The organism is Pseudomonas sp. GM18 (assembly GCF_000282195.1).
Lineage (GTDB): Bacteria > Pseudomonadota > Gammaproteobacteria > Pseudomonadales > Pseudomonadaceae > Aquipseudomonas.
On the sequence record NZ_AKJT01000035.1, the window covers coordinates 1 to 57,671 of the forward strand.

Below are 57,671 nucleotides of genomic sequence, written 5' to 3' on the forward strand. Positions count from 1 at the left end.
TGAACCTGCCGATGATTACCGGCAAATAAGAGAAAAGACCGCTGCAGGAGCTGCCGTGGCAGCTCCTGCAGAGATCACGATGTTGCAGACCTAACAACAAGCGGGGCTGGTCGCGCGGTTGCGCAGGCCTGATTGGACGTGGACAGGGCTGGATGCCTCTTGACTGCCGTAAGCCAACTCATGATTAGGAGCGTCACACAATGAAATCGAACAAGACCCTGCTGACCACTTTGCTTTCCATGGGCCTGCTGGCCAGTGCCGGTGCTACCCAGGCGGCTGGCTGGTGCGAATCGGGTAAACCGGTGAAATTCGCCGGCCTGAACTGGGAAAGCGCCATGCTCCTGACCGACGTGCTGCAAGTCGTGTTGGAGAAAGGCTACGACTGCAAGACCGACAGCCTGCCGGGCAACTCCATCACCATGGAAAACGCCCTGAGCAGCAACGATATCCAAGTGTTCGCCGAAGAATGGGTCGGCCGCAGCGAAGTCTGGAACAAGGCCGAGAAGGCCGGCAAGGTCGTCGGTGTCGGCGCTCCGGTGGTGGGTGCCGTCGAAGGCTGGTACGTGCCGCGCTACGTGATCGAAGGCGACGCCAAGCGCAAACTGGAAGCCAAGGCACCGGACCTGAAAAACATTGCCGACCTGGGCAAATATTCCGCGATATTCAAGGACGCCGAAGAGCCATCCAAAGGCCGTTTCTACAACTGCCCGGCCGGCTGGACCTGCGAGCTGGATAACAGCGAAATGCTGAAAAGCTACGGCCTGGAAAACAGCTACACCAACTTCCGTCCAGGCACCGGCCCGGCGCTGGATGCGGCGGTGCTGTCGAGCTACAAGCGTGGCGAGCCGATCCTGTTCTACTACTGGTCGCCAACCCCGCTGATGGGCCAGATCGACGCGGTCAAACTGGAAGAAAAACCGGGCGTGGACAAGCGCGTGACCATCAAGGTCGGCCTCTCCAAGACCTTCCACGAGCAAGCCCCGGAACTGGTGGCCGTGCTGGAAAAGGTCAACCTGCCGATCGACCTGCTGAATCAGAACCTCGGGCGCATGGCCAAAGAGCGGATCGAATCGCCAAAACTGGCCAAGATCTTCTTGAAGGAACATCCTGAAGTCTGGCACGCATGGGTGAGCGACGACGCAGCCAAGAAAATCGACGCGGCCTTGTAGGTTGAGCCTCTCCGACTGTCGGCAACGGCAGTCGGATGCTTGATCGCAACCCCTTGATTGAGAGTCTCTTATGTTTCCCGAAAGCTTTACCTTTTCCATCGCCGACTGGGTCAACGGTTGGGTCGATGCGCTGGTCACCAACTACGGCGACGTGTTCCGCAGCATCTCCGACACCCTGCTGTGGGCCATCGTCAATCTTGAAGGGCTGCTGCGTGCGGCGCCCTGGTGGCTGATGCTGGCGATCGTGGCGGGCGTTGCCTGGCATGCGACCCGCAAAGTCGTGACCACGGCGGTCATCGTCGGCTTGCTGTTCCTGGTGGGCGCGGTCGGTCTCTGGGACAAGCTGATGCAGACCCTGGCGCTGATGATGGTGGCGACGGTCATCTCGGTGCTGATCGGCATTCCGTTGGGCATTCTTTCTGCGCGCAGCAATCGCCTGCGTTCGGTACTGATGCCACTGCTGGACATCATGCAGACCATGCCGAGCTTCGTGTACCTGATCCCGGTGCTGATGCTGTTCGGCCTGGGCAAGGTCCCGGCGATTTTCGCTACGGTGATCTACGCCGCGCCGCCGCTGATCCGCCTGACCGATCTGGGCATTCGCCAGGTCGACGGTGAAGTGATGGAAGCCATCAACGCCTTCGGTGCCAACCGCTGGCAGCAACTGTTCGGCGTGCAACTGCCGCTGGCCCTGCCGAGCATCATGGCCGGGATCAACCAGACCACCATGATGGCCCTGTCGATGGTGGTGATCGCCTCGATGATCGGTGCCCGTGGCTTGGGTGAAGACGTATTGGTGGGGATTCAGACCCTCAACGTCGGACGTGGTCTTGAGGCCGGTCTGGCGATCGTGATTCTGGCAGTGGTGATCGACCGCATTACACAGGCGTACGGTCGTGCACGGCATGAGGTGAGCAAATGAGCAACGCAGCCATCAGCAAGATCGAAGTCAAAAACGTCTTCAAGATTTTCGGCAACCGTTCCAAGGATGCGCTGGGCATGATTAGCCAGGGCAAAACCAAAGACCAGGTGCTGGCCGAAACCGGTTGCGTGGTCGGCGTGAATGACCTGTCGCTGAGCATCGGCACCGGCGAGATCTTCGTGATCATGGGCCTGTCGGGTTCCGGCAAATCGACCCTGGTGCGTCACTTCAACCGCCTGATCGACCCCACCAGCGGCGCGATCCTGGTGGACGGCGTGGACATCCTGCAATACGACATGGAAGCCCTGCGCGAATTTCGCCGGCACAAGATCAGCATGGTGTTCCAGAGCTTCGGCTTGTTGCCGCACAAAAGCGTGCTGGATAACGTCGCCTACGGCCTGAAAGTGCGTGGCGAGAGCAAGCAGGTGTGCTCCGAGCGCGCGCTGCACTGGATCAACACCGTGGGCCTGAAGGGCTACGAAAACAAATACCCGCATCAGCTTTCCGGCGGTATGCGCCAGCGTGTGGGCCTGGCTCGCGCCTTGGCGGCGGACACCGACATCATCCTGATGGACGAAGCCTTCAGTGCCCTCGACCCGCTGATCCGCGCCGAAATGCAGGACCAGTTGCTGGAACTGCAAAAGACCCTGCACAAGACCATCGTCTTCATCACCCACGACCTCGACGAGGCCGTGCGCATCGGCAACCGCATCGCGATCCTGAAGGATGGCCGACTGATTCAGGTCGGCACGCCACGAGAGATCCTGCATTCGCCGGCGGATGAGTATGTGGATCGGTTCGTACAGCGGCGGGCTGCGGTGGTTTAAAGGTCGATCGTTCCCACGCTCTGCGTGGGAATGCATCCCGTGACGCTCCGCGTCACACATGCGCAGGGCTTGAGCCTTGCGCTGACAACGGGACGCGGAGCGTCCTTGGCGGCATTCCCACGCAGAGCGTGGGAACGATCAAGTTCAAGAGGTTAATGATGTCCCAGGCTGAAAAAATCGTTATCGCCGATGCCCCGTTGCGTTGGCAGGATGTGGTCGCGGTAGCCCGCCACGGCGCGCAGCTTGAGCTGTCGGCCCAGGCCTGGGCGCGGATCGAGAATGCCCAGGCGATCGTCCAGCGCATCGTCACCAGCGGTGAGCGCGCCTATGGCGTCAACACCGGCCTGGGCGCCTTGTGCAACGTCTCGCTCAAGGACGAACAACTCAGCCAGTTGTCGCGCAACACCTTGCTCAGCCATGCCTGCGGCGTCGGTGCTCCACTGTCCGACGAACAGACCCGCGCGATCCTCTGCGCCGCGATCCACAACTACAGCCATGGCAAATCCGGCATTCACCGCCGGGTGGTCGAAGTGTTGTTGGCGCTGCTTAACCGTGGCATCACCCCGCAAGTGCCGTCCCAGGGTTCGGTCGGTTACCTGACCCACATGGCCCACATCAGCATCGCACTGCTGGGCGTCGGCAATGTCAGCTACCGCGGGCAGATCGTTTCTGCGCAACAAGCCTTGAGCGAAGAAGGTTTGCAACCGGTTCAGCTCGGCGCCAAGGACGGACTGTGCCTGGTCAACGGCACGCCGTGCATGACCGGCCTCAGCTGCCTGGCCCTGGCCGATGCGACGAACCTGGTGCAGTGGGCCGATGTGATCGGCGCCATGAGCTTCGAGGCCCAGCGCGGCCAGATTGCCGCGTTCGATGCCGAGATCATCGCGCTCAAACCGCATCCGGGCATGCAGCAGGTGGGTATCAATCTGCGTGCGTTGCTCGATGGCAGCGAAGTGATCGCCAACAGCAAAGGCATTCGCACTCAGGATGCGCTGAGCATCCGCTCGATTCCGCAAGTGCACGGCGCTGCCCGCGATCAGCTTGAACACGCCAGAAAGCAGATCGAAACCGAGCTCAACTCCGCGACCGACAACCCGTTGCTGCTGGGCACTCCGGACAACTTCCGCGTCATGTCCCAGGCCAATCCGCACGGCCAATCGGTTGCTTTGGCAGCTGACTTGCTGGCGATCGCCATGGCCGAAATCGGCTCTATCGCCGAACGTCGCCTGGACCGTTTGGTCAACCCGCACGTCAGCGGCTTGCCAGCCTTTCTGGTGGCCAATCCGGGCGTGAACTCCGGGATGATGATCGTGCAATACGTCGCCGCGTCGCTGTGCGCGGAAAACCGCCAGTTGGCGCAACCGGCGGTGCTCGATAACTACGTCACGTCAGGGCTGCAGGAAGACCACCTGAGCATGGGCACCAACGCTGCGCTGAAGCTGCATCGTGCGTTGGAAAACTGCACGCAGATTCTCGCCATCGAATACTTGCTGGCATCCCAGGCCTTTGAGTTCCTGAAAGACCAACGCTTCGGCGCCGGCACCGATGCCGCGTGGCGCCTGCTGCGCGAACGTATTCCGGCTTACGACCAGGACCGTTGGCTGGCGCCGGACATCGCCAGCGCTGCTGCTGTTTTGAAAGACCCGATTTTGCTGCACAAGGCTGTACCGAACCTCAACTGATTTCCACAACACCAGCGTGCCAAGGCGCGGCCCCTCCAAAAGGCGGGAAGCGACGGACAACGGATATCTCCGGAGCGTCTGGTTAGTTAATAAAAAACTCTCAAAAGGAGAATGAATGTGACTGCGCTTAATTTGATTCCCGGCCAACTGAGCCTTGCCCAACTGCGTGATGTTTATCAGCAACCGGTCAAAATCACCCTCGACGAAAGCGCTTCGGCGCAAATCGAAGCCAGCGTTGCCTGCGTGGAACAGATCCTCGCCGAGAACCGCACTGCCTATGGCATCAACACCGGTTTCGGCCTGCTGGCCTCGACCCGCATCGCCAGCGAAGACCTGGAAAACCTCCAGCGCTCGCTGGTGCTGTCCCACGCCGCCGGTGTCGGCGAGCCAATCAGCGACGCCCTGGTGCGGCTGGTGATGGTGCTCAAGGTCAACAGCCTGAGCCGTGGTTTTTCCGGCATTCGTCGTCAGGTGATCGACGCACTGATCGCGCTGATCAATGCCGAGGTTTACCCGCACATTCCTCTGAAAGGTTCGGTCGGTGCGTCCGGTGATTTGGCGCCGTTGGCGCACATGTCGCTGGTGCTGCTGGGCGAAGGCAAGGCGCGCTACAAAGGCGAATGGCTGCCCGCCACCGAAGCGCTGAAAGTTGCCGGTCTGACGCCGCTGACCCTGGCAGCGAAAGAAGGCCTGGCGCTGCTCAACGGCACTCAGGTTTCCACCGCCTACGCCCTGCGTGGCCTGTTCGAAGGCGAAGATCTGTTCGCCGGCGCCCTGGCCCTTGGCGGCCTGACGGTCGAAGCGGTACTGGGCTCGCGCTCGCCATTCGACGCGCGTATTCATGCCGCTCGCGGCCAGAAAGGCCAGATCGACGCCGCTGCTGCTTACCGTGATTTGCTGGGCGAGCGCAGTGAAGTGTCCGACTCGCACGAGAACTGCGAAAAGGTCCAGGACCCGTACTCTCTGCGCTGCCAGCCGCAAGTCATGGGCGCCTGCCTGACCCAGTTCCGTCAGGCCGCCGAAGTGCTCGCCATCGAAGCCAACGCCGTATCGGACAACCCATTGGTGTTCGCCGCTGAAGGCGACGTGATCTCCGGCGGTAACTTCCACGCCGAGCCGGTGGCCATGGCTGCCGACAACATGGCGTTGGCCATCGCCGAAATCGGTTCGCTCAGCGAACGCCGCATTTCGCTGATGATGGACAAGCACATGTCGCAACTGCCGCCGTTCCTGGTGGCCAATGGCGGCGTGAACTCCGGCTTCATGATCGCCCAGGTGACTGCGGCGGCACTGGCCAGCGAGAACAAGGCGCTGTCCCATCCGCATTCGGTGGACAGCCTGCCGACTTCCGCCAACCAGGAAGACCACGTATCCATGGCGCCGGCTGCCGGCAAGCGTCTGTGGGAAATGGCCGAGAACACTCGCGGGATTCTCGCGGTGGAATGGTTGGCTGCGGCCCAGGGGCTGGATCTGCGCGACGGCCTGAAGACCTCGCCAAAACTGGAAAAGGCCCGCGCCATCCTGCGTGCCGAAGTGCCGTTCTATGAGAAGGACCGCTTCTTCGCCCCGGACATCAATGCGGCCAGTGAGTTGTTGGCCACGCGTTGCCTGAATGACCTGGTGACGGCGAAGTTGCTGCCTAGCCTGTAATAGCTCCTTCTCTGATGATCGTTCCCACGCTCTGCGTGGGAACGATCATGTCGCCAATAAAAATAATTAAGGACGAGAAATGCAACAGCCAGTAAAAGGTTTGAAACGCGGGCTCTCTGCCCGACATATTCGCTTCATGGCACTGGGGTCGGCGATCGGCACCGGGCTGTTTTACGGTTCTGCCTCGGCCATCCAAATGGCCGGCCCCGCGGTCCTGCTCGCTTACCTGATCGGTGGCGCGGCGGTGTTCATGGTCATGCGCGCCCTCGGCGAGATGGCGGTGCATAACCCGGTGGCCGGCTCATTCGGCCAGTACGCCAGCACCTATCTGGGGCCGATGGCGGGCTTTATCCTCGGTTGGACCTACGCATTTGAAATGGTCATCGTCGGTATGGCCGACGTGACCGCATTCGGCATTTACATGGGATTCTGGTTTCCGGAAGTCTCCCGCTGGATCTGGGTGCTGGGCATCGTTTCGGTGGTCGGCGGCCTGAACCTGTGCAACGTCAAAGTCTTCGGCGAAATGGAGTTCTGGTTGTCGCTGCTCAAGGTCGCGGCCATCGTCGCGATGATCCTTGGTGGTTTCGGCATCATGCTGTTCGGCATCAGCAATGCGCCCGGTGCCCAGGCGACCGATATCAGCAACCTCTGGACCCAGGGCGGCTTCATGCCTAATGGCGTGGGCGGCTTGATCGCCTCGTTTGCGGTGGTGATGTTTGCCTTTGGCGGTATTGAAATCATCGGCGTTACCGCCGGTGAAGCCAAAGACCCGCAGCATGTGCTGCCCCGGGCGATCAATGCCGTACCGTTGCGTATCTTGCTGTTCTACGTGCTGACGATGCTGGTGCTGATGTCGATCTTCCCGTGGCAGCAGATCGGCAGCCAAGGCAGCCCGTTCGTGCAGATTTTCGACAACCTGGGGATCAGCTCGGCGGCAACCATCCTCAACATCGTGGTGATCTCGGCGGCGGTGTCGGCCATCAACAGTGACATCTTCGGCGCGGGCCGCATGATGTATGGCCTGGCTCAGCAAGGACACGCACCGAAAGGCTTCGCCCGCTTGTCGCGCAATGGCGTGCCGTGGTTGACGGTGATGGTGATGAGCGGCGCGCTGCTGCTGGGTGTGTTGCTGAACTACCTGATCCCGGAAAACGTCTTTCTGCTGATCGCCTCCATCGCGACCTTTGCCACGGTGTGGGTCTGGCTGATGATTCTGTTCACCCAGGTGGCCATGCGTCGCTCCATGAGTGCCGAGCAGGTCGCGCAATTGAAATTCCCGGTGCCGTTCTGGCCTTATGCGCCGATGGCGGCGATTGCCTTCATGCTGTTCATCTTCGGCGTGCTGGGCTATTTCCCGGACACCCAGGCGGCGTTGATCGTCGGCGTGGTCTGGATTGTGTTGCTGGTGCTGGCCTACCTGACGTGGGTCAAACCGGCGGCAGGCAAGGCGGTACCGGTGGAACAGGAACCTGCTTTTTCTCATCGATAACCTAACGGAGGCCAAGGATGAAAACGCTCTGGCAACACTGTCACGTCGCAACCATGGCGCAAGGCGTCTACTCGATCATCGAGGATGCGGCCATCGTGACGTCCGGTGCGCACATTGAGTGGATCGGTCCACGCGCCGAACTGCCGGCCGGCGAGTACCCGGCCGTCAATGACTTGAGCGGGGCCTGGATCACCCCGGGCCTGATCGACTGCCACACCCACACGGTGTTCGGCGGCAACCGCAGCGGTGAATTCGAGCAACGCCTGCAAGGCGTCAGCTACGCGGAAATCGCCGCAGCCGGTGGCGGCATTGCCAGCACCGTGCGCGCCACCCGCGCCGCCAGCGAAGACGAGCTGTTCGCCAGCGCCGCCAAGCGCCTGAAGAGCCTGATGCGCGATGGCGTGACCACAGTCGAAATGAAATCCGGCTACGGTCTGGACCTGGCCAGCGAACGCAAAATCCTGCGGGTGATCCGTCGTCTTGGCGCCGAGTTGCCGGTCAGTGTGCGCAGCACTTGCCTGGCGGCCCACGCCTTGCCGCCGGAATACACCGACCGCGCCGACGCCTACATCGATCACATCTGCAGCGAAATGCTCCCGACCCTGGCGGCCGAGGGGCTGGTGGATGCAGTGGACGCGTTCTGCGAATACCTGGCGTTTTCGCCTGCGCAAGTCGAACGGGTGTTCGTCGCCGCGCAGAACCTCGGCTTGCCGGTGAAGCTGCATGCCGAGCAATTGTCGTCGCTGCACGGTTCGAGCCTGGCGGCGCGTTACCACGCACTGTCCGCCGATCATCTGGAATTCATGACCGAAGACGATGCGATTGCCATGGCCAAGTCCGGCACCGTCGCGGTATTGCTGCCCGGCGCGTTTTACTTCCTGCGGGAAACCCAATTGCCGCCGATGGAAGCCCTGCGCAAACACGGGGTGAAAATCGCCATCGCCAGCGACCTCAACCCGGGCACTTCGCCGGCGTTGTCGTTGCGCTTGATGCTGAACATGGCCTGCACCTGTTTCCGCATGACCCCGGAGGAGGCGCTGGCTGGCGCGACTATTCACGCCGCCACCGCGCTGGGCATGGGCCAAACCCATGGTTCGCTGGAAGCCGGCAAGGTCGCAGACTTCGTCGCCTGGCAAATCGATCGTCTGGCCGACCTGTCGTACTGGCTGGGCGGCGACCTGGAAAAACGCGTCGTGCGTCACGGCGTCGAAACAAGCGTTTAGGAGAGCAGTTGTGGATAAGGTTCTGAACTTCAAACAAGGCCGCGTGCCACTGCTGATCAGCATGCCCCACGCTGGCCTGCGCCTGACCCCGGTGGTGGAAGCGGGGCTGATCCCCGATGCGAAAAGCCTGCCGGACACCGATTGGCATATCCCCAGGCTTTATGAATTTGCCGCCGAACTGGGCGCCAGCACCCTGGCGGCCGAGTACTCGCGGTTTGTCATCGACCTGAACCGGCCGTCCGACGACAAGCCTTTATATGTCGGCGCCACCACCGGTCTGTATCCGGCGACGCTGTTCGATGGCGTGCCGTTGTTCCGCGAAGGGCTGGAGCCATCGGTTGCAGAACGGGCGACGTATCTGGAGCAGATCTGGACGCCGTACCACCGCACCTTGCAGGAAGAACTGGCACGGCTGAAAGCCGAGTTCGGCTACGCGCTGCTGTTCGACGCGCACTCGATTCGCTCGGTGATTCCGCACCTGTTCGACGGCAAGCTGCCGGACTTCAACCTCGGCACCTTCAACGGCGCCAGTTGCGATCCGCAGTTGGCCACACAGCTGGAAGCGATCTGCGCGAAGCACACCGATTACAGCCATGTGCTGAACGGCCGCTTCAAGGGCGGGCACATCACCCGGCACTACGGCAACCCGGCCGAGAACATTCATGCCGTGCAACTGGAGTTGGGCCAGTGCACGTATATGGAAGAGTTCGAGCCGTTCCGTTATCGCCCGGATCTGGCGGCGCCGACGCAGGTGGTGCTCAGGGAATTGCTGCAAGGACTGTTGGCGTGGGGGCAGCGGCAGTATTTGAAGTAACAAGGGAGCTGGGCAGTCGCTTGTTTTTCTGCGTGCAGTTGCGCCGCGATGTAGTTGACTAAAATGTTAAATGGGCGGCCTAAAATAGGCAGTCCATTTAACATGGCGGTTAACGAAGTGCTGGATGATGCTCCCGTCTGGGTCTCCAGTAAAGTTTCGACTTATTGGACCATTAATGCGCAAGAATCCACCTTCGTGACTGGAGCTTTTGTCCCTTCATATTGGGCTTTGAGTTTACTTTCTGCGTCCTCTGCTGAGGAAGCTTGGATAGGCATTTTTATATACTGCGGGCTAGCGAGATCTGTACTCATTGTAAATTTACAAATGTATGTCTGATCTCCAGCAAAGGCGTGGGGGGACAGTGTACAGACAGAGATCAATGCCAGCGATCCGAGGCAGTGCTTGAATGATTTGGTATTGAGCTTCATCGCTATATCCTTATAAGAGTATCGATTTGAAGTTCTATTTATATCTGTTTGTCGATGGTGGTCTACTGTCATATCTGATAGGTCTAAATGGTTTCTTATGATTGTTTGCAGTTGATGGGTTTTTTATTATTCGATTTTAATACTTCGGAACACCGATTATAGATATCTGCGCGATGAAACTTGAGTTGGAGAACTGCACGTACATGGAAGAGTTCGAGCCGTTCCGTTATCGCCCGGACTTGGTCGAGCCGACGCGAGTGGTGCTCCGGGAATTGCTGCAAGGGCTGTTGGCGTGGGGGCAACAACACCCCTTGCTGCATTCCCACGCAGAGCGTGGGATCGATCCTTGTCGCCACCGTGCAAAACACGGTCGCCACAGGTCACTTTTGCCGACTCGGCGCTGCGTAACGTTGTGGGCACGGTGCACAAAGACACCGGGCCCACAATAATCTGCTGCCGAGCGAGCCCTCCCGATGAAACGACTGTTCAACCGCTGTCTGTTAATCCTCACCGGCACTGCTCTTCTGAGCACCAGCGTTTTCGCCAACGACCCCGCTTCCTGCAAGACCGTGCGCATGGGCGTGGTCAACTGGACTGACGTCATCGCCACCAGCGGCATGGCCGATGTGCTGCTCAACGGCCTTGGTTACGAAAGCAAGCAAACCAGTGCCGTGCAGCAAATCATCTTCGCCGGCATCCGCGACAAGCGTCTGGATATTTTCCTCGGTTACTGGAAACCGGCGATGGACAAGAACATCGCCCCGTTCGTGTCCGCCAATCAGGTGAAGGTTATGGACAAACCAAGCCTGGCCGACGCCCAGGCAACGCTCGCGGTACCTGACTACGTCGCTGCCGCCGGCCTGAAAACCTTCGCCGACATCGCCAGGTTCAAGGATCAGTTGGGCGGCAAGATCTACGGCATCGAGCCGGGCAGCGGCGCCAACACCACCATCAAAACCATGATCGAGACCAACCGCTTTGGCTTGAAGGACTTCAAGCTGATCGAGTCTGGTGAGGCCGGGATGCTCGCCGCCGTGCAACGGGCGGTCAATCGCAAGGAGTTCGTGGTGTTCGTCGGCTGGACCCCGCATCCGATGAACATCAACATGAACATCGCCTACCTGACCGGCAGCGAAGACGTCTATGGCCCGAACGAAGGTGCGGCGACCGTCTCCACCGTGACCGCGCCGGACTATGCCGAGCGTTGCCCGAACGTGAACCGCCTGTTGGAAAACCTGACCTTCACCGCCGCTCAGGAAAGCCAGTTGATGGTGCCGATCATGGAGCGCAAGACGCCGCAGGACGTTGCCAGACAGTGGCTGCGCGATCATCCCGAAGACCTTCAGCGCTGGCTGGCGGGTGTCAGCAGTTTCGATGGCAAGGAAGGCGTGGCAACCGTTCAGGCCAGTTTGAAACCCTGATGGCCGCGTATCCGATCTCCGCGCAGATGTCGGCGTTCGTCGAGAAAACCCTCAGCTTCAACAACACCGACAGCAGCCTCCCCGGTTTGCGTCAGGCTTATAGCGAGATGTGCCGGGCATTTACCCCGCCATGCCCCGCAGGGCTTGAGGTGGTCGATTTCGAGTTGGCGGGCGTGGCGGTGCGCTCCTGGCAACCATCGGTCAAACCACCGACCGACGGTTGGCCCTGCATTGTGTATCTGCACGGTGGCGGTTGGGTGGTGGGGGATCTGGATTCCCACGCCTTTATCTGCGCCGAACTGGCATCGGTGCTCGGTGTGTTGGTGATCGCCGTCGATTATCGGCTGGCGCCGGAACATCCCTTTCCGGCGGCGTTCGATGACTGCCTGAGTGTCTGGCGCGCACTGCGCACGGGGCCGTTTCAGCTCGACCCGGCGCGGACGCTGGTGGCGGGCGATAGCGCTGGCGGCAACCTTGCCGCTGCGCTGTGTCTGGCCTTGCGCGATGCCGGCGAACCGGCGCCTGGTGCACAGGTTCTGATCTATCCGGGCCTGGGCGGCGATCACCTATTGCCGTCACGCAGCGAATGCACCGACGCGCCATTGCTCAGCAGCAGCGATCTGGATTGTTATCACGCGCTGTACTTGGGTGGTATCCGTCAGCCAACGGCCTATGCGATGCCCTTGCTCGCCGACGACTTCAGCGGTCTGCCGCCGACGTTGATTGCCGTGGCGCAGTTCGACCCGTTGCGCGATGACGGCGTTCTTTACGCCGGGCGACTCAACGCCGCCGGCGTGAGCGCAATGCTTTATTACGGTCAGGGGCTGGTTCATGGTTGTTTGCGGGCGCGGGGGCAGGTTGCCGAGGTCGACCGACTCTATGAAACCCTGCTCGGCTATTTGGCTGACAAGACGGGCTGAGAAGACGGGCTGACAAACGCTGACGCTGCGAGGGGCATGCTCATTGAAGTAATTCGGGTTTATGATGCCGGACGGCAGAATAATAGAAGTCCCTACAGGGATGACCTCGACCCCTTACGGAGCGCGCAATGCAGACTTTGTACCCGCAGATCAAACCCCACGCCCGGCACGATCTGGCCGTCGATAAAACCCATACGCTGTATGTCGACGAAAGCGGTTCACCGGAAGGTTTGCCGGTAGTGTTCATTCACGGCGGCCCCGGCGCCGGGTGTGATGCGCAGAGCCGCCGGTATTTCGATCCGAACCTGTATCGCATCGTTACCTTCGACCAGCGCGGTTGCGGTCGCTCCACGCCCCACGCCAGCCTGGAAAACAACACCACCTGGGATCTGGTCGCCGACCTCGAGCGGATTCGCAAACACCTGGGCATCGACAAATGGGTGCTGTTCGGCGGTTCCTGGGGTTCGACCCTGGCCCTGGCTTATGCGCAAACCCACCCGGAGCGCGTGCACGGGTTGATTCTGCGCGGGATATTTCTCTGCCGTCCTCAGGAAATCGAGTGGTTCTACCAGTGTGGCGCCAGTCGCCTGTTCCCCGATTACTGGCAGGACTACATCGCGCCGATCCCGCTGGACGAGCGCGACGACTTGCTCTCGGCATTCCATAAACGCCTGGTCGGCAACGACCAGATCGCCCAGATGCACGCGGCCAAGGCCTGGTCCATCTGGGAAGGCCGCACCGCGACCCTGCGTCCGAACCCGCTGGTGGTCGATCGTTTCTCCGAACCCCAGCGCGCATTGTCCATCGCCCGTATCGAATGCCACTACTTCACCAATAACGCTTTCCTCGAGCCGAACCAGTTGATCCGCGACATGGGCAAGATCGCCCATTTGCCCGGTGTCATCGTCCATGGTCGCTATGACGTGATCTGTCCGCTGGACAACGCCTGGGAACTGCATCAGGCCTGGCCGAACAGCGAATTGCAGGTGATTCGCGACGCCGGCCATGCGGCGTCCGAACCGGGGATCACCGATGCATTGGTACGCGCCGCCGATCAGATGGCCCGTCGTTTGCTCGACCTGTCGCCTGACGAAGCATGAAGGGCCTGCTGCAACGCGTGCGCGGCGCGCGAGTCGAGGTCGCCGGAGAGGTGGTTGGTGCGGTAGATCAGGGGTTGCTGGTGCTGGTGGCGGTCGAGCCCGACGACACTCAGGCCAATGCCGACAAACTTCTGCATAAGCTGCTTAACTATCGAGTATTCAGTGACGCCGAGGGCAAGATGAATCTGTCCCTGGCGGACGTGGGCGGCGGATTGTTGCTGGTCTCGCAGTTCACCCTGGCCGCTGATACAAAAAACGGGTTGCGCCCGAGTTTTTCGACTGCGGCCCCTCCGGCCTTGGGTGAGGCGCTTTTCGACTATCTATTGGGCAAAGCGAAACAGGTGCATGGCACTGTGGCATCAGGTAGATTCGGCGCGGATATGCAGGTGCACCTGGTCAATGATGGCCCGGTAACCTTCCTGTTACAGACGTGAAAGCGCTTGAAACATGTTTTTAAGGGCATTTCGGCTGAAAACAGAGGCTTTTCCCGATAAATACTTGCTTCCCCCTGATGCGTTGTAACGCGGCCTACTAGATAATCGCGCGCTACGGGGATCAGCGTTCGTTGGTCCATTTTGACTTAGGTAGAGACTTGTCCGGGGCCTGTTGGGGAATCATTTTGCCCCATGGGAGTCGGAACAATGCTCGCCAACTTGGCAAGAGTGGTCCGCAGGGTCGGTTTTTTTCCACCGTACACCGTGCTGGCACTTTAACTGGCCGTTGGTTTTTTGATCTGTTTTCGGCGAGGGTTGCTCGTGATTGTTAGTCCCTGTAATGCACCAAAATTGTCTGCCAAACGGTTTCGAAACGCACTGGTAGCGGGCTCTGCACTGCTCTGCCTGTTCAGCGCCGGCCAGCTTTGGGCATTCAATCTGGATGACGTATCGGTCAAGGCAAAAGAGCTGGCCGGGCAAAAATTCGAAGCCCCGCGCAGTAACCTGCCGAATGAATTTCGTGAGATGAAATTCGCGGATTATCAAAAAATTCGCTTCCTCACCGAAAAAGCCGAGTGGGCTAACCAGAAAACCCCATTCAAGCTGTCGTTCTATCACCAGGGCATGCACTTCGATACGCCGGTGAAAATCAACGAAATCACGGCCAACACCGTCGAAGAGATCAAATACGACCCAAGTCGTTTCGATTTCGGCGATATGAAGTTCGATCCTAAAGCCACTGAAAAGCTGGGTTATGCCGGTTTCCGTGTGCTGTACCCGATCAACAAGGCCGACAAGCAAGACGAAATCATGACCATGCTCGGCGCGAGTTACTTCCGCGTTGTCGGCAAGGGCCACACCTATGGCTTGTCCGCTCGCGGCATGGCCATCGATACCGCCTTGCCGTCCGGCGAAGAGTTCCCGCGTTTTACCGAGTTCTGGATTCAGCAGCCGAAGCCGGGCGATAAGCACCTGGTGATCTTCGCCCTGCTGGATTCGCCGCGCGCCACCGGTGCCTATCGCCTGACCCTGCGCCCGGGCAGCGACACGGTCGTAGACGTCAAGGCCAAGATGTTCCTGCGTGACAAGGTCACCAAACTCGGCGTTGCGCCGCTGACCAGCATGTATCTGTTCGGCGCCAACCAGCCATCGAAAGTGTTGAACTACCGTCGCGAACTGCACGACTCCAGCGGTCTGTCGATCCATGCCGGCAACGGCGAATGGATCTGGCGCCCATTGAACAACCCGAAACACCTGGCCGTAAGCAACTTCTCGATCGAGAACCCGCGCGGTTTCGGCTTGCTGCAACGTGGTCGTGACTTCAGCCACTACGAAGACCTCGACGACCGCTACGACAAGCGCCCAAGTGCCTGGATCGAGCCGAAAGGCGATTGGGGCAAGGGCTCCGTCGATCTGGTGGAGATTCCTACCGCTGACGAAACCAACGACAATATCGTTGCTTTCTGGAGCCCGGAAAAACTGCCAGAGCCTGGCCAGCCCCTGGACGTCGCCTATCGCATGCACTGGACCATCGACGAAGCCTCCCTGCATTCGGCGGACAGCGCCTGGGTTCAGCAGACCCTGCGTTCCACGGGTGACGTGAAGCAGTCGAACCTGATTCGTCAGCCGGACGGCAGCGTGGCCTACCTGGTGGATTTCCAGGGTCCGTCCCTGCAAGACTTGCCGGAAGATGCCGAAGTACGCAGCCAGGTGAGCGTTGGCGACAACGCGGAGCTGGTCGAGAACAGCGTCCGTTACAACCCTGAAACCAAGGGCTGGCGCCTGACCCTGCGGATGAAGATCAAGGATCCGAACAAGTCCACCGAAATGCGTGCAGCACTGGTCAAGACCATCACGCCTGCCGAGACGATCAAGACCACGGCGCCAGCGTCCAGCTCTTCCGTTGCCAAGGCCGACAAGATCGCCGCCAAGCAGCAGGAGAAGAAGGACAAGGAGGCCAAGCAAGCTGAAGCGCAAGCCCAGCAAGTCAAGGACACCAAGGACAAGGACAACAAAGACGCCAAGCAGCCTGTCGCTGCCGAAGCGGCCCCTGCCACACCGGAATCGGCACCGACTGAACAAGTCCTGACCGAGACCTGGAGCTATCAGTTGCCCGCCGATGAGTAATTCACACGTACAGCCACAAACGCTTGCCGAGTACCTGGCGCATTTGCCGATGACCGACGAGCAGCGCGCGGAACTCGCGGGCTGCAAGTCTTTCAGTGAATTGCACGAACGTCTGTCGTCCCAGGCGTTCGACGCGCCGACCGATGCCGCCCAGGCGTCGGTCGGGCGGCGCCTGACCCTGAACACCGCCGAAGAACTGGCGGATGCGCAAATGTTGGGACTCGACGCCAGTGGTCGGGTTTGCCTCAAGGCAGCCCCGCCGATCCGTCGGACCAAAGTCGTTCCGGAGCCATGGCGCACCAATATTCTGGTGCGTGGCTGGCGTCGGCTGACCGGTCGCACCAACCCGCCGCAGCCGCCGAAAGACGAGAACGTGCTGCCGGCAGCTCGCTGGCGCACCGTCGGTTCGATCCGCCGCTATATTCTGCTGGTGCTGATGCTCGGCCAGACGATCGTCGCCGGCTGGTACATGAAAGGCATCATGCCGTACCAGGGCTGGTCGTTCGTCGATCTTGAAGAAGTCCTGCACCAACCGCTCCTGCAAACCGCGGCTCAGGTGCTGCCTTACGCGTTGCAAACCAGCATCCTGATTCTGTTCGGGATTCTGTTCTGCTGGGTGTCGGCCGGTTTCTGGACCGCGCTGATGGGCTTCCTCGAGTTGATCACGGGGCGTGACAAGTACCGCATTTCCGGCGCCAGCGCCGGCAACGAGCCGATCGCCAAGGACGCACGCACCGCATTGGTGATGCCGATCTGCAACGAAGACGTGCCGCGGGTATTCGCCGGTTTGCGGGCGACCTTCGAGTCGGTTGCAGCCTCGGGTAACCTGGATCGCTTCGACTTTTTCGTGCTCAGCGACAGTAACGACGCCGATATCTGCGTCGCCGAACAGCAGGCCTGGCTGGACGTCTGCCGTGAAGCCAAGGGCTTCGGCAAGATCTTCTACCGCCGCCGCCGTCGTCGCGTAAAACGTAAAAGCGGCAACCTCGACGACTTCTGCCGTCGTTGGGGCGGTGACTACAAGTACATGGTCGTGCTCGACGCCGACAGCGTAATGAGCGGTGAATGCCTGAGCAGCCTGGTGCGCCTGATGGAAGCCACGCCGGACGCCGGGATCATCCAGACCGCGCCGCGTGCGTCGGGCATGGACACCCTTTATGCACGTATGCAGCAGTTCGCCACGCGTGTGTATGGTCCGCTGTTCACCGCCGGTCTGCACTTCTGGCAGTTGGGCGAATCCCACTACTGGGGCCACAACGCGATCATCCGCATGAAGCCGTTCATCGAGCACTGCGCCCTGGCGCCGTTGCCCGGTAAAGGTGCGTTCGCCGGTGCGATTCTGTCCCACGACTTCGTTGAAGCTGCGCTGATGCGCCGTGCCGGCTGGGGCGTGTGGATTGCCTATGACTTGCCGGGCAGCTACGAAGAACTGCCGCCGAACCTGCTGGACGAACTCAAGCGTGACCGTCGCTGGTGCCACGGCAACCTGATGAACTTCCGCCTGTTCCTGGTCAAGGGCATGCACCCGGTACACCGTGCGGTGTTCCTGACAGGCGTGATGTCTTACCTGTCGGCACCGTTGTGGTTCTTCTTCCTTGTGCTGTCGACAGCCCTGCTGGCGACCAACACGCTGATGGAGCCGCAGTACTTCCTGGAACCGCGCCAGCTCTATCCGTTGTGGCCGCAATGGCACCCGGACAAGGCGATTGCGCTGTTCTCGACGACCATCGTGCTGCTGTTCCTGCCGAAGTTGCTGAGCATCATCCTGATCTGGGCCAAGGGTGCGAAAGAGTTCGGTGGCAGGTTCAAGGTGACGCTGTCGATGCTGCTGGAGATGTTGTTCTCCATGCTGCTGGCGCCGGTGCGGATGATTTTCCACACCCGTTTCGTACTCGCCGCGTTCCTCGGCTGGGCCGCGACCTGGAATTCGCCGCAACGTGACGACGACTCCACGCCGTGGAGCGAAGCGGTCAAGCGCCACGGTCCGCAGACCTTGCTGGGCTTCTTCTGGGCCCTGCTGGTGATCTGGCTGAACCCGAGCTTCCTCTGGTGGCTGGTGCCGATCGTCGGTTCGCTGATGCTGTCGATTCCGGTGTCGGTGATCTCCAGTCGTGTCGGTCTGGGCCTGAAGTCGCGTGACGAGAGCCTGTTCCTGATTCCTGAGGAATACAATCCGCCGCAGGCATTGCTGGCGACCGATCAGTACACCCACGAAAACCGCTGGCATGCACTGCACGACGGCTTCGTCCGGTCGGTGGTCGATCCACAGCAGAACGCATTGGCGTGCGCGCTGGCGACGTCTCGTCACCGTCAGGCCGAGCCGATCGAATGGCTGCGCATCGAGCGGGTTCGCCATGCGATGAAGGTCGGGCCTGAAGGGCTGACCAACAACGAGCGCGTGGCCCTGCTGAGTGATCCGGTGGCACTGGGTCGCTTGCATGAGCAAGTCTGGAGCGAAGGCCATGCCGAGTGGCTGCAGGCCTGGCGCACTTCGGTGGATGCCGATCCGCATGCGCCACTGTTGCCGCTCAAGCCGTTGAGCGTGCAGCCTCAGTTGGCATAATGAAAAACCCCGCGAAAGCGGGGTTTTTTTTGTGCTGATGATCATTCCCGTGTTCTGCGTGGGAACGATCAAACAAATCCCCCTCAACCCCTTGTGCAAACGGCCGAGTGCGTTAGCATCCGTCCCCGAATTGGTGCGCCCGGACAACTTTCTGTTCGTATCTGCCGGTTTCCCAAAGGAAATCTGCGGTTTGCGTGCCTCACAATGCGATGGTTTTGGGGACTTGAAGATGAAGAAGTATCTGTCGATGCTGCTGGTCGGCGTCACGGCATTGGTTGCAGTCAACGCGGCGCAGGCCGGTGCCATCGATGACGCGGTCAAGCGCGGCACGCTGAAAGTCGGCATGGACCCGACCTACATGCCGTTCGAAATGACCAACAAGCGCGGCGAGATCATCGGCTTCGAAGTCGACATCCTCAAAGCCATGGCCAAGGCCATGGGCGTCAAGCTGGAAATGGTTTCCACCGGCTATGACGGCATCATCCCGGCCCTGCTGACCGACAAGTTCGACATGATCGGCAGCGGCATGACCCTGACCCAGGAGCGCAACCTGCGCCTGAACTTCAGCGAACCCTTCATCGTGGTCGGCCAGACGCTGCTGATCCGCAAGGAGCTTGAAGGCACCATCAAGTCCTATAAAGACCTGAACACCGCCGACTACCGCATCACCTCCAAACTCGGCACCACCGGCGAGATGGTCGCCAAAAAACTCATTTCCAAAGCCAAGTACCACGGCTACGACAACGAACAGGAAGCGGTGCTCGACGTGGTCAACGGCAAGGCCGACGCCTTCATCTACGACGCGCCTTACAATGTCGTGGCGGTGAACAAGGTCGGCAACGGCAAACTGCTGTTCCTCGACAAGCCGTTCACCTACGAGCCTCTGGCTTTCGGCCTGAAGAAGGGTGACTACGACAGCCTCAACTTCATCAACAACTTCCTGCACCAGATCCACGAAGACGGCACCTACGATCGCATCCATGACAAGTGGTTCAAAGACACCGCTTGGCTCAAGGACATGGAGTAAGGCTCGGTCAGATTGATCGTTCCCACGCTCTGCGTGGGAATGCCGCCCGGGACGCTCCGCGTTCCTTCGCAAGCGTGACGCAGAGCGTCACTGGATGCATTCCCACGCAGAGCGTGGGAACGAGCGAATCAGAGAAACGTTTAATGAAACAGAAAAAAGCCCAATGGCCCTGGCACGTATTAACCGTGCTGGTGCTGATCGGCCTGGCCGGTGCGCTGTACTACGCCACCTCGCTGATGTCCTACGAATGGCGCTGGAACCGCGTGCCGCAATACTTCGCCTACCACGCCGAAGAGTCCCAGCGTGCGGCTGACATCTCCACCGTCAGCGAATTGGTGCGCAAGGGCGGCAAGGCTGAAGTCACCCTGCGCAATGATGCCGGTGATGAGCAGCACCTGACGGTCGACGACAACAGCCTGCAAGTCGCGCAAGGCGATGATGTGGCCGAAGGCGATGTGATCGGTGTGACCCGGCATTGGGCCGCCGGCCCGCTGCTATGGGGCCTGTGGACCACGTTGTGGTTGTCCATGGTGTCTGGCGTGCTTGGTCTGCTGATCGGCCTGGCCACCGGGTTGTGCCGCCTGTCGAACAACCCGACCCTGCGCGACCTCTCGACAATCTACGTCGAGCTGGTGCGCGGTACGCCGCTGCTGGTGCAGATTTTCATTTTCTACTTTTTCATCGGCACCGTGATGAACCTCTCCCGGGAGTTCGCCGGGATCGCCGCGTTGTCGCTGTTCACCGGTGCCTACGTGGCGGAGATCATCCGTTCTGGCGTGCAGTCCATTGCCCGTGGCCAGAACGAAGCGGCGCGCTCCCTCGGTTTGAGCGGTGGCCAGTCGATGCGCCACGTGGTGCTGCCGCAAGCGTTCAAGCGCGTGCTGCCGCCGCTGGCCGGGCAGTTCATCAGTCTGGTCAAGGACACCTCGTTGGTGTCGGTGATCGCGATAACCGAACTGCTGAAAAGCGGTCGCGAAGTCATCACCACCTCGTTCTCGCCGTTCGAAATCCTGTTCTGCGTGGCCGGGCTGTACCTGTTGATCAACCTGCCGCTGTCGAAAATCGCCAGTCGGCTTGAGCGGAGGCTCGCGCAAAGTGATTGAAGTCCGCGATCTGATAAAAGTCTTCGACACCCGCGGCCAGGTGGTTCGCGCGGTAGATAACGTCACCACCCAAGTGGCGAAGGGCGAAGTATTGGTGGTGATCGGCCCGTCCGGTTCCGGCAAATCGACCTTTCTGCGCTGCCTGAATGGCCTGGAAGCGTTCGACTCCGGCTCGGTGAGCATCGACGGCTTACAACTGGCCGACCCGAAAACCGACGTCAACGCCTACCGCCGCGAAGTCGGCATGGTGTTCCAGCATTTCAACCTGTTCCCGCACATGACCGTGCTGGAAAACCTCTGCCTGGCCCAGAAAGTCGTGCGCAAGCGCGGCAAGAAGGAGCGCGAGGCCAAGGCCATGGTGTTGCTGGAAAAGGTCGGCATCGCTCAGAAGGCCCACGAGTTTCCATCGCGCCTGTCAGGTGGTCAGCAACAGCGCGTGGCCATCGCCCGAGCATTGGCGATGGAGCCGAAGGTCATGCTGTTCGATGAGCCGACATCGGCGCTCGACCCGGAAATGGTCGGTGAAGTGCTGGATGTGATGAAGACCTTGGCCGTGGAAGGCATGACCATGGTTTGCGTCACCCACGAAATGGGCTTCGCCCGGGAAGTGGCGGATCGGGTGCTGTTCTTCGATCACGGCAAATTGCTGGAAGACGCCTCACCGGCCGAGTTCTTCGATGCGCCGAAGGATCCGCGTGCGCAGGCGTTTTTGCGGCAGGTTCTCTAACCTATGATCGTTCCCACGCAGAGCGTGGGAACGATCAGTCCGGCCGATTAAACCTTGAATCGTCCCACCAGCATCTGCAAATGCGTCCCCAATCGCGCCAGCTCGACGCTGGAGGCTGCGGTCTCTTCACTCGCAGCCGAGGTCTGCTCGGACACGTCACGCACGTTCAATACGCTACGGTTGATCTCTTCAGCCACCGCGCTCTGTTGCTCGGCGGCAGCGGCGATCTGCTGGTTCATCGACTGGATCGCCGACACGGTACGGGTGATGCTTTCCAGCGAGCCACCGGCACGGCGGGTCAGTTCGACGCTGCTGTCGGTCAGGCTGCGGCTGTTGTCCATGATGGTCGCGACTTGCTGAGTGCCGGTTTGCAGGCCAACGATCAGCTCTTCGATTTCTTCGGTGGACTTCTGGGTACGCTGGGCCAGGCTGCGGACTTCGTCGGCGACTACCGCAAAACCGCGACCGGCCTCACCGGCGCGGGCGGCTTCGATGGCGGCGTTGAGCGCCAGCAGGTTGGTTTGCTGGGCCACCGATTTGATCACGTCGAGCACGCTGCCGATCTTGTCGCTCTCGCGCTTCAGGTCGCCCATGGCGGCCGTGGAGTTACCGACTTCGAGGGCCAGGCGTTCGATCTGGGCGATGGCCTCGCCGACCACCCTGTCACCCTCGCGGGCCTGCTGGTCGGCGGCGACGGCGGCTTCGGACGCTTCCTCGGCATTGCGCGCGACTTCCTGCACGGTGGCGGTCATTTCGTGCATGGCGGTGGCCACTTGATCGGTTTCGACCTTCTGACTGTTGACCCCGGCGCTGGTCTGCTCGGTAACGGCAGACAGTTCTTCAGCGGCGCTGGCGATTTGGGTCACGCCGTCGCTGATGCCGCCGATCAGTTCCCGCAGGCCCAGGGTCATGCTCTGCATGGCGCGCTGTAGCTGGCCCAGTTCGTCCTGGCGTTCGGAAATCAGGTTATGGCTCAGGTCGCCCGCCGCGACACGCTCGGCCACTTTGAGGGTTTGGCTCAGGGGAATGACGATCTGCCGGGTGATGGCCCAGGCCGCGAACAGACCAAAAGCCGACGCCAGGACGGTGGCCATCAGCAGCAGGTTTTTGGCGTGCGCCGTATCGGCGTCACGCACGGCGGTTTGCGAGGTGGTGAGCTTTTTGCTGACGTCGAACAGAATGTCGCCCTGAGCGCTCATGCGTTTGAAGGCGGCAGCGCTGACGACCTGGGAGTCACGGAACTGACTGACAGCCGCGCGATAGGCTTTTAGCGAGTCGGTCGCCTGTTGCAGGTTGGCGATGTGTTGCTCCGGCAGTTTGGACGGCAGGCTTTCGAGGTTTTTCAGGGCGTTGTCGATGGCGTCCAGCGCTGGCTGCTCGGCCTCGGGTTTGCCGCTGTAGGTGTAACCGCGGACCTGGAAGCGCGCTTGCTGAATCAGTTTACTCAGGTCGATCACACTGTTGAACTGGGTGACGCTGTCGCCCTGCAGCATGGATTTTTCGACTTCAGCGACGCGGGCCACGGCGTTATCGGCGGTGGCGCCCAGTTTGCTGCGAGCATCTTCGCGAGTGGCGGTGGCCTGGGTCAGGTCGGCGAAGGCGCGTTTGTACTCGCTGACGGCGGCCACTTGCTGGTCGATCAATGCCACGTCGTCAGGTTGTTCGATCAGCGTGCGAGCGGTTTTCAGGCCGCTATCGAGTTTGCCGATCAGCTCGTTGACGGCGCCCGGGCCTTGTTCGCCACGGCGCATGTCGTAGTCCAGACGGGCCAGGCGCAGGTCTTTGGTCAGCTCATTGAGGCTGGAAATAAACCCGAGGGTGTCGCCACGGCTGATCACACCGCTCAGGCCGGTCCAGCCGGTGAAGGTGATCAACAAGGTCAGAAGCAGCACCAGACCGAAGCCGACACCCAGTTTGCGATTGACGCTTACGTTTCCCAGTTTCTCGGCTAGCCAACGGTACATGCTGCAACTCCCCTCGGACCATTAATCGGTTTTATGGGGACTGTATCGGCAGGCAGGCTGGAACCTGTAGGCGAGCAAACACTTGTGGCGAGGGTAAGTGTCTGGGTTAGAACAAGCGCGAGAGCAGCGCGGTGACAGCGGTTTCGACCCGCAGGATGCGCTCGCCGAGCTGGACCGGTTGCAGGCCGGCCTTGGCCAGCAGGTCGATTTCGTAGGGAATCCAACCACCTTCGGGGCCGATGGCCAGGGTTACCGGCTCGTCCAGGCCACGAGGGCAGGGCGGGTAGTTGCCGGGATGGCCGACGAGACCGAGGGTGCCTTCGGTAATCGCCGGCAGGCGATCTTCGACAAAAGGCTTGAAGCGCTTCTCGATGACGATCTCCGGCAGCACGCTATCCCGGGCCTGTTCCAGGCCGAGGATCAACTGCTCGCGAATCGCTTCAGGTTCGAGGAACGGGGTTTGCCAGAAGCTCTTCTCGACGCGATAGCTGTTCACCAGCACGATTCGCGGCACACCCATGGCGGCCACGGTCTGGAACACCCTGCGGAGCATTTTCGGGCGTGGCAGGGCCAACACCAGGGTCAGTGGCAGCTTGGTCGGTGGCGGTTGATCGAGGGTGACGCGCAACTCGGCTTCGTCAGCGTCCAGGCGCAGTACTTCGGCGGCACCCATCAGCCCGCCGATACGCCCGACGCGCATGCTGTCACCCACTTCACAGCGGTGGACTTCCTGCATGTGAGTCAAGCGGCGATCGCGCAGGATCGCCCGGTCGGCCGCAATGAAGTCGGCCTCCTCGAGGAGCAGCAGGTTCACGCTTGGGTCGCTGGCGGCTGGTCGTTGTGATCGTCAGCCGGTTTTTCGTCCGGGTGCTCGCCGCGCTTGCTGATCAGGCCGCCGAACAGGACGCCGATCTCGAACAGCAACCACATCGGTACGGCCAACAGCGTCTGCGAGAAGATGTCTGGCGGGGTCAGGATCATGCCGACCACGAAGCAGCCGATGACCACGTACGGACGGATTTTCTTCAGGTAAGTGACGTTGACCACGCCGATCCACACCAGCAGCACCACGGCCACCGGGATTTCGAACGCCACACCGAAGGCGAAGAACAGTGTCATGACGAAATCGAGGTAGCTGGTGATGTCGGTCATCATTTCCACGCCGGCCGGGGTGGCAGCGGCGAAGAACTTGAAGATCAGCGGGAACACCAGGAAATAGGCGAAGGCCATGCCGGTGTAGAACAGCAGGATGCTGGAGACCAGCAACGGCACGGCGATGCGCTTCTCATGCTTGTACAGGCCTGGCGCGATGAAACCCCAGATCTGATGCAGGATCACCGGGATTGCCAGGAACAGCGAGACCATCATGGTCAGCTTCAGCGGCGTCAGGAACGGCGACGACACGTCAGTGGCAATCATCGTCGCGCCGGCCGGCAGGTACTGGCGCAGCGGCGTGGAGACGAAGGTGTAAATCTGCTGGGTGAAGGCGAACAACCCGGCGAAGATAATGAAAATCGCCGCTACACAGCGCAGCAGACGGGTGCGCAGCTCGGTGAGGTGCGAAACCAGCGGCATGTGCTGGTCGTTTTCGGGGAGATCGCTCATGGGGCTCGCGGTGGCAATGTTGGGTCATGAGGGGCTGGCGCAACAGGCGCAGCCGCAGGCGGTACAGGCTCTACTGGAATGGCATGTGCAGGTTCAGCGGCTGTAACCGCCGGCGTAACTTCAGCCGCTGGTGCATGAATCGTCGGCGTCGCTACAGGTTCCACCGGTGTTGGCTCCTGCTGAGTCGGCGTGAAAATCTTCCGCGCCTCCTGCTCCAGGGACAGAATGTGCTCGTTGTGCAGTTGCCGGCGAATCTCGTCGGCACCGATTTCACGTTCAACTTCCTGTTTGATCGCGTTGAAACTGCGCTTCAGCCGCCCGACCCACAGGCCGGCGGTGCGCGCAGCACCCGGCAGGCGCTCGGGGCCCAGCACCAGCAGGGCGACGAGGCCGACGAGCAGCAGTTCAGAGAAGCTGATACCAAACATTAGTCAGTGCTCACGAGTCTTTGCGGATCGGCTCTTCGACTTTTTGCGCCTGCACGTCGATGGTGTGCGGCGGGTTCACAGACGTTGTGGCCTGTGGCTGGCTTGGCGGAACCGGTTGGGCCGGAGTCGCTGTCGGGTCGGCCGGTTTTTCTTCGTCGTTCATGGCCTTGCGAAAGCCCTTGATCGACTCGCCCACGTCAGTGCCGAGGTTTTTCAGTTTCTTGGTGCCGAACACCAGCACTACGACAACCAGGATGACGATCCAGTGTTTCCAGTCAAAAATGCCCATGTTGCGTTCCTCTCTAATAATTATTCAGGCGGACGGGCGCGAGGCTTTCTCGGCGTGTCCGGACAGACCGAAGCGACGGTCCAGTTCATCGAGCACAGCCTGTGGATGTTGCCCCAACTGGGCAAGCATGACCATGCTGTGGAACCACAGGTCGGCGGTCTCGTAGATCACATCGCTGCAGTCACCGCTGATGGCGGCATCCTTGGCGGCAATGATGGTTTCGACCGACTCTTCGCCGACCTTTTCCAGAATCTTGTTCAAGCCTTTGTGGTACAGGCTGGCGACGTACGAGCTGTCGGCGGCGGCGCCTTTGCGCTCTTCCAACACCAGGGCCAGGCGGGTCAGGGTGTCACTCATGAGTATGTCCTGCGGAATAGATAGCGTGCGGGTCTTTGAGCACCGGGTCGACGGTTTTCCAGTCGCCGTTCTCGAAGACGCGGTAGAAGCAGCTCTGACGACCGGTATGGCAGGCGATGTCGCCGATCTGCTCGACCATCAGGATGATCACGTCAGCGTCACAGTCCAGGCGCATCTCATGCAGGGTTTGCACGTGGCCGGACTCTTCGCCCTTGCGCCACAGCTTGCCACGGGAACGTGACCAGTAAATGGCACGGTTCTCGGCGGCGGTCAATTGCAGTGCTTCGCGGTTCATCCAGGCCATCATCAGGACGCGTCCGGTCTTGTGATCCTGGGCAATCGCGGGCACCAGGCCATCGGCGTCCCACTTGATCTCGTCCAGCCAGTTTTTCATCTTCGACTCCGACAGCGGGCTCTACTTCAATAGTTGAGGCCAATGTTCAAATTCAGCGTTCAAACAGTGTGCCAGCCGATGATCCAACTGGCTATCGGCGAACGACCAGATACAAGCCGATCGCCACCATGATTCCGGCGGGCCAATGCCCCAGTTCGTGTAACGGGCCACCGGCGGCGAGTATCGTGCCACCCGCCAGATGAGCGGTACCGAGCAGGCGCAGGAACACGTCGTCCTTGCGCCGGTGCCACGGCGGCGGCGGGTCGTTGGCGTGGGGTTGGGACATGCGCTCGAGCAGGTCGCGGGCCATGTTGGCCAGGTGCGGGATCTGCTCGAACTGGCTCTGCACATTGCCCAGCAAGGCTTTGGGGCTGACGCGCTCGCGCATCCAGCGTTCGAGGAACGGCTGGGCGGTGTTCCACAGATCGAGGTCCGGGTACAACTGACGGCCCAGGCCTTCGATGTTCAACAGGGTTTTTTGCAGCAAGACCAACTGCGGCTGCACTTCCATGTTGAAGCGTCGAGCAGTCTGGAACAGGCGCATCAGCACCTGACCGAAGGAAATATCTTTTAACGGTTTTTCGAAGATCGGCTCGCACACCGTGCGGATCGCCGCTTCGAATTCGTTGAGTTTGGTTTCCGCCGGTACCCAGCCCGAGTCGATGTGCAACTGCGCGACACGCCGGTAATCACGCTTGAAGAACGCGAACAGGTTGCGCGCCAGATAGTCCTGGTCTTCCGGGGTCAGGCTGCCGACGATGCCGCAGTCGATAGCGATGTACTGCGGGCTCCACGGCTGCACGGTGCTGACGAAGATGTTGCCGGGGTGCATGTCTGCGTGGAAGAAGCTGTCGCGGAACACCTGGGTGAAGAAGATCTCCACACCACGCTCGGCGAGCATTTTCATGTCGGTGCGCTGGTCAGCCAGGGTCGCGAGGTCGGTGACCTGAATCCCGTAGATGCGCTCCATCACCAGTACTTTCGGCCGACACCAGTCCCAATAGACTTGCGGCACATACAGCAGAGGCGAACCGTCGAAGTTGCGCTTCAACTGGCTGGCGTTGGCCGCCTCGCGCAGCAGGTCGAGTTCGTCGTAGATGGTTTTTTCGTAGTCGCTGACCACGTCCACCGGGTGCAGCAGACGGGCATCGGCCGAGAGTTTTTCCGCGGCGCGGGCAAGAATGAACAGCCACGCCAGGTCTTGGGCGATGACCGGTTTCAGGCCCGGGCGAATCACTTTGACCACCACTTCTTCACCGGTTTTCAGCTGCGCGGCGTGCACCTGTGCCACCGAGGCGGAGGCCAGTGGTTCGACGTCGAAACGGCTGAACACTTCACTGATTTTTTTGCCAAGCTGCTCTTCGATCAGTCGGACGGATACTTGCGAGTCGAATGGCGGCACGCGGTCCTGCAACATCATCAGCTCATCGGCGATGTCTTCGGGCAGCAGGTCGCGGCGCGTCGAAAGAATCTGGCCGAACTTGATGAAAATCGGCCCAAGGTCCTGCAACGCCAGGCGCAATCGTGCGCCACGGCTCAGGTCCAGGGGCTTGCGCGGGAACCAGCGCCATGGCAAGGCATAGCGCAGCGCCAGCAGAAACCAGGGCAATGGCAGGGCGAACAGCAGGTCATCGAGGCGGTAGCGGATCACAACGCGCTGGATGCGCAACAAACGGCGGACGGCAAGCAGCTTCATGCGTTATCGCTTGGGTCGAGGGATCGGGAAAGGCGCTCGAAACGCGCCTCGAGTCGTTCCAGATCGAGCTTGATCTGGTCCAGTTCGCTGAAACGGGCTTCGGCTTCGCGCTGACCGACGAGGGTGCGCGATTCTTCGGCCAGGTACTCGCCCAGGTTCTGGTTGAGGCTGGCGAACCCTTGCTGATACCAGCGTGCGCGACTGCGCAGGTGACCGCCAACCAGTTGTGTGGCCACAGGTCCCAGCCAGCGCGAGAGTTCGTACTCCCAGTCCAGTTCGAGGTCCTGCAGGATCGCCGCCAGCTCCAGCAGCACGCCGCTGTCGCCGTCGAGTTCGACTTCCGGGCCATGCAGCACGGAAGTCTTGTCTTTGCTCGTCGCCAGTTTCAGCAGGCTTGAGGCTGGTGCGCGCAAGGTGCAGTCGGCACCGGTTTCCCAGTGGGACGCCAGCATCAGGCCTTCGTCGCTGGGCAGGATGAACAATTGCAGCGCCGGGCTGCGGCAGTCGACGGCAATCACCTTGCCACTCAAGTGCGCCAGCCGCGGCAGCGCCGTGCTGTCGAGACGCAGCACCCGGTTCAGACCGAGTTCAACGCTGGCGAGCAGGCCGGCCAGCAACATCAGGGTTTGATGCCGCGGTGCAGGGCGACGATGCCTGCGGTCATGTTGTGGTAGGTCACGCGGTCGAAACCGGCCTCGACCATCATCGACTTCAGGGTTTCCTGATTCGGGTGCATGCGGATCGATTCGGCCAGGTAGCGATAGCTTTCCGAATCATTGGTGATCAGCTTGCCCATCAACGGCATGAAGGCGAACGAATAGGCATCGTAGGCTTTGGACATCAGTGCGTTGGTGGGCTTGGAGAACTCCAGCACCAGCAGGCGACCGCCGGGCTTGAGCACGCGCAGCATCGAGCGCAGGGCGTCTTCTTTATGCGTCACGTTGCGCAGGCCGAAAGCGATGGTCACGCAATCGAAGTGGTTGTCCGGGAACGGCAGCTTTTCAGCGTCGGCCTGGACGAATTCGACGTTGCCGGACACACCCAGATCCAGCAGGCGGTCACGACCGACCTTGAGCATGGATTCGTTGATGTCGGCCAACACTACCTGACCAGTCGGTCCCACAAGATGCGAAAACTTTTTGGTCAGGTCGCCGGTGCCGCCGGCGATGTCCAGCACGCGGTTACCGGCACGCACGCCCGACAGTTCGATTGCGAAACGCTTCCACAGGCGGTGCATGCCGCCCGACAGGAGGTCGTTCATCAAGTCGTACTTGGCGGCTACCGAGTGGAAAACCTCAGCGACTTTTTCCGCTTTCTGGCTTTCCGGAACGTTTTTGAAGCCGAAGTGAGTGGTGGGTTCGGCATCGCTGCCTTTGCGCTGATCAGTCATATCGCTGTCACCAAAATAGAATGCGGGACATTCTAATCCCGGTGGCCTGCTTTGTCTTGGCAAGGCTGAAGGTAAGATATAGAGAAACCGGGACGTTTTGACGCAGTAACGGTCAAGATGCTTCAGGAAGTGTCCATAAAGCAGGAGTCATTCGATGGCCAGTATTAGTGTTGAGCGTGCCCACGGCCTGGGTAAGGAAGCGGCCCGCGAGAAGGCCGACAAGTTGGCGCAGAAACTGTCCGATCAATATGGCCTGGAGCCGCAGTGGTCCGGCGACACCCTGAACCTCAAGCGCTCCGGTGTGAAAGGCGCGGTGCATGTGGGCGAGGATTCGATCAGGGTCGATGTTGAACTGGGGCTGTTGATGTCCGCCATGAGCGGCACCATCAAGTCGGAAATCGAAAGGGCCCTCGACAAAGCCCTTGCGTGATTGCGACCTGTGGAGCGAGGCTTGCTCGCGAAGGCGGAGGTCCTGCCCTCGAAGATGTTGCGGATGGACCGGCCTCTTTGCGAGCAAGCTTCGCTCCTACAGGTATTTCACGGCACGCAATTGTTGCGGTTGTTAGGGTGCCGTTTCTAATTTTTCTCCCTACTTTGTGCCTGAGCCCGACACTTTCGCGGGCAGTTCCTCAACCCTTCTGCGCGTGAGGTGGACCATGGCCAAAGTTATTTTGAAGAAAAAAGTCGACGTTGAGACCAACACTCTGAACGACGTCAAATCGTATGCCCGCAAGATCTGGCTGGCAGGCCTGGGTGCTTACACCAAGGTCGGTCAAGAGGGCAGCGAGTACGTTCAAGAGTTGATCAAGGCTGGTCAAGCTGTTGAAAAGAAAGGCAAAAAAGTAGTTGCTGAGAAACTTGAAGCGGCTAATGCCGAGATCGATGAAGCCAAGAGTGAAGTGAGTACTTTCAAAGGTAAAGTCGAACTTCAACTCGACAAAGTCGAGAAGGCTTTCGATACGCGTATCGCAAGTGCCTTGAATCGTATCGGCATTCCGTCTAAACATGACGTGGAGACACTCTCTGCTAAGCTCGATGAGCTGACAGCATTGCTCGAACGTGTCGCGCGTAAATCTTAAGGAGAACGGGATGGCTGGCAAAAAGAATACTGAAAAAGAAGGCAGCTCGTGGATCGGGAAGGTCGAAGACTACTCCCGCAAGATCTGGCTGGCTGGTTTAGGCGTGTACTCGAAGATTGATACTGACGGCAGCAAACTCTTCGATGCATTGGTTAAGGACGGCGAGAAAGCCGAGAAGCTCACCAAGAGCGCTGTCGGCAAGACTGTCGATGCTGCCAAGGACTCCGCTTCGTCGGCCAAGTCGCGCATCAGCGGCGTGAAAGATCGCGCACTGGGCAAGTGGGATGAGCTGGAAGGGGCTTTCGACAAGCGCCTGAACAGCGCCATTTCGCGCCTGGGTGTACCGAGCCGCAATGAAGTCAAGGCACTGCACAGCAAGGTCGATACCCTGACCAAGCAAATCGAAAAACTCACCGGTGCCAAGGTTGCGCCTGTTGCGGCGAAAACCGCGGCGGCCAAACCTGCAGCTAAAAGCGCTGCCAAACCATTGGCCAAGGCCGCAGCGAAGCCTGCCGCCAAACCGGCAGCCAAAACTGCTGCTGCGAAACCTGCAGCCAAAGCGGCCGCTAAACCCGCTGTAAAAGCTGCTGCAAAACCAGCCGCTAAACCGGCGGCCAAACCTGTAGCTAAAACCGTAGCGGCCAAACCCGCTGCAGCGAAGAAGCCAGCAGTGAAAAAACCGGCAGCCCCGAAAGCGGCCGCCCCGAAACCAGCAGTGGCTGCCGCCAAACCGGCAACCCCGGTCAGTCCGGCGAACTCTGCCGCTGCGCCGACCCCTGCTGTAACCCCGACTGCTGCTCCGGCTCCGGCGCCAACCAGTCAGTCCTGATGATCGTTCCCACGCTCCGCGTGGGAATGCCTCACCGGACGCTCCGCGTCCATTTCGGCAGTGACGCAGAGCGTCACCGGCTGCATTCCCACGCGGAGCATGGGAACGATCACGCCCGGCCTGTAAAGGTCGGGCGTTTTTGTTTGAGCGTTGAAAAGATCTTAATGCTCTTCCAGATACTGCAACGCCAACCGCTCGGTCGCGACTTTGACCGGCGGCAACAAGTGCGGTGCCACCAGCATCATGATCTGGTACACCACCAGTCGTACTTCACCTTCACGGTCGAGAATCCGCTGATAGTCCAGCGAGAACAGCAACGTCATGGTGATTTGTTCCACCAGTTGTCCCAGCGCCTGGGTGTCACTGACCAACTGCCCCTGAGCCTTCAACTGCGCCAGCAATGAAGCCAGTGTGCGCTTCAACGCATTGAGCAGGTTGCGTATCCCCTTGGCCAGTTTCGGCAGGCGGCCAGCAAGGTTCGACAGGTCCTGGAACAGAAACCGGTATTGGGCCAGGCGTTCGACGATCAGGTGCAGGAACAGCCAGTAATCTTCGGGGGCCAATTCCACATCGGACGGTGGATCGAGCAAGGGCGTCAGTTCGGTCTGGAAGCGTTCGAACAGCCCCAGGATCAGCGGCTCCTTACCGTGGAAGTGGTAGTAGAGGTTGCCCGGGCTGATGCCCATTTCGTTGGCCACTTCCATGGTGGAAACGTTCGGTTCGCCCTTCTGATTGAACAACTGCAGGGCACATTCGAGAATCCGGTCGCGGGTTTTCATCCAGTCTTCTTAATGGTCGAGTCAGGCCACAGCCATTGGCGGCCGTGGTTCATTGAACGTCAGCGCACGCGCACGTAAGTACCGGGTGCCGCCTCCATCGGTGGATAGTTCTGGTTGCCGAGGGTCATCTGGGTTTCGTGTAGTGCGCCGGAGCGTTCCTGAATCCAGCTCAGCCATTGCGTCCACCAACTGCCGTCGACGCGTTTGGCGTCGTAGTACCAGGCCCGCGGGTCGCTGCTCAGTTTCGGGTTCTCGACGTAGTTGGCTTTCGAATTGTGCGGCGGATTGAGAATGCTCTGCACATGACCGCTGCTCGACAGTACGAAGCGCCGCTCGCCACCCAGCAGCAAGGTCGAGCGATACACCGCATCCCACGGGGTGATGTGATCGTTCATACCGGCCACGCTGAAACTGTCGACGGTGACTTTCTGCAGGTCGATCGGTGTGCCGCACACTTCCAGCCCGCCCGGATGACTCAGCGGGTTGTGCTTGAAGAAGTCCAGCAGGTCGCCATGAAACGCTGCCGGCAGGCGCGTGTTGTCATTGTTCCAGTAGAGGATGTCGAACGCCGGCGGCTCCTTGCCCAGCAGGTAGTTATTGACGAAGTAATTCCAGATCAAATCGTTGGGGCGCATCCAGGCAAAAACCCTGGCCATGTCGCGACCTTCCAGAACGCCCTTCTGATACGAGCGGCGCTTGGCCGCTTCCAGGGTCTGTTCGTCGACGAAGAGGGTGGCCGGGCTTTCTATCTGACTGTCGAGCAGGCTGACCAGATAGGTCGCGCTGGACACCCGCCGCAGCTGTCGTTTGGCCTGCAAGTGCCCTTGCAGCGCGGCGATGGTCAGCCCGCCGGCGCAGGCACCCATCAGGTTGACGTCGCGCGCACCGGTGATCGCCCGGCACACATTCATCGCTTCTTCGGCGGCTTCGACGTAAGACGACAGCCCCCATTCGCGGTGACGCACATCGGGATTGCGCCAGCTGATCACGAAGGTCTGCAAGCCGTTTTTGAGGGCGAACTGGACGAAGCTGTTGCTCGGGCTCAAGTCGAAAATGTAGAACTTGTTGATTTGTGGCGGCACGATCAGCAACGGCTTGGAATACTGTTTTTCGCTCATCGGCTTGTACTGGATCAGCTCCAGCAGCTCATTGCGAAACACCACGGAGCCGGTGGTGGTGGCGACTGTCTTGCCTACCTCGAATGCTTGTTTGGTGACCTGTCTGGGCAAGCCGTCGTTGTGCAGCAGGTCGTCGAGCAGATGGCCGATACCCCGCACCAGACTGTGACCGCCGGAATTGAAGATCTCCTTGATCGCCAGCGGATTGAGCAGGGTGTTGGACGGTGCCACGGCGTCGTTGATCAAGGCAAATGCAAAGTGGGCGCGGGCGCGGTCGTCCGGGCTCAGGTTGCTCTCGTCGATCCAGTTCTTGACCTCTATCTGCCAGCTCAGATAGGCCTGCAGGCTGCGGCGATAAAAAGGATTGAGGCTCCACGTCGGGTCGGCAAAGCGACTGTCCTGTGGGCTGATCGGGTGAAGAGTCTCACCCAACAGCACGCGACCCAGCTGGCCGCCCAGTTTCAAGGCATGCCGGGCCGTGTACACTGGATTGCGCAGGCCGTGGGCGGCCAGGCTGCGCAAGGTTGAAAGCAAGTCCCGGCCGCGCAGACCGGTAACCGCACTCTGTGCGTTGATGAATGCAGCGGGAGTGGGCAAGGAGCCCTTCGCTGGTTTGTCGCGCATGAGTCAACACTCCTTCGTCTTCAGGCCAAAAACAAACTCACCGAACAAAACACCATAGACGTTGTTGCGGATTGTTGCGCGGTACGACGTCCTGCCAACCCTCTTTTCCTACACCAAGGCCGGGGCCGGTCAACTGCCCGATGGCGCCGGATGCGGATGCATCACTGCGCGCTGACGTTCCTCTTGGAGAAACTTCATGATGATCGGTGCCACCGCTTCGGCCCGGGTAATCAAGAACAGATGCCCGTCGTCGATGATGTGCAGTTGGGCATTGGGAATTCGCCAGGCCAGCATGCGCATATTGATCAGCGGGATCAGAGGGTCATCATCGCCGGCCAGCACCAGGGTCGGCTGGTGGATCTTGTGCAGCCAGTGAATGCTGGTCCAGCCGAACCCGGCGAACAGCTGCCAGTAGTAGCCCAGTTTGCCTGCCGAGCGAACCCGCGCGGCGTGACTGGCAGCCAGGGTCGGATCGCGACGGAATGAGCCGCCATAGATCATCGGCGCGATGCGAATCACATGGGACGGCTGGATGTAGCGTCGTGGGCTGGCCATCATCCACAGCACTTTCGGTTTGCCCGGCACCATCACTGTTCCGGCCGCCGTGGCTGCCAGCACCAGCTTCTTGCAGCGCTCGGGATAGTCATGGGCGAATTGCTGCGCCAGAGCGCCACCCCATGACACGCCGATCACATTGACCTGCCCGTAATCGAGATAGTCGAGCATTCGCGCCGTCAGCTTCGCCAGGCCCGGAAAGCGATACGGCCGGCTGGGCGTCGATGAGCCACCGACACCGGGGACGTCGAAGGCGATGACTTCCAGGTCCGGATCCAGCGCCTGGACGAACGGAAATATCAGCTCCAGGTTGGCACCGATGCCATTGAAAACCAGCAAGGGCGTCAAGTGAGGCTTGCCGGGGCGTACCGCGGTGCGGAGGGTCTGCCCATCCAGGTTGACGGTACGAAATACGAACGGTTGCGGCATGCACGAAGCCCTGTAGGTTTTAAACGCTGCTCGGGCCTTCCCGGGCCGTCGCAGAATGTTCGAGGCTGGCCTCGAGGCTGATTAATAACAATCGCGGCACCTCCCAGTGCCGCGGACTGCGAGTTGTTTGAAACTCAACGTTCGTGCACATATGTGCCTGGTGACGCTTCACCCGCGGGATAGGCCTTGTTGCCAAGGTTGGCGGGGGACTTCTTCAGTTTGCCGGAGCGCTCGGCCTGCCACGCCTGCCAGTGCAGCCACCAGGAGTCGGTGTGCTTGGTGGAGTTTTCCATCCAGTCCTCGGCTTTGACCGGCATGTCAGTGCTGGTCATGTAGCGTGCTTTCGGATTGCCCGGCGGGTTCAGGATGCTCTGGATATGTCCGCTGCTGGACAGCACGAATTCGACCTTGCCGCCGAACAGTTGTGCCGACTTGTAGCAGGACTTCCACGGGGTGATGTGATCGTTGGTGCCGGCCAGGGAAAAGATGTCGGCATCGACCTGTTTGAGGTCGATCGGCGTGCCGCACACTTCCAGTGCGTTGGGTCGGATCAGTGGGTTGTTTTTGAACATCTCGATCAGGTCGCCGTGGAAAGCGGCCGGCAGGCGAGTGGTGTCGTTGTTCCAGAACAGAATGTCGAACACCGGTGGCTCGTTGCCCAACAGGTAGTTGTTGACCCAGTAGTTCCAGATCAAGTCGTTGGGGCGCATCCAGGCGAAGACTTTCGCCATGTCGCGGCCTTCCAGCACACCGGCCTGGTAGGAATGGCGCTTGGCGGCTTCGAGGGTCTGCTCGTCGACGAACAGGGCCACGTCGCTGTCGAGGGTGGTGTCGAGCACGCTGACCAGCAGCGTCAGGGCGTTTACTTTCTTTTCGCCGATCGCTGCGTAATGACCCAGCAGGGCGGTGCAGGTAATGCCGCCGGAGCAGGCACCGAGCATGTTCACGTCTTTGCTGCCGGTGATCGCGGTGACTACATCGACTGCTTCCTTGAGCGCTTCGATGTAGGTCGACAGACCCCACTCGCGTTGCTCCTTGGTCGGGTTGCGCCAGCTGACAATGAACGTCTGCACGTTGTTGCGCAGGCAGAAGCGCGCCAGGCTCTTGTCCGGGCTCAGGTCGAAAACATAGAACTTGTTGATTTGCGGCGGCACCACCAGCAGTGGGCGTTCATGCACCTGCTCGGTGATCGGCTTGTACTGGATCAGTTCCAGCACGTCGTTGCGAAAGACCACTGCGCCTTCGGTCACGCCCAGGCTCTTGCCGACTTCGAACGCGCCCATGTTGACCTGGCTCGGCATGCCGCCATTGTGGATCAGATCCTTGGCCAGATGGGAGAGGCCGTCGAGCAGGCTTTTGCCGCCGGTTTCGAAGAAGCGTTTGACCGCCGCCGGGTTGGCCGCCGTGTTGGTCGGGGCCATGGCTTCGGTCATGAGGTTGATCACGAAATGCCCGCGAGCGACGTCCTTGGGCGAGAGATTGCTCTTATCGATCCAGGTGTGGAGCTCCTTGCGCCACGCCAGATAAGTTTGCAAATAACGTTTGTAGAGAGGGTTTTGACTCCAGGCCGGGTCGAGGAAACGGCGGTCGTCGCTTTGCGGTTGAAGCTCGGATTTTCCGAACAGCACGTTCTTGAGTTCGATGCCGAAATGGGCGACGTGCCTGGCACTGTGGATGGGTTGTCTGATGGCCTGGGTCAGCACCATTCGAGCGGAACCCAGTAGATCCTTTCTACGCAGCCCAACAACAGGATTCAGTCCCAAGGTATTTTCTGAAGCCTGGAATTTCAGGTCATCGTTTTGCTTGTTACTCATCTACGACGCTCCATTGTCCTGAGGCGAGTACCTGAGCCCAGCTGTGTAGTCACACAATGCGCCAGGTACTACTGCTCGGGTGACCGTTAATTGCATAGCTGCTTTTCAGTTCAGAGAGCACTGCACGGAACTTGCCAGCCCCATTGGTTACCCGAGTTTAATTTTTTTCGCAAGCGGGCCAATCGTTGACCCGGCAGCCAAGCATTCAAACAGATGGAATTAGAAAATGCCCTCTAAATACCCCGAGGCCTGACCTAGAGCATCAGCTTGACGACCGACTCGTTCGGATCACGGGTCTTTCCAGCCGATTTGAGTTCGGCAAGATAATCGTTCCACAGATCCTCTTGGCGTACGGCCAACTGGTACAGATATTCCCAGGTGAACAGTCCGCTGTCGTGGCCGTCGTCGAAGGTCAATTTCAGTGCGTACTGACCGGCCGGTTCGACCTTGCTCAGGCCTACGCCGATCTTGCCAAATTGCAGGATAGGTTTGCCGTGGCCCTGGACCTCGGCGGAAGGAGAGTGCACGCGAAGGAATTCTGCGGGCAGGTGATACTCCTCGCCGGACGCGTATTTGAGCGTCAGGGTTTTTGAGGCTTTGTGCAGTTTGATGTCGGTGGGGAGTTGGGTCATGGCAGGTCGTCCGTCTATGTGGAACGTTGTGTAGGAGCTGCCGCAGTCTGCGCAGCTCCTACTGGTTTCACGTTCTCACAGGAGAGTAGGTGACCTACAGGATATAACGGGACAGGTCTTCGTTCTGCGCCAATTCGCCCAAGTGGCTGTTGACGTAATCGGCATCGATCAGGATCGCCTTTTCGTCATGGGTGCTGGCCAGATCGCCAGCGCTGAACGACACCTCTTCGAGCAGACGCTCCAGCAAGGTGTGCAGGCGACGGGCGCCGATGTTCTCGGTCTTCTCGTTGACCTGCCAGGCAATCTCGGCAATACGCTTGATGCCGTCCGGCTGGAACTCGATGAGCAGCCCTTCGGTTTTCAGCAGCGCGCAATACTGCTCGGTGAGCGATGCATGCGGCTCGCTAAGAATGCGTTCGAAATCTTCCGGGCTCAGTGCCTTGAGTTCGACTCGAATCGGCAGGCGACCTTGCAGCTCGGGCACCAGATCACTCGGCTTGCTCAGGTGGAATGCACCGGAGGCGATGAACAGGATGTGGTCGGTCTTGACCATGCCCAGTTTGGTGTTGACGGTGCAGCCTTCGATCAACGGCAGCAAGTCGCGCTGTACGCCTTCACGGGACACATCGACACCACCGGAGTTACCGCGCTTGGCGACCTTGTCGATTTCGTCGATGAACACGATGCCATGCTGCTCGACGGCTTCCAGCGCCTTGGCCTTCAATTCTTCTTCGTTGACCAGGCGACCGGCTTCTTCGTCGCGCACCAGTCTCAGCGCTTCCTTGACCTTGAGCTTGCGGTTTTTGCGCTTGCCCTTGCCCATGTTGGCGAACAGGCTTTGCAGCTGGTTGGTCATTTCTTCCATGCCCGGTGGCGCGGAGATATCGACGCCGGAGATTTCGGCAACTTCGATTTCGATCTCCTTGTCATCCAGCTGACCTTCACGCAGGCGTTTGCGGAACAGCTGACGGGTGTTGGAGTCCTGGGCCGGGGCAGCGTCTTCGTTGCTGAAGCCCATGCGTGCCGGAGGCAGCAAGGCGTCGAGGATGCGCTCTTCGGCGGCATCTTCGGCGCGGTGACGAACCTTGGTCATTTCCTGTTCGCGCAGCAGTTTGATCGCCGCGTCGGCCAGATCACGAATGATCGATTCGACGTCGCGGCCGACATAGCCCACTTCGGTGAATTTGGTCGCTTCGACTTTGATGAACGGCGCGTTGGCGAGTTTGGCCAGGCGACGGGCGATCTCGGTTTTACCGACGCCGGTCGGGCCGATCATCAGGATGTTCTTGGGGGTGACTTCGACGCGCAGCTCTTCTGGCAGCTGCATCCGGCGCCAGCGGTTGCGCAACGCGATGGCGACGGCGCGTTTGGCATCGTCCTGGCCGATGATATGGCGATTGAGTTCGTGGACGATTTCACGGGGGGTCATGGGCATAGTAATTGGCGGTCCTCAAGCAAAAGTAAGCCGTGGCGCTTAGGCCAAGACAGGCTTACTCAGCGAGATCCTGCTCCTCGATGGTGATGTTGTGATTGGTGAACACGCAGATGTCGCCAGCGATGCCCAAAGCGGTTTCGACGATTTCCCGGGCCGACAGGTCGGTCTTTTTCAACAGCGCGCTGGCCGCAGCCTGGGCGTAGCCGCCGCCGGAACCCATGGCGATCAGGCCTTCTTCAGGCTCAACCACGTCACCGTTGCCGGTGATGATCAGGGAGGCGTCCTTGTTGGCGACCGCGAGCATGGCTTCGAGGCGGCTGAGGGAGCGGTCGGTGCGCCATTCTTTGGCGAGTTCGACAGCGGCGCGAACCAGGTGGCCCTGATGTTTTTCGAGTTGGCCTTCGAAACGTTCGAAGAGGGTGAAGGCGTCAGCGGTAGCCCCGGCAAAACCGGCGATAACCTGACCGTGGTACAGGCGGCGAACTTTCTTCGCGTTGCCTTTCATCACGGTATTGCCGAGCGAAACCTGGCCGTCGCCGCCCATGACGACTTTGCCGTGGCGGCGAACTGAAACGATGGTGGTCAAGGGAGAGTCTCCACGCAGCGGGGCGAAAATGCCTTATGCCAACTCATATGGGGGTGGTGGAGCGTTTTTCAACTGTAGGACGGGAGAGGGGACGAGCGGTGCCTGACAGATGATCGTTCCCACGCTCTGCGTGGGAACGCAACCCGGGACGCTCTGCGTCCCTTGCGGCGCCGGAACGCGGAGCGTCCCTTGAGGCATTCCCACGCAGAGCGTGGGAACGATCAGATGCGGTGTCCCTGAGGGAGTCAGCGGCTCTGGCGTTGTTGTAACAACAGGTTACTGAAGCCACTGCCCGCCAATTGTTTCTGGGCGGTGGTCAGTTGTTCGCGGTTGCTGAACGGGCCGACCAGCACCCGGTACCAGGTTTCGTCCTTCACCGTGCCGGATTCAACCGCCACGGCCTGACCCAACAGGATAATCTGCGCCCGAACCTTGTCGGCATCGGCTTGCTTGCGGAACGAACCGGCCTGCAGGAAGAACTTGGTCACCGGCGCCGCTTTTGCCACCGGTGGCGCTGGCGGCGGGGTGATGCCGGCCAATGCCGCCTGAGCCCGGGCCGTGTCGATCTTCGCCGCTTCCGCAGGCGTCACTGGCGTGGTCGGTACGGCCGGCACTTGTGGTGTCGGCAGGGTTTTCTCCGGCACCGCATCTGGCGGCACGATCACTTCCGATTCCGGCAGCAGGGTGTAGAAGTCATATTTCGGCTTCACCGGCTGCGTCGGGCTCGGCGGGGTCTTGTTGGCCTCGGCGATCTTGGTGGCTTTCTGTTGCTGCTCGACCTTCTCGCGCTTGACGCTGTCACTGCCCTTGCCTGGTTCCAGCTTCATCAGGAACACAATGAACGCGCCGACCGTCAGGCCGATGGCCATCCACAGCCAGCCCGGGATCGGTTGCTTTGCAGGAGCTTGGTAACGGCTGGCGCCACGCTTGGGTGCAGGTTTTTTCTTGGCAGCCAACTTACATACGCTCCAGAGTTTCCAGACCCAAGAGTTCCAGGCCTTGCTTGAGAGTGCGGCCGGTCAGTGCGGCAAGGCGCAGACGGCTCTGCATTTGCGTCGGGGTGTCGGCGCTGAGGATCGGGCAGTTCTCGTAGAAACTGGAGAACAGGCCGGCAACATCGTACAGGTAGGTGCAGAGAATGTGCGGCGTGCCTTTATCGGACACGTTATTCAGGATTTCGCCGAACTGCGCCAGTTTCGCCGCCAGCTCATGTTCGTGCGGCGCTTCGAGGACGATTTGCCCTTCGACTTCGCTGAAGTCCTTGCCAAGCTTGCGGAATACGCCGGCCACTCGGGTGTAGGCGTACAGCAGGTACGGTGCGGTGTTGCCTTCGAAGTTCAGCATCAGGTCGAAGTTGAAGCTGTAGTCGCTGGTGCGGTGCTTGGACAGGTCGGCGTACTTCACCGCGCCAATGCCCACGACCTTGGCAATGTTGCGCAGCTCGTCTTCGGCCAACTCCGGGTTCTTCTCCTTCACCAGCGTGTAGGCGCGTTCCTGGGCTTCGGTCAGCAGGTCGATCAGCTTCACGGTGCCACCGTCACGGGTCTTGAACGGACGGCCGTCGGCGCCGTTCATGGTGCCGAAGCCCATGTGTTCCATTTCCATCGGATGGGTCACGAAGCCGGCCAGGCGCGCGACCTGGAACACTTGCTGGAAGTGCAGGGCCTGGCGCTGGTCGACGAAATACAGCGCGCGATCAGCCTTGAGCACGCCGCTGCGGTAGCGCACGGCCGCCAGGTCGGTGGTGGCGTAGAGGTAGCCGCCGTCGGCCTTGACGATGATCACTGGCAGCGGGTCGCCATCGGCGTTCTTGAACTCGTCGAGGAACACGCACTGGGCGCCGTTGCTCTCGACCAGCATGCCTTTGGCCTTGAGGTCGTTGACCACGTTGATCAGGTCGTCGTTATAGGCGCTTTCACCCATCACGTCGGCCATGGTCAGTTTGACGTTCAGCAGTTCGTAGATTTTCTGGCAGTGGGACAGCGAGATGTCCTTGAACTTGGTCCACAGGGCCAGGCAGTCCGGGTCGCCGGCTTGCAGCTTGACCACCAGGCCACGGGCACGGTCGGCGAATTCTTCGGATTCGTCGAAGCGCTGTTTGGCGGCGCGGTAGAAGTTTTCCAGGTCCGACAGCTCGTCGCTGGTGATCGGATTTTCCTGCAGATAAGCCATCAGCATGCCGAACTGGGTGCCCCAGTCGCCGACGTGGTTCTGCCGGATCACGGTGTCGCCGAGGAATTCCAGCACCCGGGCCACGCCGTCGCCGATGATGGTCGAGCGCAAATGGCCGACGTGCATCTCTTTGGCCAGGTTCGGTGCCGACAGGTCAACCACGGTGCGCTGCACCGGGCCGGCCTTGCGTACGCCGATGTGGTCGTCGGCCAGGGCCGCGTCCAGGCGGGTCGCCAGGGCTTGAGTGTTCTGGAAGAAGTTCAGGAAGCCAGGGCCGGCGATTTCGGTTTTGGAGACGTTCTCGTCAGCCGGCAGCGCGGCGATGATTTTTTCGGCCAGGTCGCGGGGTTTCATGCCGGCCGGTTTGGCCAGCATCATCGCGATGTTGCTGGCGAAGTCGCCGTGAGTCTTGTCACGGGAGTTTTCCACCTGGATCGCCGGCGACAGGCCTTCAGGCAACACACCTTCGTTGACGAGTTGGGTGATGGCTTGTTGGATCAGCTGGCGAATGGTGTCTTTCATGGTCTTCTCTTTCGACCGCAGGCGCGGCGGCGCTTCGATGCGCTGGTGGAAAAACTGGGCATTATCCGTTGCGAAGACGGGCTTGCCAACTATAGCGGGCAGGTTATGGATATGTGGTGACAAAAGCGGCAAAGATCGCTGGGTAGGAGCTGCCGAAGGCTCGGGCCGCGTTCGGACGATCTTTTGATCTTGATCTTTTAATACAAATCGACCGGGTCCACATCCAGCGACCAACGCACTGCCCGCCCACTGGGCATCTGCTCCAAAGCCAGCAACCAACTGCTCAACAATCGATGCAGCGGCGCCCGGGCCGTAGCTTGCAGCAATAACTGTGCGCGATAGCGCCCGGCTCGGCGCTCCATCGGTGCCGGAACCGGCCCCAGCAACTCGATACCGGTCAGATGCTGTTCAGCCAGCAGTCGCTCGGCCTCGCTGCACGCTTCATCGAGGAACCCTTCGGCCTGCCCCGGTTTGTGCGCTTCGGCCCGCAGCAGCGCGAGATGCGCAAATGGCGGCAACCCGGCGGAGCGGCGCTCGCTCAGCGCCTGTTCGGCGAAGGCGAAGTAGCCCTGCTCGGTCAGTTGCACCAGCAGCGGGTGGTCCGCCAGGTGCGTCTGGATGATCACTTTGCCCGGCTCTTCGGCGCGGCCCGCGCGTCCGGCGACCTGCACGATCAACTGCGCCATGCGCTCGCTGGCGCGGAAGTCGCCGGAGAACAACCCGCCGTCGGCATCGAGAATCGACACCAGGGTCACGCGGGGAAAGTGGTGCCCTTTGGCAAGCATCTGCGTGCCGACCAGAATGCACGGCTGGCCTTTCTGGATGGTCGCGAACAGCTGATTCATCGCGTCTTTGCGTGAAGTACTGTCGCGGTCGACCCGCAGCACCGGGACGTCCGGGAACAAAATCCCCAGGCGTTCCTCGGCGCGCTCGGTACCGGCCCCCACGGGCCGCAAATCGACCTTGCCGCACTTTGGGCAATGCCGAGGCACGCGTTCGACATAGCCACAATGATGGCAGCGCAATTCGCCCGAGCGCTGGTGCACGGTCATTCGCGCGTCGCAACGCTGGCATTCGGACATCCAGCCGCAATCGTGGCAGAGCAGTGTCGGGGCGAACCCTCGGCGATTGAGGAACACCAGCACCTGCTGGCCGGCGGCCAGGGTCTGACCGATGGCTTGCTGCATCGGCCCGGAAATGCCGCTGTCCAGTGGACGACTTTTCACGTCCAGGCGCAGGAAGCGCGGTTGCTTGGCGCCACCGGCGCGCTCATTCAGGCGCAGCAGGCCGTAACGACCGGTGTAGGCGTTCTGCAGGCTTTCCAGTGACGGCGTGGCGGAACCGAGGACAATCGGAATGTTTTCCTGCCGGGCGCGAACCAGTGCCAGGTCGCGGGCGTGGTAGCGCAGGCCTTCTTGCTGTTTATAGGAGCCGTCGTGCTCTTCATCGATGATGATCAGGCCGGGGTTCTTCATTGGTGTGAACAGCGCCGAACGGGTGCCGATAATAATGTCGGCTTCGCCATCCCGGGCGGCCAGCCAGGCGTCCAGGCGCTCGCGGTCGTTGACGGCGGAGTGGATCAGCGCGATGCGTGCATTGAAGCGCTGCTCGAAGCGCGCCAGGGTTTGCGGGCCGAGGTTGATCTCCGGGATCAGCACCAGGGCTTGCTTGCCGGCCTCGAGGGTTTCGCGGATCAGTTGCAAATAGACTTCGGTCTTGCCGCTGCCGGTGACGCCGGCCAGCAGGAACGCGTGATAACTGTCGAACCCGGCGCGAATCGCTTCATAAGCGGCGCGCTGCTCCGGGTTGAGCGGCAATTCCGGTTGTGCCAGCCAGTGTTCGTGGCGAGCGCCGGGCGCGTGCCTGCGGATGTCTACCTGCACCAGATCTTTGGCCAGCAACAGGTCGAGGCTGTCCTTGCTCAGCATCAGTTTGCTCAACAACTGATGGGCGACGCCGTGGGGATGTTGAGCCAGGGTCGCCAGGGCTTCACGTTGCCGCGGGGCGCGGGCGATGCGCGGGTCATCGAGGCTGGCGCCGGGCGCGGCGGACCAGAACCGCTCCTGACGGGCTTCGGCCAGTTCACCCTGGCGCAGCAACACCGGCAGCGCCCAGCTCAACGTGTCGCCAAGGCTGTGCTGGTAATACTGGGAGGTCCACAGGCACAGCTTGAACAGCGCGGGCGGCAGCGGCGGTACGGCATCGAGCAGCGCCAGCGCCGGTTTGAGCTTTTCAGTCGGGACTTCGCTGTGGTCGGTGATCTCCACCAGAATCCCGATCATCTCCCGCCGACCGAACGGCACCCGCAAGCGCATGCCCGGGTGTAACTGGGCGCGCAGGACTCCGGCCGGCGCGCGATAGTCGAACAGGCGGCGCAGGGGCGAAGGCAGGGCGAGGCGCAGAATGGCGTTGGGCACGCGATTGTTTACTCGGTGAGGGGCGATGAAGAAGGCCGGGAGCCTAGCAGACGGTCGGATTTGTGTCCTCCATCAGGAAAGCGTTCAAGTGTTGACGAGTGGATTTTAATGCCAGGCAAGGCGCTACGACGACTCATAGCGCGCTATGGGGAGGAGTAGCAACGCAGCATGGCGTTAAAAGACGCCGTCAACATTGAACAGTCTTTCCTGATGGAGGGCACCCACGACAGCTTGCGTGATTGCAAAGGTCTGGTAGAATCCGCGGCCTAATTACGTGCGGTATTCAACAATAGTGTTGGGTGGCGGCACGCTAGCCTGAGGAAGACACCATGAAAGCCGATATCCATCCAGAATACCCAGCAGTTGCCGTAACTTGCAGCTGCGGCAACAAGTTCGAAACCCGTTCGACCTACGGCAAAGCCCTGGCGATCGACGTTTGCAACGAGTGCCACCCGTTCTACACCGGTAAGCAGAAGACTCTGGATACCGGCGGCCGTGTTCAGAAGTTCGCCGATCGTTTCGGTGCTTTCGGCGCGAAAAAGGCCTAAGGCCGATCAACTTGGGAAGCCGTCACGGTTTTTCCATGCTGATGAAAAAGGCGTCCCTCGCGGGCGCCTTTTTTATGTCTGCGATTTGGCTTTCCGCTGCCCAGGCCTTCTGCCCGGCGCCGAGCGGGCTGACGCCGGTCGCGGTGCAGCGGGTGGTGGATGGCGACACCTTGCGCCTGAGCGATGGGCGCAGTGTACGCATGATCGGTTTGAACACGCCGGAGCTGGGCAAGCAGGGGCGTTCCGACGAGCCGTTCGCCGTGGCCGCGCGCAAACGCCTGGAAGCCTTGGTGGCCGCCAGCGACGGGCGGGTTGGTTTGCTGCCGGGTAAAGAAAGCAAGGACCATTACGGCCGCACCCTGGCCCATGTCTACGGTGTCGATGGCGCCAACCTCGAAGCGCAGATGCTTGCTGAAGGTCTCGGTTTTCAGGTCGCGGTAGCACCGAACGTCGATTTGGTCGGCTGCCAGCAGGCGGCGGAACGCAGTGCTCGTCAGGCCGGCCTCGGGCTGTGGCGACAGTCCCCTGTACTGAAAGCGGAGCAGATCAACGCGTCCGGCTTCGCCGTGCTCAGTGGTCGTGTGAGCAAGGTTCAGCGCAATCGCGGCGGGGTTTGGATCGAGTTGCAGGATTCAGTTGTATTGCGGGTTGCACCCAATATGCTGGGGCAATTCGATGGTGCGTCGCTTGAACAGCTCAAAGGCAAGCAAATCGAGGCTCGTGGCTGGGTCGTGGATCGTTCGCGCCGTGGCGGGCTGAAGCCCGGGCAGGCGCGCTGGCTTTTGCCGCTGACCGATCCGGCGATGTTGCAGGTCGCACCGTAAGAAAAATTGTAGACATTTATTCTGTCGATTGTGAACAGTCCATCCCTTGTGTTCCGTGGCTCTTGGCCCAAAGTCGTAGGGCAGGGCGCTTGACAGGGGTGACTGGCCAGTCTTGTGGGGACTTTGCGACACGCGTATCCTCGGCGGTCCGTCTGTCCAACAGTAAAAAGCGGAATGCCCACATGTCTGATCTGAAAACTGCCGCTCTCGAATATCACGCCAATCCTCGTCCAGGGAAGCTGAGTGTCGAGCTCACCAAGGCCACTGCTACCGCCCGCGACCTGTCGCTGGCCTACAGCCCCGGCGTAGCCGAACCAGTACGCGAAATCGCCCGCGATCCTGAACTGGCCTACAAATACACCGGCAAAGGCAACCTGGTTGCAGTCATTTCCGATGGCACCGCGATTCTGGGCCTGGGTAACCTCGGTCCATTGGCTTCCAAGCCGGTGATGGAAGGTAAAGGTGTTCTGTTCAAGCGCTTCGCCGGCATCGACGTGTTCGACATCGAAGTCGACTCCGAAAGCCCGCAAGCCTTCATCGACACCGTCAAGCGTATCTCCATCACCTTCGGTGGCATCAACCTGGAAGACATCAAGGCACCTGAATGCTTTGAAATCGAACGCGCTCTGATCGAGCAGTGCGACATTCCAGTATTCCACGATGACCAGCACGGTACCGCGATCGTGACCGCTGCCGGCATGATCAACGCCCTGGAAATCGCCGGCAAAACCCTGCCGGAAGCCAAGATCGTCTGCCTGGGCGCCGGTGCTGCCGCCATCTCCTGCATGAAATTGCTGGTGAGCATGGGCGCCAACATCGAAAACATCTACATGGTTGACCGTACCGGTGTGATCCACTCCGGCCGTGACGACCTGAACCAGTACAAGGCTGTCTTCGCTCACGCGACCGACAAGCGCACCCTGGCTGACGCGCTGGAAGGCGCTGACGTGTTCGTTGGTCTGTCCGGCCCGAACCTGCTGAGCGCTGAAGGCCTGAAGTCCATGGCGGCCAACCCGATCGTGTTCGCGTGCTCGAACCCGGATCCGGAAATCGCCCCGGAACTGGCTCACGCTACTCGCAACGACGTGATCATGGCCACCGGTCGTTCGGATTACCCGAACCAGGTCAACAACGTACTGGGCTTCCCGTTCATCTTCCGTGGTGCCCTGGACGTTCGCGCCAAGCGCATCAACGAAGAAATGAAAGTGGCTGCCGCCAACGCCCTGCGTGAACTGGCCAAGCTGCCAGTACCTCAGGAAGTGTGCGATGCCTACGGCGGCATCAAGCTGGAATTCGGTCGTGAGTACATCATCCCGAAACCAATGGATGCCCGTCTGATCACCGTGATCTCCGATGCCGTGGCCAAGGCTGCGATCGAGACGGGTGTGGCGACCCTGCCGTATCCGAAGAACTACCCGCTGAAAAGCGTGGATGATGTGTTCAACGGCTAAGCCGTTGTAGCGCTTCAACCAAAGGCCCCGGCTCATTCTGAGTCGGGGCTTTTTTGTATCTGAGGGGTTTGTATTGATCGTTCCCACGCTCTGCGTGGGAATGCCTCAAGGGACGCTCTGCGTTCCAGTTCGCGAAAGGGACGCGGAGCGTCCCGGGCTGCATTCCCACGCAAAGCGTGGGAACGATCAACCGGCAGGCAATAAAAAGCCCCGCACTTCTTTCGAAGGCGGGGCTTTTTGGTGTTGCGGCGATCAGAACAAATCGATCGGCGCCGCCTCGTCCGCTGGCAGCGGGCTACCCGGTACGTTGCCGTTACCCAGCTCGTTCACCGACGGCGGCGTGTCTTCGGCCTTGAACAGTTCGAAGTAGGCGCCAGGCGTGCTTGGGGTGGCTGCACGACCGCTGACCGGGTCGACCCGCAGGCTAAGGATGCCTTCAGGTTCCGGCTGGGTATGGGGTGGCTTGCCTTTGAGAGCGGCGCCCATGTAGTTCATCCAGATCGGCAGGGCGACGGTGCCGCCGAACTCGCGTTTGCCCAGGCTTTCCGGTTGGTCGAAGCCGGTCCAGACGGTGGTCACGTAATCGGCGTTATAGCCGGAGAACCAGGCGTCCTTGGATTCGTTGGTGGTGCCGGTCTTGCCCGCAATGTCACTGCGGCCCAAGGCCAGTGCCCGACGGCCAGTACCGAGTTTGATCACGTCCTCGAGCATGCTGTTGAGGATGTAGGTGGTGCGACCATCGATGATACGTTCGGCCACCGCTGGCGCTTGTGGCACTGGCTGGGCGCCCGGCGCTTCGCCTGGGGTGGCGTTGACGGTGAAGGTATTGGCGGTCGGCACGGCGATACCGTCGCTGACTACGTTGCCTTTCGGAACGCTCGGCGGGTTGGCAACGAACAGCGTGTCGCCGTTGCGGCTTTCGATCTTGTCGATGATGTACGGGGAAATCTTGTAGCCGCCGTTGGCGAAGGTGCTCCAGCCAGTGGCGATTTCCATTGGCGTCAGGGTCGCTGTGCCCAGTGCCAGGGACAGGTTGCGTGGCAGGTCCTGCTTGTTGAAGCCGAACTTGCTGATGTAGTCGATGGTGCGGTCGACGCCCAGCGCTTGCAGCAGGCGGATCGAAACCAGGTTGCGCGACTTGTAGAGCGCTTCACGCATGCGGATCGGGCCGAGGAAGGTGTTGGTGTCGTTCTTCGGGCGCCAGACCTTGTCCAGGTACTCGTCGACGAACACGATCGGTGCGTCGTTCACCAGGCTGGCGGCGGTGTAGCCGTTATCCAGGGCGGCACTATAGACGAACGGCTTGAAGCTCGAACCCGGCTGACGCTTGGCCTGCATGGCGCGGTTGTAGTTGCTCTGCTCGAAGGCAAAACCGCCGACCAGAGAACGAATGGCGCCGTTCTGCGGATCGAGGGACACCAGTGCGCCCTGGGCCTGCGGAATCTGGCTGAATTTGAGCGAATTGTCCGGCTGACGTTGTACGCGAATCAGATCGCCGACCTGCGCGACGTCCGACGGCTGCTTCGGATTGGCGCCCATGCTGTTGGTGTTCAGGAACGGACGGGCCCACTTCATGGTGTCCCAGGCAACGTGTTCTTCGCCGGTGCGGGTCAGCACCTGCACGCCGTTCTTGTCGACCTGGGTCACGATCGCCGGTTCCAGGCTGCTGATGGTCCGCTGCTTGGTCAGTTCCAGGGTCCAGGCCTCGCGGGTTTTACCCGGCAGGCGTGACTCGGGGCCGCGATAACCGTGCCGTTGATCGTAGGTCATCAAGCCTTCGTGAACCGCGTTGTTGGCCATTTCCTGCAAATCGCTCGGCACCGTGGTGGTGACGCGGAAGCCTTCGGTGTACGCATCGCTGCCATAGCGGCCGACCATTTCGGCGCGGGCCATTTCGGCGACGTACGGTGCGTTCACTTCCGGGGTCGGCACATGGTAGCTGGCGTTCAGCGGCTCGTTGATTGCCGCGGTGTAGTCGGCTTCGGTGATCTTGCCGAGCTTGTGCATGCGCCCCAGGATCCAGTCGCGACGCTCCTTGCTGCGGGCCGGGTTGGCCAGCGGGTTGAAGCGCGACGGGGCTTTTGGCAGGCCGGCGATCATCGCCATCTGCGCCAGGCTGACGTCACGAATCGACTTGCCGTAATAGACCTGCGCCGCTGCCTCGATGCCATAGGCGCGGTTGCCCAGATAAATCTTGTTGACGTACAGCTCGAGGATTTCGTCCTTGGTCAGCTGCCGTTCGATCTGCAGGGCCAGGAGGATTTCGGTGGTTTTGCGCGAGAAGCTGCGTTCGCTGGTCAGGAAGAAGTTCTTCGCTACCTGCATGGTGATGGTGCTGCCGCCAGACTGAATGTGTCCGCTCTTTACCAACTGGGTGGCGGCACGCATCAGGCTGCTGGGATCGACGCCGTAGTGGTTGGCGAAATTGTCGTCTTCAGCACTTAGTAACGCATTAATGAAATTGGGGGGAATGTCGGCGAAACGGATCGGCGTACGGCGCATTTCGCCAAATTCTGCGATCAACTTGTTGTCGCTGCTGTACACCCGCAAAGGAATCTGCAACTGAATACTTCTCAGCGCCTCCACAGATGGCAATCCAGGGCTAAGGTAAAGAAAGGCGCCGCTCAGACCCAGGAGCAGTCCGCAGAAAACGGCGACGATGGACCAACCGAAAAATTTCAGCAGACGAATCAAGGCTTTTGGATATCCAGGGCAAAGAATGAATTAGGCATCAGGGTTCAGGCTATAAAGAGAATGACCCGCGCTTGCAGTGAAAGCGGAAAAAACGCTCGGCATTATAAGCATTTTTCCGCGGGGAGCGTCATTTGCGCTTCTGTCAAGACGGGGGGTATTGAACGCAATGGATATTACAGAGTCCGTAACTCACGGATAGTCATAGGGAATTGGTAGTGCTAGGACTCTTCAATAAAAAAACCAATGCGCTTCTGGGGATCGACATCAGCTCTACGTCGGTGAAGCTGTTGGAGTTAAGCCGCCAAGGCGACCGTTATCGGGTCGAGGCCTATGCGGTCGAGCCGCTGCCCGCCAGTGCCGTGGTCGAAAAAAATATTGCCGAGCTCGAAGGCGTGGGGCAGGCCCTTGCGCGCGTGCTGCTCAAGGCCAAAACCAGCCAGAGGAACGTCGCGGTGGCGGTCGCCGGCTCGGCGGTGATCACCAAGACCATCGAGATGGACGCTGGTCTTTCCGACGACGAGATGGAAAACCAGCTGAAGATCGAGGCCGATCAGTACATCCCGTATCCGCTGGATGAAGTGGCGATCGACTTCGAAGTACAGGGCGCGTCGGTGCGCAACCCCGAGCGGGTCAATGTGCTGCTGGCCGCCTGTCGCAAGGAAAACGTCGAGGTTCGTGAAGCGGCCCTGGCCCTGGCCGGGCTGACCGCGCGAGTGGTCGATGTCGAAGCCTATGCCCTGGAGCGATCGTTCGGCCTGCTGGCAACCCAGCTGGCTGCCTCTCAGGAGCATCTGACCGTGGCGGTGGTCGATATCGGCGCCACCATGACCACCCTGAGCGTGTTGCGCAACGGGCGGATTATCTACACCCGCGAACAATTGTTCGGCGGCCGACAATTGACGGAAGAAATCCAGCGCCGTTATGGCCTGACGGTCGAGCAGGCAGGCTTGGCGAAGAAACAGGGCGGTTTGCCGGACGATTACGTCAGTGAAGTCTTGCAGCCGTTTCGGGATGCGTTGGTGCAACAAGTATCGCGCTCATTGCAGTTTTTCTTTGCCTCCGGCCAATACAGCTCGGTCGATCACATTCTTTTGGCCGGCGGCACTGCCTCGGTCCCAGGGCTGGACCGGTTGATCGAGCAGCGTCTGGGGACGCCGACCCAGGTCGCCAATCCATTCTCCGACATGACCCTGAGCAACAGGGTCAACGCCAGTGCCCTGGCGAGCGATGCGCCGGCACTGATGATCGCCTGCGGGCTGGCCCTCAGGAGTTTCGACTGATGGCACGGATCAATCTTTTACCCTGGCGCGAAGAGTTACGCGAAGCGCGGCGCAAACGCTTTTTGCTGGCGTTGGTCGGAGTGCTGGCAGGGTCGGTGGGGGCGCTGCTGATCACGGACCAGGTCATTAACGGTGCCATCGATCGACAAGTCGCGCGTAATGATTACATCGCCAGTCAGATTGCCGTGGTCGACGAGCGGATCAAACAGATCAGCGACCTGAAGGCCCGTCGCCAGCAACTCGTCGAGCGCATGCGCATCATCCAGGACCTGCAAGGCAACCGGCCGATCAGCGGGAGGATCTTCGATCAGTTGGCGCGCACCTTGCCGGACGGCGTGTATTTCACCGAAGTGAAAATGGTCGGCAAGACCTTGTCCATCACCGGCGCGGCGGAGTCCAACAATCGTGTTTCGGATTTGATGCGCAATCTGGATGCATCCGACTGGTTCGATGCGCCCAATCTCACGGAAGTCAAAGCGACCACCGCCGGTCAGCTGGATCAGGCCAATATTTTTCAGTTGAGCGTCCGTCAGACCCAGCCGGCAATTGTGGGGGTGGCTAAATGAGGCTGTCCGAATGGCTCGAAGGGTTGCGCCAGATCGACATCAACGATCTGGACACCAACAACATGGGTTCCTGGCCAAGGGCGATCAAGGTCCTTGCGAGTGTTCTGCTGATGGTGCTGGTGCTGGCCCTGGGTTATAGCTTCTTGATCAGCGACCTGCAAAACCACCTCGAACTCAAGCGCGAGGAAGAGTCGACGCTCAAGGAGCAGTTCACGACCAAAGCCCACATGGCGGCTAATCTGGAGCTGTATACGCAGCAGATGAAGGAAATGGAGAACTCCTTCGGCATGCTATTACGGCAATTGCCCAGCGACACCGAAGTGCCTGGCCTGCTGGAGGACATCACCCGTACCGGGCTGGGCAGCGGCCTGGAGTTCGAAGAGATCAAGCTGCTGCCGGAGGTCACCCAGCAGTTCTACATCGAACTCCCTATCCAGATCACCGTCACCGGTGCTTATCACGACCTGGCCACTTTTGTCAGCGGCGTGGCGGGGTTGCCGCGGATCGTCACCCTGCATGATTTCGACCTGGTGCCGGCCAATCCCGAAGGCGGTCCGAAGTTGCGCATGAGCATCCTTGCCAAGACCTACCGCTACAACGACAAGGGGTTGCAGAAATGAGCCCGATTCGTTGCCTGTCGATGGTGATGTGCCTGGTCGTCCTGGCCGGTTGCGGCGGTGACAATGGTTTCAGCGACATCGATGCCTACCTGAACGAAGTGCGCCTGCGTGCGCCCGGCAAGATTGAACCAACGCCGACATTCCAGTCTTATCCGACATTCACCTACGGCGCGGCCAACCTGCGCAGCCCGTTCTCCCGCCAGGTCCGAGTCGATCTGGCTGGCCAGAAGCATGGCTCGCGTAACGTCAAGCCCGACCCCAACCGGGTCAAGCAGTACCTCGAAGGTTTCAACATCGAGCAATTTGAAATGGTCGGCACCCTCTCCAATGCCTCCGGCTCCTTTGCGCTGCTGCGCGGGGCGGGCGGTGTGCATCGGCTGAAAGTCGGCGATTACCTGGGGCGCAACGATGGGCGGATCGTTGCCATCAGCGGTTCGCAAGTCGATGTGGTCGAAATCGTTCCCGATGGCGAAGGCGCCTGGCTGGAGCGGCCGCGGACCATCCCTTTGAAAGAGCACTCATAGTGGAACTCGAACAATGAACAGGATTTTCTCAACCTTCGGTATTTCGCTATGGATAGCGTTTCTGTCGCCGATGGTACAGGCGGCCAACCTCAAAGCGCTGGATGTCGCCGCGTTGCCCGGTGACCGTGTCGAGCTGAAGTTGTCGTTCGATGGGCCGCCACCGCAGCCTCATGGCTATACGACTGAGCAGCCTGCGCGGATTGCGCTGGATTTGCCGGGGGTTACCAGCCAGCTGGCGAGCAAGAGTCGAGACCTGGGCAGTGGCAATGCCCGCAGTGCCACGGTGGTGGAAGCCAAGGACCGCACACGGCTAATCATCGGTCTGACTCAACTGACTCCGTATAACGCACGCGTCGAAGGCAACAACCTGTTCGTGGTCGTCGGGCAGGCGGCCGGTAACAAGGCGTCCAAACCAATTGCCAGCGCACCGCGCGCGGCCACTGCGGTACCCGCGCCCGCCAGAGCCAGTGCTCCCGTGGGCAAAGCCATCCGTGGCGTGGATTTCCAGCGCGGCACCCAGGGTGAAGGCAACGTGGTTATCGATCTATCGGATCCGTCCATTGCCCCGGACATCCAGGAACGCGATGGCAAGATCATCGTCGGCTTCACCAGGACTCAATTGCCTGAACGGTTGCGGGTACGCCTCGACGTCAAGGATTTCGCTACCCCGGTCCAGTTCGTCAACGCCAGCGCCACGGGCGACCGGGCCATTATCAGTATCGAGCCCAGCGGCGCCTTCGATTATTCGACCTACCAGACCGATAACAAACTGACCGTCAGCATCCGGCCGATGACTGTCGATGACTTGCAAAAACGCAACGCCGAACGTTTTGCCTACAGCGGCGAAAAGCTCTCGCTGAATTTCCAGGACATCGATGTGCGCTCGGTGCTGCAACTGATCGCCGATTTCACCAACCTCAATCTGGTGGCCAGTGACACGGTGCAGGGCGGCATCACGTTGCGCCTGCAGAATGTGCCGTGGGATCAGGCGCTGGACCTGGTGCTGAAAACCAAAGGCCTGGATAAACGCAAGATCGGCAATGTGCTGCTGGTGGCGCCGGCCGATGAAATTGCCGCCCGGGAACGTCAGGAGCTGGAGTCGCAGAAACAAATCGCCGAACTGGCGCCTCTGCGTCGCGAGCTGTTGCAGGTCAACTACGCCAAGGCCGCCGATATCGCCAAGCTGTTCCAGTCGGTGACCAGCGCCGAGGCGAAAGTCGACGAGCGCGGTTCAATCACTGTCGATGAGCGGACCAACAACATCATCGCCTACCAGACCCAGGACCGCCTCGATGAACTGCGTCGCATCGTTGCGCAACTGGATATTCCGGTGCGTCAGGTGATGATCGAGGCGCGCATCGTCGAAGCCAACGTCGATTACGACAAAAGCCTCGGCGTGCGCTGGGGCGGTTCGGTGCAGAAGGGTAATTGGAACGGCTCCGGGGTCAACGGCTCTTCGACCACCGTCGGTACGCCGGGCAGCACCAGCACCAACTCACCGTTCGTCGATCTGGGGACTTCCTCCAACACCTCGGGGATCGGCATCGCCTTCATTACCGACAATGTGCTGCTGGACCTTGAGCTGACGGCCATGGAGAAAACCGGCAACGGGGAAATCGTCTCGCAGCCCAAGGTGGTCACGTCTGACAAGGAAACCGCGAAAATCCTCAAGGGCACTGAAATTCCCTATCAGGAAGCCAGCTCCAGCGGTGCCACTTCGGTGTCGTTCAAGGAGGCCTCGCTGTCCCTGGAAGTGACGCCGCAGATCACCCCGGACAACCGCATCATCATGGAGGTCAAGGTCACCAAGGACGAACCGGACTACCTGAACAAAGTGCAGGATGTACCGCCGATCAAGAAAAACGAGGTCAACGCCAAGGTGTTGGTTAACGACGGCGAGACCATCGTGATTGGTGGGGTTTTCTCAAATACTCAGAGCAAGGTTGTAGATAAGGTGCCATTTCTCGGTGATGTGCCGTATCTTGGCCGCCTTTTCCGGCGTGACGTGGTTTCGGAGAAAAAATCCGAGCTGCTGGTATTTCTCACTCCGCGTATCATGAACAATCAGGCGATTGCTGTGAGTCATTGATTCTGTGCGAAATTTGATTCTTGTTGGACCGATGGGGGCTGGAAAAAGCACCATCGGCCGGTTGCTGGCCAAAGAGCTGCGCCTGCCGTTCAAAGATTCCGATAAGGAAATTGAATTGCGCACGGGCGCCAATATCCCGTGGATTTTCGATAAAGAAGGCGAACCGGGCTTTCGTGACCGCGAGCAGGCGATGATTGCCGAGCTGTGCGCGTCCGACGGCGTGGTGTTGGCGACCGGTGGCGGAGCGGTAATGCGCGAAGCCAATCGTCGGGCGCTGCACGCCGGTGGTCGGGTGGTCTATCTGCACGCGTCTGTCGAGCAGCAAGTGGGCCGAACGGCTCGCGATCGCAATCGGCCACTGTTGCGCACCGCCGATCCGGCCAAGACCCTGCGGGACTTGCTGGCGATCCGTGACCCGCTGTATCGGGAAATCGCCGACCTGGTGGTGGAAACCGATGAGCGGCCGCCGCGGATGGTGGTGCTCGATATTCTCGAGCGCTTGCAGCAGCTGCCGCCCCGTTAATGCACGGGGCGAAATGCGCTATCCTCGGCGTCCTGTCGCAGCCGCTCAAGGTTGTGGCGGATGGCTACCGGACGGCGTCACACCAGCAGACGCCATGGAATTCGTAAACTCAAGGCAGGACGCCTGATTCCATCTTCACTGTGGGGACACATGCAGACACTCAAGGTCGATCTAGGCGAGCGCAGCTACCCGATTCATATTGGCGAAGGTTTGTTGGATAAGCCTGAGCTGCTGGCCCCGCATATTCGCGGGCGGCAGGTGGCGATCATCTCCAACGAGACCGTCGCGCCGCTCTACCTCGAGCGTCTGACCCGCAGTCTGGCGCAGTTCTCGGTCATTTCAGTGGTGCTGCCCGATGGCGAAGCCTTCAAGACCTGGGAAACCCTGCAACTGATTTTCGATGGCCTGCTGACCGCTCGGCACGACCGTCGCACCACGGTGATTGCCCTCGGTGGCGGCGTGATCGGTGACATGGCCGGTTTTGCGGCGGCCTGCTACCAGCGGGGCGTCGATTTCATCCAGGTGCCGACCACGTTGCTTTCGCAAGTCGATTCTTCGGTGGGCGGTAAGACCGGGATCAATCATCCGCTGGGCAAGAACATGGTCGGCGCCTTCTATCAGCCCAACGTGGTGCTGATCGATACCGCCACCCTCAACACCCTGCCGGCCCGCGAACTGTCTGCGGGGCTTGCGGAAGTCATCAAGTACGGGCTGATCTGCGACGAGCCGTTCCTGACCTGGCTCGAAGAAAACGTCGATCGCCTGCGCGCCCTGGACCAGGCCGCCCTGACTTACGCCATCGAACGCTCCTGCGCAGCCAAGGCTGCGGTGGTTGGTGCCGACGAGAAAGAGACCGGCGTGCGTGCCACGTTGAACCTGGGCCATACCTTCGGCCACGCGATCGAAACCCATATGGGCTATGGTGTCTGGTTGCATGGTGAAGCAGTCGCTGCTGGCACCGTAATGGCTCTGGAAATGTCCGCGCGCCTGGGCTGGATCAGCGAAGAGGAGCGTGATCGCGGTATTCGCCTGTTCCAGCGCGCCGGACTGCCGGTCATCCCGCCGGAAGCGATGACCGAAGCCGATTTTCTCGAACACATGGCAATTGACAAGAAAGTGATCGACGGTCGTTTGCGCCTGGTGCTGCTGCGCCACATGGGCGAAGCAGTGGTGACCGACGATTATCCGAAAGAGGTTTTACAGGCCACGCTGGGAGCGGATTACCGCGCCCTGGCTCAGCTTAAAGGTTAATAAGATCCCGATGACTAGTTTGCATGCCGACGAGGCTTTCCTCGGCCATTACCAGTTAAGTCATGACCCTTTCGCTCCACGGGTGCCTGGCTTCAAATTCTTCCCGGCCCAGCGCAAACCGGTGCTGGGACAGCTGCACCACCTGGCTCGCTACAGCCAGTTGCTGCTGGTGGTCACCGGCCCGCAAGGCAGCGGCAAAACCCTGTTGCGTCAGGCCCTGGTGGCCAGCACCAACAAACAGTCAGTGCAGAGCGTGGTGGTTTCCGCCCGTGGCGCCGGCGATGCCGCTGGCGTGCTGAATCAGGTGGCTCAGGCGCTGAACGTTGCCCAGGCCGAGGTTGGTGCGATCCTGGCTCAAGTGGTGCAGCTTGCGCTCACGGGGCAGGAAGTCTATTTGCTGGTGGATGACGCCGAGCAGCTCGACGAGTCTGCACTGGAAGCCTTGCTGGCCCTGGCTACCGGCGCGCCGGAAGGTCGTCCGCACGTATTCTTGTTCGGCGAGTCCTCGCTGATTGCTCAACTTGATGCGCTGAGCCTCGAGGAAGAGCGTTTTCACGTCAT

At 60.4% G+C, this 57,671-nt stretch carries 52 protein-coding genes and 1 pseudogene (1 of these 53 running past the window's edge); 32 read left to right on the forward strand and 21 right to left on the reverse strand.

Annotated elements, in window-relative coordinates; translation table 11 throughout:
* The first annotated feature begins 200 nt into the window (after window positions 1-200).
* The 18 genes and pseudogenes from PMI21_RS18470 to PMI21_RS18385 all read left to right on the forward strand — a co-directional run bounded on the left by PMI21_RS18470 (window position 201) and on the right by PMI21_RS18385 (window position 21,626).
* Window positions 201-1,169: an ABC transporter substrate-binding protein gene (locus PMI21_RS18470; protein ID WP_007936768.1), complete on the forward strand. Its 969-nt coding sequence runs from the start codon at window positions 201-203 to the stop codon at window positions 1,167-1,169.
* A gap of 70 nt (window positions 1,170-1,239) precedes the next feature.
* Window positions 1,240-2,091, forward strand: a complete 852-nt coding sequence (locus PMI21_RS18465; protein WP_007936769.1) for an ABC transporter permease — start codon at window positions 1,240-1,242, stop codon at window positions 2,089-2,091.
* Entirely contained in the window at window positions 2,088-2,918 is an 831-nt protein-coding gene (locus tag PMI21_RS18460; protein ID WP_007936770.1) for a quaternary amine ABC transporter ATP-binding protein, read from the forward strand. The genes PMI21_RS18465 and PMI21_RS18460 overlap by 4 nt, the downstream gene beginning before the upstream one ends.
* A gap of 158 nt (window positions 2,919-3,076) precedes the next feature.
* A complete protein-coding gene (gene hutH, locus PMI21_RS18455) occupies window positions 3,077-4,600 on the forward strand; it encodes a histidine ammonia-lyase (RefSeq protein ID WP_007936771.1) in 1,524 nt (507 codons plus the stop codon).
* A gap of 111 nt (window positions 4,601-4,711) precedes the next feature.
* Window positions 4,712-6,250, forward strand: coding sequence for a histidine ammonia-lyase (gene hutH, locus PMI21_RS18450; protein WP_019650804.1), 1,539 nt, complete (start codon window positions 4,712-4,714; stop codon window positions 6,248-6,250).
* Window positions 6,251-6,329: 79 nt separating this feature from the next.
* Window positions 6,330-7,739, forward strand: a complete 1,410-nt coding sequence (locus PMI21_RS18445) for an amino acid permease (RefSeq protein ID WP_007936773.1) — start codon at window positions 6,330-6,332, stop codon at window positions 7,737-7,739.
* Between the two features lie 17 nt (window positions 7,740-7,756).
* Window positions 7,757-8,962, forward strand: a complete 1,206-nt coding sequence (gene hutI, locus PMI21_RS18440) for an imidazolonepropionase (RefSeq protein ID WP_007936775.1) — start codon at window positions 7,757-7,759, stop codon at window positions 8,960-8,962.
* A 10-nt stretch (window positions 8,963-8,972) separates the two neighbouring features.
* Window positions 8,973-9,776, forward strand: a complete 804-nt coding sequence (gene hutG, locus PMI21_RS18435; protein ID WP_007936776.1) for an N-formylglutamate deformylase — start codon at window positions 8,973-8,975, stop codon at window positions 9,774-9,776.
* Between the two features lie 598 nt (window positions 9,777-10,374).
* Window positions 10,375-10,512: pseudogene (locus PMI21_RS29865) on the forward strand (N-formylglutamate deformylase); the annotation flags it as partial.
* A 165-nt stretch (window positions 10,513-10,677) separates the two neighbouring features.
* Entirely contained in the window at window positions 10,678-11,625 is a 948-nt protein-coding gene (locus tag PMI21_RS18425) for a choline ABC transporter substrate-binding protein (RefSeq protein WP_007936778.1), read from the forward strand.
* Window positions 11,625-12,545: an alpha/beta hydrolase gene (locus PMI21_RS18420; protein ID WP_007936779.1), complete on the forward strand. Its 921-nt coding sequence runs from the start codon at window positions 11,625-11,627 to the stop codon at window positions 12,543-12,545. Before PMI21_RS18425 ends, PMI21_RS18420 begins: the two co-directional genes overlap by 1 nt.
* 128 nt (window positions 12,546-12,673) lie before the next feature.
* The gene (pip, locus tag PMI21_RS18415) at window positions 12,674-13,645 is read left to right on the forward strand and encodes a prolyl aminopeptidase (protein ID WP_007936780.1); all 972 of its coding nucleotides are present in this window, start codon (window positions 12,674-12,676) and stop codon (window positions 13,643-13,645) included.
* Window positions 13,642-14,079, forward strand: a complete 438-nt coding sequence (gene dtd, locus PMI21_RS18410; RefSeq protein WP_007936782.1) for a D-aminoacyl-tRNA deacylase — start codon at window positions 13,642-13,644, stop codon at window positions 14,077-14,079. Before pip ends, dtd begins: the two co-directional genes overlap by 4 nt.
* A gap of 321 nt (window positions 14,080-14,400) precedes the next feature.
* A complete protein-coding gene (locus PMI21_RS18405) occupies window positions 14,401-16,206 on the forward strand; it encodes a glucan biosynthesis protein G (RefSeq protein WP_007936783.1) in 1,806 nt (601 codons plus the stop codon).
* On the forward strand, window positions 16,199-18,769 hold the full coding sequence (gene mdoH, locus PMI21_RS18400) for a glucans biosynthesis glucosyltransferase MdoH (protein ID WP_007936784.1): 2,571 nt from the start codon (window positions 16,199-16,201) through the stop codon (window positions 18,767-18,769). Before PMI21_RS18405 ends, mdoH begins: the two co-directional genes overlap by 8 nt.
* A gap of 229 nt (window positions 18,770-18,998) precedes the next feature.
* Complete coding sequence (locus tag PMI21_RS18395) at window positions 18,999-19,796, forward strand: transporter substrate-binding domain-containing protein (RefSeq protein WP_033063925.1); 798 nt, start codon at window positions 18,999-19,001, stop codon at window positions 19,794-19,796.
* A gap of 143 nt (window positions 19,797-19,939) precedes the next feature.
* Entirely contained in the window at window positions 19,940-20,899 is a 960-nt protein-coding gene (locus PMI21_RS18390) for an amino acid ABC transporter permease (protein ID WP_007936788.1), read from the forward strand.
* Window positions 20,892-21,626, forward strand: a complete 735-nt coding sequence (locus tag PMI21_RS18385; RefSeq protein WP_007936789.1) for an amino acid ABC transporter ATP-binding protein — start codon at window positions 20,892-20,894, stop codon at window positions 21,624-21,626. Before PMI21_RS18390 ends, PMI21_RS18385 begins: the two co-directional genes overlap by 8 nt.
* A 47-nt stretch (window positions 21,627-21,673) precedes the next feature.
* Here the strand turns inward: PMI21_RS18385 and PMI21_RS18380 are convergent, their stop codons facing one another.
* The 10 genes from PMI21_RS18380 to ubiE form a co-directional block, all read right to left on the reverse strand.
* The gene (locus tag PMI21_RS18380; RefSeq protein WP_007936790.1) at window positions 21,674-23,590 is read right to left on the reverse strand and encodes a methyl-accepting chemotaxis protein; all 1,917 of its coding nucleotides are present in this window, start codon (window positions 23,588-23,590) and stop codon (window positions 21,674-21,676) included.
* A gap of 106 nt (window positions 23,591-23,696) precedes the next feature.
* On the reverse strand, window positions 23,697-24,404 hold the full coding sequence (locus PMI21_RS18375; RefSeq protein ID WP_007936791.1) for a 16S rRNA (uracil(1498)-N(3))-methyltransferase: 708 nt from the start codon (window positions 24,402-24,404) through the stop codon (window positions 23,697-23,699).
* Window positions 24,401-25,195 (reverse strand): twin-arginine translocase subunit TatC, encoded by a 795-nt coding sequence (gene tatC, locus PMI21_RS18370; RefSeq protein WP_007936792.1) that lies wholly within the window; start codon window positions 25,193-25,195, stop codon window positions 24,401-24,403. Before tatC ends, PMI21_RS18375 begins: the two co-directional genes overlap by 4 nt.
* Entirely contained in the window at window positions 25,192-25,623 is a 432-nt protein-coding gene (gene tatB, locus PMI21_RS28790; RefSeq protein ID WP_007936793.1) for a Sec-independent protein translocase protein TatB, read from the reverse strand. Before tatB ends, tatC begins: the two co-directional genes overlap by 4 nt.
* Window positions 25,624-25,633: 10 nt before the next feature.
* Window positions 25,634-25,912, reverse strand: coding sequence for a twin-arginine translocase TatA/TatE family subunit (locus PMI21_RS18365; RefSeq protein ID WP_007936795.1), 279 nt, complete (start codon window positions 25,910-25,912; stop codon window positions 25,634-25,636).
* A gap of 24 nt (window positions 25,913-25,936) precedes the next feature.
* The gene (locus PMI21_RS18360) at window positions 25,937-26,269 is read right to left on the reverse strand and encodes a phosphoribosyl-ATP diphosphatase (RefSeq protein WP_007936796.1); all 333 of its coding nucleotides are present in this window, start codon (window positions 26,267-26,269) and stop codon (window positions 25,937-25,939) included.
* The gene (gene hisI / locus PMI21_RS18355) at window positions 26,262-26,663 is read right to left on the reverse strand and encodes a phosphoribosyl-AMP cyclohydrolase (protein WP_007936797.1); all 402 of its coding nucleotides are present in this window, start codon (window positions 26,661-26,663) and stop codon (window positions 26,262-26,264) included. Before hisI ends, PMI21_RS18360 begins: the two co-directional genes overlap by 8 nt.
* Window positions 26,664-26,754: 91 nt before the next feature.
* Window positions 26,755-28,359 carry a ubiquinone biosynthesis regulatory protein kinase UbiB gene (ubiB, locus tag PMI21_RS18350; protein ID WP_007936798.1) on the reverse strand — a complete coding sequence of 535 codons (1,605 nt, stop codon included), beginning with the start codon at window positions 28,357-28,359 and terminating at the stop codon, window positions 26,755-26,757.
* Window positions 28,356-28,979 (reverse strand): ubiquinone biosynthesis accessory factor UbiJ, encoded by a 624-nt coding sequence (locus tag PMI21_RS18345; protein WP_007936799.1) that lies wholly within the window; start codon window positions 28,977-28,979, stop codon window positions 28,356-28,358. Before PMI21_RS18345 ends, ubiB begins: the two co-directional genes overlap by 4 nt.
* Window positions 28,979-29,749 (reverse strand): bifunctional demethylmenaquinone methyltransferase/2-methoxy-6-polyprenyl-1,4-benzoquinol methylase UbiE, encoded by a 771-nt coding sequence (gene ubiE, locus PMI21_RS18340; RefSeq protein WP_007936800.1) that lies wholly within the window; start codon window positions 29,747-29,749, stop codon window positions 28,979-28,981. The genes PMI21_RS18345 and ubiE overlap by 1 nt, the downstream gene beginning before the upstream one ends.
* Window positions 29,750-29,903: 154 nt before the next feature.
* Here ubiE and PMI21_RS18335 point away from each other — a divergent pair, with 154 nt between their 5' ends.
* From PMI21_RS18335 to PMI21_RS18325, 3 genes are all read left to right on the forward strand, one after another.
* Entirely contained in the window at window positions 29,904-30,179 is a 276-nt protein-coding gene (locus PMI21_RS18335; protein ID WP_007936801.1) for a polyhydroxyalkanoic acid system family protein, read from the forward strand.
* Between the two features lie 226 nt (window positions 30,180-30,405).
* Window positions 30,406-30,828, forward strand: a complete 423-nt coding sequence (locus tag PMI21_RS18330; protein ID WP_007936802.1) for a phasin family protein — start codon at window positions 30,406-30,408, stop codon at window positions 30,826-30,828.
* A gap of 10 nt (window positions 30,829-30,838) precedes the next feature.
* The gene (locus PMI21_RS18325; protein WP_007936803.1) at window positions 30,839-31,657 is read left to right on the forward strand and encodes a phasin family protein; all 819 of its coding nucleotides are present in this window, start codon (window positions 30,839-30,841) and stop codon (window positions 31,655-31,657) included.
* A 161-nt stretch (window positions 31,658-31,818) separates the two neighbouring features.
* On the opposite strand, the gene PMI21_RS18320 is transcribed toward PMI21_RS18325, so the two are convergent.
* The 10 genes from PMI21_RS18320 to PMI21_RS18275 all read right to left on the reverse strand — a co-directional run bounded on the left by PMI21_RS18320 (window position 31,819) and on the right by PMI21_RS18275 (window position 44,740).
* Window positions 31,819-32,436, reverse strand: coding sequence for a TetR/AcrR family transcriptional regulator (locus PMI21_RS18320; protein WP_007936804.1), 618 nt, complete (start codon window positions 32,434-32,436; stop codon window positions 31,819-31,821).
* A gap of 59 nt (window positions 32,437-32,495) precedes the next feature.
* Window positions 32,496-34,178 (reverse strand): class II poly(R)-hydroxyalkanoic acid synthase, encoded by a 1,683-nt coding sequence (phaC, locus tag PMI21_RS18315; RefSeq protein ID WP_007936806.1) that lies wholly within the window; start codon window positions 34,176-34,178, stop codon window positions 32,496-32,498.
* A 129-nt stretch (window positions 34,179-34,307) separates the two neighbouring features.
* Window positions 34,308-35,162, reverse strand: a complete 855-nt coding sequence (phaZ, locus tag PMI21_RS18310) for a poly(3-hydroxyalkanoate) depolymerase (protein ID WP_007936807.1) — start codon at window positions 35,160-35,162, stop codon at window positions 34,308-34,310.
* A 134-nt stretch (window positions 35,163-35,296) separates the two neighbouring features.
* Entirely contained in the window at window positions 35,297-36,976 is a 1,680-nt protein-coding gene (gene phaC / locus PMI21_RS18305; RefSeq protein ID WP_007936808.1) for a class II poly(R)-hydroxyalkanoic acid synthase, read from the reverse strand.
* A 254-nt stretch (window positions 36,977-37,230) separates the two neighbouring features.
* Window positions 37,231-37,608: a gamma-butyrobetaine hydroxylase-like domain-containing protein gene (locus PMI21_RS18300; protein ID WP_007936809.1), complete on the reverse strand. Its 378-nt coding sequence runs from the start codon at window positions 37,606-37,608 to the stop codon at window positions 37,231-37,233.
* A 94-nt stretch (window positions 37,609-37,702) separates the two neighbouring features.
* Window positions 37,703-39,043 carry an ATP-dependent protease ATPase subunit HslU gene (hslU, locus tag PMI21_RS18295; protein WP_007936810.1) on the reverse strand — a complete coding sequence of 447 codons (1,341 nt, stop codon included), beginning with the start codon at window positions 39,041-39,043 and terminating at the stop codon, window positions 37,703-37,705.
* Between the two features lie 55 nt (window positions 39,044-39,098).
* Complete coding sequence (hslV, locus tag PMI21_RS18290) at window positions 39,099-39,629, reverse strand: ATP-dependent protease subunit HslV (protein ID WP_007936812.1); 531 nt, start codon at window positions 39,627-39,629, stop codon at window positions 39,099-39,101.
* A 245-nt stretch (window positions 39,630-39,874) separates the two neighbouring features.
* Window positions 39,875-40,585, reverse strand: a complete 711-nt coding sequence (locus tag PMI21_RS18285; protein WP_007936813.1) for an SPOR domain-containing protein — start codon at window positions 40,583-40,585, stop codon at window positions 39,875-39,877.
* A gap of 1 nt (window position 40,586) precedes the next feature.
* Complete coding sequence (gene argS / locus PMI21_RS18280) at window positions 40,587-42,323, reverse strand: arginine--tRNA ligase (RefSeq protein WP_007936814.1); 1,737 nt, start codon at window positions 42,321-42,323, stop codon at window positions 40,587-40,589.
* Between the two features lie 197 nt (window positions 42,324-42,520).
* Window positions 42,521-44,740: a primosomal protein N' gene (locus tag PMI21_RS18275; protein WP_007936815.1), complete on the reverse strand. Its 2,220-nt coding sequence runs from the start codon at window positions 44,738-44,740 to the stop codon at window positions 42,521-42,523.
* A 329-nt stretch (window positions 44,741-45,069) separates the two neighbouring features.
* Here PMI21_RS18275 and rpmE point away from each other — a divergent pair, with 329 nt between their 5' ends.
* The 3 genes from rpmE to PMI21_RS18260 all read left to right on the forward strand — a co-directional run bounded on the left by rpmE (window position 45,070) and on the right by PMI21_RS18260 (window position 47,563).
* Window positions 45,070-45,288, forward strand: a complete 219-nt coding sequence (rpmE, locus tag PMI21_RS18270) for a 50S ribosomal protein L31 (protein WP_007936818.1) — start codon at window positions 45,070-45,072, stop codon at window positions 45,286-45,288.
* Window positions 45,289-45,323: 35 nt separating this feature from the next.
* A complete protein-coding gene (locus tag PMI21_RS18265; protein ID WP_007936819.1) occupies window positions 45,324-46,112 on the forward strand; it encodes a thermonuclease family protein in 789 nt (262 codons plus the stop codon).
* Between the two features lie 182 nt (window positions 46,113-46,294).
* Window positions 46,295-47,563 (forward strand): malic enzyme-like NAD(P)-binding protein, encoded by a 1,269-nt coding sequence (locus PMI21_RS18260; protein WP_007936820.1) that lies wholly within the window; start codon window positions 46,295-46,297, stop codon window positions 47,561-47,563.
* Window positions 47,564-47,815: 252 nt separating this feature from the next.
* Here PMI21_RS18260 and PMI21_RS18255 read toward each other — a convergent pair whose 3' ends face one another.
* Window positions 47,816-50,254, reverse strand: coding sequence for a penicillin-binding protein 1A (locus PMI21_RS18255; protein ID WP_443200762.1), 2,439 nt, complete (start codon window positions 50,252-50,254; stop codon window positions 47,816-47,818).
* Window positions 50,255-50,472: 218 nt separating this feature from the next.
* Between PMI21_RS18255 and PMI21_RS18250 the strand changes: the two genes are divergently transcribed.
* The 8 genes from PMI21_RS18250 to PMI21_RS18215 form a co-directional block, all read left to right on the forward strand.
* Complete coding sequence (locus PMI21_RS18250) at window positions 50,473-51,537, forward strand: pilus assembly protein PilM (protein ID WP_007936822.1); 1,065 nt, start codon at window positions 50,473-50,475, stop codon at window positions 51,535-51,537.
* The gene (locus PMI21_RS18245) at window positions 51,537-52,103 is read left to right on the forward strand and encodes a PilN domain-containing protein (protein WP_007936823.1); all 567 of its coding nucleotides are present in this window, start codon (window positions 51,537-51,539) and stop codon (window positions 52,101-52,103) included. Before PMI21_RS18250 ends, PMI21_RS18245 begins: the two co-directional genes overlap by 1 nt.
* Window positions 52,100-52,723 (forward strand): type 4a pilus biogenesis protein PilO, encoded by a 624-nt coding sequence (gene pilO / locus PMI21_RS18240; protein WP_007936824.1) that lies wholly within the window; start codon window positions 52,100-52,102, stop codon window positions 52,721-52,723. Before PMI21_RS18245 ends, pilO begins: the two co-directional genes overlap by 4 nt.
* Entirely contained in the window at window positions 52,720-53,247 is a 528-nt protein-coding gene (locus PMI21_RS18235) for a pilus assembly protein PilP (protein ID WP_007936826.1), read from the forward strand. Before pilO ends, PMI21_RS18235 begins: the two co-directional genes overlap by 4 nt.
* A gap of 13 nt (window positions 53,248-53,260) precedes the next feature.
* Window positions 53,261-55,336: a type IV pilus secretin PilQ gene (pilQ, locus tag PMI21_RS18230; protein ID WP_007936827.1), complete on the forward strand. Its 2,076-nt coding sequence runs from the start codon at window positions 53,261-53,263 to the stop codon at window positions 55,334-55,336.
* A 4-nt stretch (window positions 55,337-55,340) separates the two neighbouring features.
* On the forward strand, window positions 55,341-55,859 hold the full coding sequence (gene aroK / locus PMI21_RS18225) for a shikimate kinase AroK (protein WP_019581860.1): 519 nt from the start codon (window positions 55,341-55,343) through the stop codon (window positions 55,857-55,859).
* Between the two features lie 150 nt (window positions 55,860-56,009).
* Window positions 56,010-57,110, forward strand: coding sequence for a 3-dehydroquinate synthase (aroB, locus tag PMI21_RS18220; protein WP_007936829.1), 1,101 nt, complete (start codon window positions 56,010-56,012; stop codon window positions 57,108-57,110).
* 10 nt (window positions 57,111-57,120) lie between these two features.
* A protein-coding gene (locus PMI21_RS18215) for an AAA family ATPase (RefSeq protein ID WP_007936830.1) crosses the window boundary here: on the forward strand, window positions 57,121-57,671 show its beginning. 1,063 nt of this gene lie beyond the right edge of the window; the window shows 551 of its 1,614 coding nt (coding positions 1-551); the start codon lies at window positions 57,121-57,123; the stop codon falls past the right edge of the window.

Excerpts from the sequence above, each read along its gene's own strand:
- pilQ (WP_007936827.1), top strand. The coding sequence starts at position 53,261 with ATGAACAGGATTTTCTCAACCTTCGGTATTTCGCTATGGATAGCGTTT.
- PMI21_RS18365 (WP_007936795.1), bottom strand. The coding sequence starts at position 25,912 with ATGGGCATTTTTGACTGGAAACACTGGATCGTCATCCTGGTTGTCGTA.
- argS (WP_007936814.1), bottom strand. The coding sequence starts at position 42,323 with ATGAAAGACACCATTCGCCAGCTGATCCAACAAGCCATCACCCAACTC.
- hutI (WP_007936775.1), top strand. The coding sequence starts at position 7,757 with ATGAAAACGCTCTGGCAACACTGTCACGTCGCAACCATGGCGCAAGGC.
- phaC (WP_007936808.1), bottom strand. The coding sequence starts at position 36,976 with ATGAGTAACAAGCAAAACGATGACCTGAAATTCCAGGCTTCAGAAAAT.
- PMI21_RS18245 (WP_007936823.1), top strand. The coding sequence starts at position 51,537 with ATGGCACGGATCAATCTTTTACCCTGGCGCGAAGAGTTACGCGAAGCG.
- hslU (WP_007936810.1), bottom strand. The coding sequence starts at position 39,043 with ATGCCCATGACCCCCCGTGAAATCGTCCACGAACTCAATCGCCATATC.
- PMI21_RS18425 (WP_007936778.1), top strand. The coding sequence starts at position 10,678 with ATGAAACGACTGTTCAACCGCTGTCTGTTAATCCTCACCGGCACTGCT.
- PMI21_RS18460 (WP_007936770.1), top strand. The coding sequence starts at position 2,088 with ATGAGCAACGCAGCCATCAGCAAGATCGAAGTCAAAAACGTCTTCAAG.
- PMI21_RS18465 (WP_007936769.1), top strand. The coding sequence starts at position 1,240 with ATGTTTCCCGAAAGCTTTACCTTTTCCATCGCCGACTGGGTCAACGGT.
- PMI21_RS18235 (WP_007936826.1), top strand. The coding sequence starts at position 52,720 with ATGAGCCCGATTCGTTGCCTGTCGATGGTGATGTGCCTGGTCGTCCTG.
- mdoH (WP_007936784.1), top strand. The coding sequence starts at position 16,199 with ATGAGTAATTCACACGTACAGCCACAAACGCTTGCCGAGTACCTGGCG.
- phaZ (WP_007936807.1), bottom strand. The coding sequence starts at position 35,162 with ATGCCGCAACCGTTCGTATTTCGTACCGTCAACCTGGATGGGCAGACC.
- PMI21_RS18260 (WP_007936820.1), top strand. The coding sequence starts at position 46,295 with ATGTCTGATCTGAAAACTGCCGCTCTCGAATATCACGCCAATCCTCGT.
- PMI21_RS18345 (WP_007936799.1), bottom strand. The coding sequence starts at position 28,979 with ATGTTGCTGGCCGGCCTGCTCGCCAGCGTTGAACTCGGTCTGAACCGG.
- PMI21_RS18420 (WP_007936779.1), top strand. The coding sequence starts at position 11,625 with ATGGCCGCGTATCCGATCTCCGCGCAGATGTCGGCGTTCGTCGAGAAA.
- PMI21_RS18445 (WP_007936773.1), top strand. The coding sequence starts at position 6,330 with ATGCAACAGCCAGTAAAAGGTTTGAAACGCGGGCTCTCTGCCCGACAT.
- aroB (WP_007936829.1), top strand. The coding sequence starts at position 56,010 with ATGCAGACACTCAAGGTCGATCTAGGCGAGCGCAGCTACCCGATTCAT.
- hutH (WP_007936771.1), top strand. The coding sequence starts at position 3,077 with ATGTCCCAGGCTGAAAAAATCGTTATCGCCGATGCCCCGTTGCGTTGG.
- PMI21_RS18265 (WP_007936819.1), top strand. The coding sequence starts at position 45,324 with ATGCTGATGAAAAAGGCGTCCCTCGCGGGCGCCTTTTTTATGTCTGCG.
- ubiE (WP_007936800.1), bottom strand. The coding sequence starts at position 29,749 with ATGACTGATCAGCGCAAAGGCAGCGATGCCGAACCCACCACTCACTTC.
- tatB (WP_007936793.1), bottom strand. The coding sequence starts at position 25,623 with ATGTTTGGTATCAGCTTCTCTGAACTGCTGCTCGTCGGCCTCGTCGCC.
- rpmE (WP_007936818.1), top strand. The coding sequence starts at position 45,070 with ATGAAAGCCGATATCCATCCAGAATACCCAGCAGTTGCCGTAACTTGC.
- PMI21_RS18395 (WP_033063925.1), top strand. The coding sequence starts at position 18,999 with ATGAAGAAGTATCTGTCGATGCTGCTGGTCGGCGTCACGGCATTGGTT.
- dtd (WP_007936782.1), top strand. The coding sequence starts at position 13,642 with ATGAAGGGCCTGCTGCAACGCGTGCGCGGCGCGCGAGTCGAGGTCGCC.
- PMI21_RS18320 (WP_007936804.1), bottom strand. The coding sequence starts at position 32,436 with ATGAAAACCCGCGACCGGATTCTCGAATGTGCCCTGCAGTTGTTCAAT.
- pilO (WP_007936824.1), top strand. The coding sequence starts at position 52,100 with ATGAGGCTGTCCGAATGGCTCGAAGGGTTGCGCCAGATCGACATCAAC.
- PMI21_RS18335 (WP_007936801.1), top strand. The coding sequence starts at position 29,904 with ATGGCCAGTATTAGTGTTGAGCGTGCCCACGGCCTGGGTAAGGAAGCG.
- PMI21_RS18330 (WP_007936802.1), top strand. The coding sequence starts at position 30,406 with ATGGCCAAAGTTATTTTGAAGAAAAAAGTCGACGTTGAGACCAACACT.
- pip (WP_007936780.1), top strand. The coding sequence starts at position 12,674 with ATGCAGACTTTGTACCCGCAGATCAAACCCCACGCCCGGCACGATCTG.
- hutH (WP_019650804.1), top strand. The coding sequence starts at position 4,712 with ATGAATGTGACTGCGCTTAATTTGATTCCCGGCCAACTGAGCCTTGCC.
- PMI21_RS18300 (WP_007936809.1), bottom strand. The coding sequence starts at position 37,608 with ATGACCCAACTCCCCACCGACATCAAACTGCACAAAGCCTCAAAAACC.
- hisI (WP_007936797.1), bottom strand. The coding sequence starts at position 26,663 with ATGAAAAACTGGCTGGACGAGATCAAGTGGGACGCCGATGGCCTGGTG.
- PMI21_RS18360 (WP_007936796.1), bottom strand. The coding sequence starts at position 26,269 with ATGAGTGACACCCTGACCCGCCTGGCCCTGGTGTTGGAAGAGCGCAAA.
- ubiB (WP_007936798.1), bottom strand. The coding sequence starts at position 28,359 with ATGAAGCTGCTTGCCGTCCGCCGTTTGTTGCGCATCCAGCGCGTTGTG.
- PMI21_RS18470 (WP_007936768.1), top strand. The coding sequence starts at position 201 with ATGAAATCGAACAAGACCCTGCTGACCACTTTGCTTTCCATGGGCCTG.
- PMI21_RS18390 (WP_007936788.1), top strand. The coding sequence starts at position 19,940 with ATGAAACAGAAAAAAGCCCAATGGCCCTGGCACGTATTAACCGTGCTG.
- PMI21_RS18325 (WP_007936803.1), top strand. The coding sequence starts at position 30,839 with ATGGCTGGCAAAAAGAATACTGAAAAAGAAGGCAGCTCGTGGATCGGG.
- PMI21_RS18380 (WP_007936790.1), bottom strand. The coding sequence starts at position 23,590 with ATGTACCGTTGGCTAGCCGAGAAACTGGGAAACGTAAGCGTCAATCGC.
- phaC (WP_007936806.1), bottom strand. The coding sequence starts at position 34,178 with ATGCGCGACAAACCAGCGAAGGGCTCCTTGCCCACTCCCGCTGCATTC.
- tatC (WP_007936792.1), bottom strand. The coding sequence starts at position 25,195 with ATGAGCGATCTCCCCGAAAACGACCAGCACATGCCGCTGGTTTCGCAC.